Genomic DNA, 57,671 nt, shown 5'->3' with positions numbered 1-57,671 from the left:
CATGCCGGCTATCGCGGCGCGCAACCTGCCGACTACCGCTACCTGATCGCTGCCGGCAAAGTCTATTTCCAGTGAACCGATCCGCCGCAGGATATCGCGGTTAAGCAAGAGTGCGCCCGAGCGGCATTGGGAGAAGGATGTTCTGCGGGAAACGACGACAATATCGGCGATATCACAAGCCTTTCCGGCAAATCGACCATCTTCCAGAACGATGATCCATTCGCCGCTTCCCGCGCGTGCGGCACACCATATGCCTTTGCTGCAGGTGAAAATACCGGGCTCTGCGTCTCTCAGGGCCACCGTCATCTGCCGTGTAACCGCCCTCATCTTTTCCGGATCAAGCTTCGCCTTGGTCAAAGCCACGGTGGTTGCCGCAGCCTCGCTCTTGAGAAAGACCGGCGGAACTGGCTGTTCCGGCAACAGCAGTGCCCTTTGCCACTGGTCATAAACGAAACCCTGCGGCCGTGTTTTCGTCGTGTAGGCTTTGCCATCCTCCAGCAGCGCCACCAGCATGCCATCCTCATGAACAAGCAGATGAGGCGGATTGCGATAGGCCGTGGCCGCCGACAGGCCAAAGGCGAGGACCAGAAACGGCAAACCAAGAAGCGCCAGCCGGCTGCGTAACAATGCCAGCAGCAGAAAACCAACGGAGGCAAGCCCCAGGAACCAGCCATGTGGCCGCCCCGTCGCAGCGCTTCCTCCCCAGGAGGCCACCTCCCGAGAAACTTCGATCACGAGAGCCATACCGTAACCCATGACCTTCAAGAACGGAGCATCGAGCCCGAAAGGCATCAGCAGCATGGCGACAAGGCCGAAAGGCATGACGATCAGCGACATGAGCGGCATGGCGGCCAGATTGGCAAAAAGTCCATAGGTGGTGACACGCTGAAAATGCTCGGCGGAATAGATCGCAGTCGAAAGACCGCCGATCAACGAGGTCGTGATGACGCCGCCGATGATGGCGCCCGCCGTTTGCGCCACCGTCATCCATGCCGGTTTGCGCCCGATGAACAGACGCTCGCGATCAACACGCCAGCGGCTCCAGGCGGCATAGGAGGCGACGAGCGCGATGGTTGCGGCAAAGGACATCTGGAAGCTCGGCCCCATGATTTCCGAGGGCGACAAGGCAAGAATGACCAGAGCGGAAAGCGCAACATTCCTGAGACTGAGCGAGGGTTGATCGAAGAGAACAGCGATCAGCATCACCGACATCATCAGCCAGGCGCGTTCGGCGGAGACGGCGAAACCGGAAATCAGATAATAGGCAAGCGTCATCAGAAGGGCGGCGAAAGCCGAGATTTTCTTGACGGGCCAGCGCTGCGCAAAGGCCGGAAAAAGGCTGAAGGCAAGCCTCAACCCCACAAAGAATATGCCTGATGCCAGCGCCATGTTGAGCCCGGATATGGCGACGATATGGGCAAGGCCGGAAAGCCGCAGCGCTTCCATCGTCCCGGCGGATATGGCCTGTCTCTCATCGGTGACGATGGAGGCGGCAAAAGCGCCGGCGTCCCCGCCGATGGTGTTGCGGATGCGTTCCGCAATGGCGGTGCGCAGGCCATAAAGCCGCATATCGGCCCATTCCAGCCAGTCCGTTCCGGCCCTGACGTCATCTTCGGGTGATATGACCGTCTGTGGCGGCTTATAAAAGAAGCCCGTCGCGCCTACGCCCCTGAAATAGGAGGCAAAGGCGAAATCGTTGAGCCCCGGTAAAGCCGGGCCGGATGGTGGCGAAAGCCGCGCCTTACCACGAATGGTCGCGCCCAGTGCGACAGGCTCACCTCCCCCGCGTGAGAGAAGCGAGACCTTTTCCGGCGGGCGTGACAATGCCGGCGCCTCCGTCGCGGCAAGCCGCACCACATATCGCCAATCCCCGCGCGCATCGACCTCCCGGCGCGTCACCCTGCCTGTAATGGTAGTGGTGACGGGTGTATCCAGCACCACGGTTCCCACCCGCCGCGTTTCGACCTCGGCGAAAAGCATGCCCAGCAAGAACAGCGCGAAAAAGCCGCAGGCCGTCGCTGCCAGGCCCGAACGATATTTCGTGAAGGATGCCAGGCCCGCGGCAATGAGACATGCGATCGCCAGAACAGGGAATGAAGGCGAGGTATCGAGGGAAAACCAGAAGATCGCACCACAGCCGATGAAGACCGGCACGAAAAGAAAATCGTGGCCGAATGCACGCTCCTCTGCGAAGCATGTGGCGATTTTTTGAGAGGCGACAGCTCGCGGTTTTGGCCTGCTGACAAGGGCGGGCGTATCATATGTCGCGACATCCCCGGTTCTGCGTAGCGGAAACAGAATCTCCGCCGTGCCGGGCAAGCCGCCCTGCATCGTTTCCGCATATCCGAAATGCTGTTTTTCCCCTTGACCAAGCAATCCGCGCTGCGCCCCTGCCGCACCGGAAACAGGTTTGCAGGCGGATGCGAGGGATTGCAATGCTTTCCTTTAACCCTGCGTTGACCGAGATCGAATTGCTATGATGATAAAGCGAAAACCAACGCAATTGCGTATGCCGCAATGCACAATTTGACCTTTGGATAGCTTGGCATCGGCGCAAGGATCATATAGCTAATCGGTAGACGCTTAACCGCGGGGCGTGTCTCAACGCCCCCACCCGCATGTTTTCGGAGGATCAGTATGACGGAAAAAAGCGCTACAGTGACACTTGGCGAAAAACAGGTCGAACTCCCGGTCAGGGAAGGCACGATTGGACCAAGCGTCGTCGATATCGCCACGCTGTACAAGCACACGGGCTCCTTCACCTACGACCCGGGCTTCACGTCGACGGCCTCCTGCGAATCCAAGATCACCTACATCGACGGTGACGAAGGCGTTCTCCTGCACCGTGGTTTCCCCATCGAGCAGCTTGCCGAACAGGGCGACTTCCTGGAAACCTGCTACCTGCTGCTCTACGGCGAACTGCCGACGGCTGCGCAGAAGAAGGATTTCGACACCCGCGTCACGCGTCACACCATGGTGCATGAGCAGATGAGCCGATTCTTCACCGGCTATCGTCGCGACGCACATCCGATGGCCGTCATGTGTGGCACGGTCGGCGCTCTCTCGGCCTTCTATCACGACTCGACCGACATTACCGATCCGCACCAGCGCATGGTCGCTTCGCTGCGTATGATCGCAAAAATGCCGACGATCGCCGCCATGGCCTACAAGTACCATATCGGCCAGCCCTTCGTTTACCCGAAGAACGATCTCGATTACGCCTCCAACTTCCTGCACATGTGCTTTGCTGTACCGTGCGAGGACTACAAGGTTGATCCGGTTCTGGCCCGCGCCATGGATCGCATCTTCATCCTGCATGCCGATCACGAGCAGAACGCCTCCACCTCCACGGTGCGTCTTGCCGGTTCTTCGGGCGCCAACCCGTTCGCCTGTATTGCGGCTGGCATTGCCTGCCTCTGGGGCCCGGCTCATGGCGGCGCCAACGAAGCGGCGCTCAACATGCTCAACGAGATCGGCACGGTTGACCGTATTCCGGAATATATCGCCCGCGCCAAGGACAAGAACGATCCGTTCCGCCTGATGGGCTTTGGCCACCGCGTTTACAAGAATTACGACCCGCGCGCCAAGATCATGCAGAAGACGATGTACGAAGTGCTGGAAGCCACCGGCAACTCCGACGATCCGATCATGCAGGTCGCGCTCGAACTGGAAAAGATCGCCCTTTCCGATCCTTATTTCGTCGAGAAGAAGCTTTACCCGAATGTCGACTTCTATTCGGGCATCACGCTGAAGGCGCTCGGCTTCCCCACGACCATGTTCACCGTTCTCTTCGCTCTCGCCCGTACCGTCGGCTGGATCGCACAGTGGAACGAAATGATCGAAGATCCGCAGCAGCGCATCGGCCGTCCGCGCCAGCTCTACACGGGCGCCGGCAAGCGCGACTACGTTCCGGTTTCCAAGCGCTAAGCCGCGAAACCATTTGAGATCAAAGGCCGGCAGGTTTTCACCCGCCGGCCTTTTTTGTTGGGCGTCTGAGTGGTTCTTAGTGGCGCGCCGCAACGCCCAGGAACTGCTTGAGTTCGGGTGTTGCGGGATTGGCGAACCCCTCTTCCGGCGGGCCAATTTCATGCACCCTGCCCTCATGCATGAAGACGACGCGAGAGCAGACGTCGCGCGCGAACTTCATTTCATGCGTCACCATCAAGAGCGTCATGCCTTCGGCGGCGAGTTCCCGCACCACGGCAAGCACTTCCGCAACCAGTTCGGGATCGAGCGCCGAGGTGATCTCATCGCAGAGCAAAGCGATCGGCTGCATGGCGAGGGCGCGGGCAATGGCGACGCGCTGTTGCTGGCCACCTGACAACTCATCGGGATAGGCATCGAATTTATGCGCCAGGCCAACCCGTTCCAGCATCTTGCGGGCAACGGCTTCCGCCTCCGGTTTCGACGTCTTCTTGACCACCATCTGTGACAGCATGACATTGCCGCCGACGGTCTGGTGCGGGAAGAGATTGAACTGCTGGAAGATCATGCCGACCTTCAATCGAAGTGCCTTGAGATGGAGATCGTCTTCGAGAAGCTGTGCGCCGGCGACCGATATGGAACCGGCCGAAATCGTCTCGAGCCCGTTGATGCAACGAAGCAGGGTCGATTTTCCCGATCCGCTCTTGCCGATGATGGCGATGACCTCGCCCGGCTCGACATCGAGATTGATGCCCTTCAGAACCTCGTTGCTGCCATAGCTTTTGCGGACTTCAGTGATTTCGATGAGCGACATTGAGCTTCCTTTCGAGGATCTGGCTGCTCTTCGACAGAGGCCAGCACAGCGCGAAATAGATGAGGGCCACGAGGCCATAAACGGTGAAGGGCTGGAAGGTGGCGTTGGTGACGACCGTGCCGGCCTTGGACAGTTCCACGAAACCGATGATCGAGGTCACCGCCGTTCCCTTGATGACCTGCACGAAAAAACCGACGGTCGGCGGAATGGCGACCCGCATGGCCTGCGGCAGGATGACGTAACGCATCTGCTGCAGGCGGCTCATGGCAAGGCTTGCCGACGCCTCCCATTGCCCCTTGGCGACAGATTCGACGCAGCCACGCCAGATTTCGGTTAGGAAGGCTGCTGCCCACAGGATCAGCGTCAGACCCGCCGCGAGCCAGGCCGGCACATCGATACCGAAAAGACCAAGGCCGAAAAAGGCGATGAAGAGCTGCATCAGCAGCGGCGTTCCCTGAAAAAGCTCGACATAATAGCGCGCGAAAACCCGCATCGATTTTTTCCGGGAAATGCGCATGAAGAGCAGAAGCAGCGCCACCAAGCCGCCGCCCGCAAAGGAGACGAGCGAGAGCAGCACGGTCCAGCGCGTGGCGAGCAGCAGGTTTCTGAGAATATCCCAGGTGGAGAACTCGATCATCGGACACTCCTGCGCGGAAAAATGAGGTTGCCGCCCATCAGCAGCACCTGCCGGAGAAGAATGGCCAGCACGAGATAGATGACGGTGGAGACCATGTAGGCTTCGAAGGCGCGGAAGGTGCGCGACTGGATGAAATTGGCCGCGAAGGTCAGGTCCTCGGCGGCGATCTGCGACACGACCGACGAACCGAGCATGACGATTACCACCTGCGAGGAGAGCGCCGGCCATATTCGTTGCAGGGAGGGAACCAGCACCACGTGGCGGAAGGTTTCGAAACGGGTCATGGCAAGGCTTGCGCCGGCCTCGAACTGCCCCTTCGGCGTCGCCTGAATGCCGGCACGAATGATCTCGCAGCTATAGGCCCCGAGATTGACCACCATGGCGATATTGGCAGCGCTCAGTTCCGACAGTTGCAAGCCAAGCGACGGCAGGCCGAAAAAGATAAAAAACAATTGTATGAGAAACGGCGTATTGCGAATGAGTTCCACATAGGTCGCGACCGGCGGCCGCAGCCATTTCGGGCCAAGCGCGCGCACCCAGGCACAGAATATGCCGAGCGCGATGCCGAGAACGCCGCCGACGGCGATCAATTCAAGCGTGACGGCGATACCCTTGGCGATCTGCGGATAATATTCGAGGAGCCATCCAAAATCGAATGTGTATTTCACCCGATGTTTCCTTCGGAAGAGGACAAACCATGCGCCGGGCCGGGATCAAACGGGACCGGCGCATGGTTTGCCGGGTTGGTCACAGATCCTTCGGAAGATCGGTTTTCAGCCACTTCTGCGCGATGGTGTTCAGCGAACCGTCGGTCTTTGCGGTGGCGATGATGGCGTTGACCTTCTCCAGCAGCGCCGGCTGCTCCTTGTTCAGGCCGATATAGCAGGGAGAATTTTTGATCAGGAACTTAAGCTCGGGGCGCTTCGGTGGGTTCTTCGCGAGAATGGCGGCGGCCACGACATTGCCCGTGGCGACGGCTTCCACCTGACCGGCGAGGAAGGCAGAGATAGTGCCGTTATTGTCCTCGTAGCGCTTGATGGTCGTATCAGCGGGAGCGACCTTGGTCAGTTCGAGATCCTCGACGGCGCCACGGGTAACGCCGATGGTCTTGCCGGCCAAATCTTCCGCCTTGGTGACAGCAAGCGAGTCCGGAGCGAACACGCCGTTGAAGAAAGGCGCATAGGCGGTGGAGAAATCGATAACCTTTTCACGGTCCGGGTTCTTGCCGAGGCTCGAAATGACGAGATCGACCTTGTTGGTCTGCAGATAGGGAACGCGGTTGGCGCTGGTGACCGGCACCAGCTCGACCTTCACCCCGAGCTTCTCGCCGATCAGGTTGGCGACGTCGATATCGTAACCCTGCGGCGCCATATCGGTGCCAACGCTGCCGAACGGCGGAAAATCCTGCGGGACGGCGACGCGGATCGTGCCTCGGGAAGTGATATCGCCGAGCGCGTCGGCAAAGGCTGCGGGCGAAAAACCAAGTGTTGCGGAAATCGCGGCAATGGCAAGCAATGAACGTCTGGAAAACATTGGGAATTACTCCTTGGGGCTTGAGGAAAGAGGCTGCAGTGAAAGCGAATTGCGAAGCTCGTAGAGCGGGTCCGGCCTGCGGGTGAGATCGAGGCCGGTTTCGACTTCGTCGAGATGGCGGATGGCGAGTTCGGCGGCGCCGTGAAAATCAGCCGCCTTGATCGCCTCGAAGATGCGGCAGTGCCCGTCATGCGATTGCTGCGCATGGAAATCGGACTGATAGAGCATGGAGATGAGGATGGTTCTGGCCGTCAGGTCGCGCAGCGTTTCGACGATGATGTCATTTCCGGCGATTTCGGCGATGCGGATGTGGAAATCGCCCATCAGGCAGGTCAGGCGCTGGCGGTCGCCTTTGACAATCGCCGCCTTTTCTTCATCGAGATGATTGGCAAGGATCGTTATGCCTTCCGCGCTGATGGCGGAAAGGTTGCGCAAAAGTCCATATTCGATGATGCGCCGTGCCTCATAGACCTTGATGGATTCTTCGGCGGAAGGCTCCACCACGAACCAGCCGCGGCGCGGGCTGACCGTGACGATGCCGCGCGTCTCCAGCCGCATCATCGCCTCGCGGATGCGCGTGCGCGACACGCTGAAAAGGCTGGCGAGCTGGTTCTCGCTGAGGCGGGTGCCCGGGCGGATGCGCGCGGAAAGAATGCCTGAGATGATGGCGTCTTCTACCGCGCTCTGGGCGCTTTCTGATGTATGGCTATCTTGCATACAAGATTGAAAGCAAGAGGTGTGCCAGACGTAAATTCGCGGGCCGCGAACCCTATAAAAGCTTGGGCATTGCCGCCCTAACGATCAAATGCGTTAAAACCAACCCCTCGCCTGCCTGTATTGGCGGCAAGGCGGCAGCTGGCTTAACCTGTCGGAAAAACCGCTATTTCCGGCGCCTGAGGACAGGATGGCTGCGATTATACCGAGGAGCTATTCTTGTTTTTGAGGACATCGAGAAGAATGCGCGCGCCGGTTTCGCCCGGCGGTACATCCGTGTGCAAACGCCGCTGCACCAGCGCATAACCTTCGAGCATCGCCCGCCGCTCGGTGGTATCGGACGACAGACGCTCGGCCCAGCGCAGCATCGAGCCTGCCCTGACGACCTCGTTGAAATATTCCGGAATGATGGCGTAATCGGCAATCAGGTTCGGCAGGGCGCCGGTCCAGGTTTTCACCCGCTTGCTCAGCATGGTGAAAATCCAGTCGGTCTTGTAGACCGAGATGGTCGGCACACCCGCGAGTGCGAGTTCCAGAATGACCGTGCCGGAAGCGGCGATGGCCGCATCGGCTTCAGCAAACGCGTTCCATTTGAAGGCGGAATCGATGCCGATTTCGGGCCTTATATCCTCCGGCCATGATGCCACCAGTTCGTGGATGCGTTTTTCCTGACGTGGCACAGTGGGCAAAAGAAACCGCGTCGGACCGTTGCGCTCTACAAAAGCTCTCGCTGCCGCCTGAAAAGGCTCCATCAGCCGCGTCGTTTCAGTGGAGCGCGAGCCCGGCAGGAGGAGGATGGTTTTCGGCTGGCCATCTGCCGGCAGAGAGCGTTCCGCCCGCTTCTGCCGCACAGAGAGCACATCGGCATCGACGCTGAGCCGATGGCCGACAAAGGTCGTCGGGGGGCCGCCGAGACGGCGCATCGCTTCCGGCTCAAAGGGCAGCAGGGCCAGAACATGATCGACATAGGACAGCATCGCGGTGGCGCGATATTCCTTCCACGCCCAGACGCTGGGGCAGACATAATTGACAACAGGCAGATGCGGTAATTGCCGGCGGACTTTCTTCGCAACGCGATGGGTGAAATCCGGACTGTCGATGATCAGCAGAATATCGGGCTTTGCAGCGGCGATTGCCTGGGCGGTCTGGTTGATCCGCGCAATGAGCTTCGGCAGCTTTTTCAAAACCTGCGTGAAGCCCATGATCGAGAGTTCGGAATAGTCGAACAGGGAAACCAGGCCCTGTGCTTCCAGCGCATCGCCGCCGACACCCACCAGCTCGACGGGGCCCGCATATCGGGCCTTGAGCGACCGGATCAGATCCGCACCCAGAAGATCACCGGATACCTCTCCGGCAATGACCGCCACTTTTAATGCCGCCGTCATCCGATCAACTCTCCCCCATCATGTCTCCGCCGAGTGACGTATCGATGCCGCAGACGAATATGCCCGCCTCATCGGCCGCCTTCAACATCGCCTCGCGATCAAGCACCAGCGCCCGTCCCGCTTCGACGGCGATGCCGGCCAATCCCGCCTTGCGTGCATTCTCCACCGTTTCCACACCGATTGTCGGCAGGTCGGCGCGCACATCCTGCTGCGGCTTGCACAGCTTTACGAGTACACCCTTGCGGCGCGGGGATATACGTCCTTCGGCGCGCAATGCCGCGACGCGCGCCAGCATGGCATCCGTGCCCTCAACGCCTTCCAGCGCGACGATACGGCCACCCACGGCGACTGCTCCCTGCCCCACATCCAGCTTGCCGGGTGCAAGTGCCGCCTCAGCCGCCTTGCGTATGTCACGCAGATCTTCCTCGGCGGGCTTTTGTGCACCGAAAGGGCCTGTCGCGGCCAGCAGGCCGGGCGCGATCTCGTGCGCGCCGATGACTTTTGCGCCAAGTGTGCCGATGATCTTGATGACCATCTGCAAAACGGCGTCATCGCCGCTCGACAGCAGCGTCCTGACAATGGACGGCAGTTTGAGCAGGATGCCGACCGTGGGGCGGATCTCCCGCCATTCCGGCCGTCGCGCAACGCCGCCGGAAAGCACGACACGGTCTACCTGATTTTCACGCAGCAGACGGCCCAGCCCGGCGACATCACCGACACTGATGACGGCATTGTCGAAACCGCTCCAGTCGAAACGGGAATCGTCGCGCAAGCGCACGATGAAAGGGTTCTCGCCCATCTCACGGGCGGCAGCCGCCACATAAAGCGGCAGCTGGCCGCTGCCGGCCACGATGGCGAGACGCCCGCCGCCTGTCACGGCTCACTTGCCCCGGTTGGGCGAAGAGATCGCGCGGTCGCTATCCGCGCCGATGAAATCGAGGATTTCAAGCGCCTGCGGGCAGTCCAGATAGTCGTTGCGGTCGAGGGCTGCGGCATTGCCGCGGATCGTGCCTTCGGCCTCGAAAATCGCCTTGTAGACGCGTCTGACCTTGTGGATATCCGCACGCTCGATGCCTGCACGTGTCATGCCGACGACGTTCAGCCCGCCGAGAATGCCGGGGTTGCCATTCAGCATGCCATAGGGAATGACGTCGTAATTGACCGCCGACAGTCCGCCGATGAAAGCCTGGCGGCCGATACGGGTGAACTGGTGCACGGCGCAGCCCCCGCCCAGAATAGCGCGGTCCTCGATGGTAACATGGCCCGCCAGCATCACATTGTTGGACAGGATGATGTGGCTGCCGAGGCGGCAATCATGCGCCACATGCGAATTGGCGAGGAAGAGATTATCATCACCGATAATGGTCTTGCCGCTGCCATCGGAACTGCCGGCGTTCATCGTCACGCCTTCACGCATGACGCAGCGTTCACCGATCTCGAGCGTCGTTTCCGAACCGTCGTGGCGAACCGCCTGCGGTGTGCCGCCGATGACCGCCATGGGATGGACGACCGAACCGCGGCCGATGACGGTCCGGCCGGAAACAACGGCGTGATTGTGCAGCCAGACACCGTCATGCAGCGTGACTTTCGCGCCGACATAGCTCAGCGCGCCGATGACGACGTTTTCACCGATCACCGCGCCGTCTTCGATGACGGCCGTCGGGTGAATTCTGGCCGAGGCGGCAATCGTGCTCATTGCTGGTCCTCGGGGATCATCATGGCGCCGACATCGGCTTCCGCCACCAGCGCGCCGTCCACCTTCGCCTCGCAATGGAATTTAAAAACATTGCCGCGCTGGCGCTGCTTGACCACGTGGATTTCCAGACGATCACCGGGAACGACGGGTCTACGAAAGCGCGCATTGTCGATGGTCATGAAATAGACGAGGTAACCGCCCTCACCCTGGCTACGGGCGCAGATCGCGCCTGCCGTCTGCGCCATGGCTTCGACGATCAGAACGCCCGGCATGATCGGGCGATCCGGGAAATGGCCGGTGAAATGCGGTTCGTTGACCGTGACGTTCTTGATGCCGATCGCCGAGTTGTTACCATCGATCTCGATGATCTTGTCGATCAGCAGGAATGGGTAACGATGCGGCAGAAGCTTCATGACTTCCAGAATGTCAGCCGCGCCGAGCGTCGTCTTCGTTTCTTCAGTCATTGTTTTTCTCTCCTGTTTTTTTATCACGCCCTTCAGCGCGTGCCAGAATTTCGGCCATGTCGCGCAGGAAATATTTCATTGGACGCGCAGGCGTTCCGCCATAACGGGCGCCTGCCGGTACGTCCGCTACAACACCGCTCATCGCCGCAATCTGCACGCCGTCGCCAATGTTGATATGGCCATTGATGCCGGCCGCGCCGCCAATCATCACACCGTCGCCGATGCGGGTGCTGCCCGCAATGCCAACCTTGCTGACGATGCCGCAATGGCGGCCGATACGAACGTTGTGGCCAATCTGGACCTGATTGTCGATCTTGGTGCCTTCGCCAATGACCGTGTCATCCATGGTGCCGCGATCGATCGTGGTGTTGGCGCCAATCTCGACATTGTCCTGAATGATGACACGACCGATCTGCACGATCTTCAGCATGCCGCGTGGACCGGGGGCATAACCGAAACCGTCCTGACCGATGCGCGCGCCGTTGTGGATAATCACATTATTACCGATGAGCGCGGCAAGAACGCTTGCGCCGCCCGCAATGGTGCAATCACGCCCTATCTGCACATCCTGCCCGATGATGACGCCGGGGCCAATCCGCGTGCCAGCGCCAATATGGGCGCCGGCTCCGATCACGGCAAGCGCCTCGACAATGACGCCCGCTTCCAGTTTCGCGGATGGATCGACATGGGCAGCATGGGAAATTTCGGCGTCCATCCGCGCGATCGGACCGGGTCGCATGGCGGAAGGATGCAACAATGCACCGACCTGCGCAAAAAGGGTGTGGGGGTTTTTCGATATCAGCGCGGGGGTGTGAGACGGAAGCATGTCTACAAGCGCTGCATCACAAATGACGGCGCCAGCTTCGCAGGTCTGCAGCTCATCGCGGCTCTTGCGCGAAAGAATATAGCAGAGCTGATCGGGCTTTGCCCTATAGACCGGCGAAACGGACCTGATAATCCGTTCTCCCGCCGCATCGTCAGACAGTTCCGCCCCAAAATGATCTGCGATATCTTTCAATCGCAGTCCCTCGTGGGGCGGAAAAAAGGCATTGTATTCCATCAGCCGGAAACTCCAGAACGTTCAAAGTTGCAGTTCTGGACTGCCGATATCAGAAAGTGTTGGACATGCCAAACCGGAAACGCTGTTCCTCGTCGTAGTCTTCCTTGGCGATCGGTACCGCGTAGTCGACTCGGATCGGACCAAAGGGCGACGCCCACATCACGCCGATACCAGCGGATGCACGGATGGAGTTGTCGTCCTTCACACCTGCGCTGTTGGCAACCTTGTTGCCATAGAGCGTGCCGGCATCAACGAAGCCTGCGAGGCGCAGACCGAAATCTTCCGGAACGCCAGGCATCGGAGCCGTGACTTCAGCAGACGCGGCGAAATAGGTCGTGCCGCCGATGGAGTCGGAGCCGATACGCGGACCGATACCGTCGTTCTTGAAGCCGCGAACCTGACGGCCGCCGAACTTGAACTGATCGAAGACCAGCAGATTGTCGCCCGTCGGCACTACGTGACCGGCCTGACCCGTGAGCGAGCCGATGACATCGTATTCGTCAGACAGCGTATAGAAGAAACGAGCCTTGGCGTAGATCTTGTAATATTCAGAATCGCCGCCGAGGCCTGCAAATTCGTTCGTCAGAGCAGCCTGCCAGCCTTCACGCGGCATGTTGCGGTCGTCGAGCGTATTGTAGTTCAGCGTGTTCGAAATGATGGACTGCGTCCAGTCACCGCCACGGATCAGGTCTTTATAAGGCGCGGCAAGATTGCTGCCGGTTTCCCAGTCGCCTTCGCCATCATAGTTGAGCTGCTTGTAGGTGTACTTGAACGTCGTCGAGAGATCTTCGGTAATCGGCGCGGTTACACGCAGCGCGAAACCCTGCTCGTCGTAGTCGTAATAATCTTCGCTGCGGCTCTGGCTCTTGAACAGGTCGAAACCTGCGGCAAGACGATAGCCGAGGAAGTAAGGCTCGGTGAAGGACAGCGTGTAGCTACGTGCATCGTCTTCACCCGCACCAGCGGCGAGACGAATGTACTGTCCACGACCGAGGAAGTTCTTTTCTTCGATGGAGGCTTCGAGCAGAACGCCGTCGTTCTGCGAGTAACCCGCACCGATACCGAACGAACCCGTCGACTGGTCTTCCACATCGACAACAATCACGACGCGGTCAGGCGCGCTGCCGCCGGCGGTCGAGATATTGACCTTCGAGAAATAGCCGAGCGCCTCGAGACGGCGCTTTGCAGCCGTGATGACCGTCTGGTTGAACGCGTCGCCTTCGGAGATATCGAACTCGCGACGAATGACGTAGTCACGCGTACGGGTGTTGCCACGGATTTCGATGCGCTCGACATAGGCGCGCTCGCCCTGATCGACGATATAGGTTACGCCGATGGTGTTGCCAGCCATGTCACGGTCGCCGCGCGGCGTTACGCGGGCAAAGGGATAACCTTCGCCGGCCACGCGCTTGGAAATCGCTTCCATGCTCTGCTGAACTTCCTTGGCGCTGTAGCTGCCACCCTGACGGGTTTCCACGAGGCCCTGAAGTTCGGAACCATCGACGCCCGGAACGGTCGATTCGACCGCAACGTTGCCGAAGTTATAACGCTGACCTTCATCGACCGTGATGGAGACGGTGTATTCGTTCTTGGACTCGTCCAGCACCGCCTCGGAGGACACGACCCGGAAGTCGGCGTAACCGCGGTTGTAATAGAACTGGCGCAGCGCCTCTTCGTCGGCGCGCAGCTTGTCCTCGTTATAAACGTCCTTACGCGTCAGGAACGACAGCATGTTGGACTTCTTGGTATTGATGACGGCGGCCAGACGACCATCGCTGTAGGCATTGTTGCCGACGAAATCGATACGGCCGATCTTCGTGCGCTCGCCTTCATTGATGACGAAAGCAATGTTCACACGGCCCTGACCGACGGAAACGGTCTGCGTGGTGATTTCGACGTCACTACGGCCGATCGCGGCATAGGCTTCCTTGATGCGGGCGATATCCGCCGTCACGATAGCCTGATTGAAGGGGCCAAGCGCCTGTGTCTGCACGACGCCGGCGAGCTTGTCGTCCTTGATCTTGCGGTTACCGTTGAAGACCACCTGGTTGACCAGCTGGTTCTCGTTAACAGTGACGACCAGCGTGCTGCCGGAAACGCGCATGGAGACATTCGAGAAGTAACCGGTGGCGTAAAGACGCTTCACCGATTCATCGATATCCGAATTGGAAAAGTTCTTACCCGGCGCAATGGTGATGTTGGAGCGCACGGAGTCCGCACCGGACCTCTCGGCCCCGCGAACATCGATCTTGCTGATGACGGCTGCATTCGCAACACCAGCAGAGGCAAGCACGCCAAGGCCCGCAACCGAAGAAACACCAGCAGACAGCGCAACCGCCGACACCGCGTTCAAAAATCTTGAACCAGCCTTCATTTCAATTCTTACCTTTTTACGTTGTCCCTCAGCGGGCGGAACCCGACTCCGGCCATGTGCGTCGTTTTACCTGCTTTTCCCCTACAAGCAAGTCAGAACGTTAAATTCTGTTTACTTCGTGATCCAGAGTGGCGCATTCGCCACTTCGGCATAAAAACAAGGTAAACAAACAACTAACAAAACCGTTAAAACACAATCCTCAGCCGATCAAGCTGCTGATATCATTCCATGTTGCAAAAACCATAAGACCCAAAATCATCATCATGCCGATACGGAACGCGACTTCCTGCGCGCCCGCGCCGAGCGGCCTGCCGCGAATGGCCTCGATCGCGTAAAACACCAGATGGCCGCCGTCCAGAACCGGGACGGGCATCAGGTTCAGCAGACCGATCGAAACGGAAAGGACTGCGGCAAGCTGGATAACGGCGGAAATGCCGAGCGTCGCCATCTGGCCGGACGCCTGCGCGACACGCACCGGACCGCCCAGCTGATCGGCATTCATGCGGCCGGTCACGAGGTTGCCGATATAGTTGAAGGTGCCGGTAATGACGTGGCCGGTTTCGCGCACGCCCTCAACCAGCGCCTCGGTCGGCGAATATTCGATGTGGCGGAAATTGCCGCTGGTCTGGTCGGTGACGATGCCGATAATGCCCATTTCCAGCTTGTTGCCGAACTGGTCAGTGGTTTCCGTGCGCGTCGGAACCATCGGCAGCTTCAGCTCCTCGCCTGCCCTTTCGACAGTTACGGTGATCGGCGTGCCCGGGCGGATGCCGACGTAACGACGGACATCCTCGAAAGTCATCACCTTTTCGCCATCGATCGCGACCAGTCGGTCGCCGGGCCGCACGCCAGCTGCGGCGGCAGCGCTGTTTTCGCGCACTTCCGCCACGACTGGATCGGCAATCATCCGGCCATAAATGCCGAAAAGCACCGCGAAGATGAGAATGGCGAGAATGAAATTTGCGATCGGGCCCGCAGCAACCGTGGCCGCTCTTTTCCACAGCTTTGCGCCTGAAAGCGTCTGCGCCCTCCCCTCCAGCGACATATGCGACAGGCCGGAACTATCCGGTTTGCTGGCGGCATCCTCATCCCCGAAGAACTGGACGTAACCGCCGAGCGGGATCGCGGAAATCTTCCATCTCGTACCACGCTTGTCGGTGAAACCGATCAGCTCCGGGCCGAAGCCGATGGAAAATGCCGTGGAACGGATGCCGCACCAGCGCCCGACCAGATAGTGGCCCATTTCATGGACAAAAACGAGCAGGGACAGCACCAGGATGAAGGGCACGATATAGCCGGTCAGAAAGCCGGGCGCCGCCATTACTGTGTTCATGACAATCTGCCCTTTATGTCGTGACCTTTCGCGCCGCTCAGAAACCCGGCAACAGACCGCCGCCCGATCCGGGCACGTCACCGGTTGCCGCCGCATGCACGAAAGCAATGAGGAATACCGTAAAGCAGGCGAAAACAAGACCGTCAACACGGTCCATGAAGCCGCCATGGCCCGGAATGAGATGGCTGGAATCCTTGACCTGGAAACGTCGTTTCACGAAGGATTCAAAGAGATCACCGATCTGGCTGAATACCGACAGGATGAACGCGAGCCCCAGCACCAGCAGGCTGATTCTGCCGTGATAGGCCATGGACACCGCGCCGCCGCCGATCACAGCCGCCACTGCCCCGCCGATCGCACCCGACCAGGTCTTGCCGGGCGAAATCGAAGGCGCAAGCTTCGGCCCGCCAATGGCGCGTCCAACGAAATAGGCGAGAATATCCGTCGACCAGACAACGGCGAAGATGAAAAGGATGGACACGAAGCCCGTCAGCTCATCACCGCGAATGGCCGCCAGCGATATGCCGCTCAGACCCGCATAAAAAATGCCACCCACCAGCCACCAGTTCCTGCCGCGCAAAACCGGAAACAGGGCTGCGGTCAGCGTGAAGCCGGATAAAAGCGGCAGATCGAGCGAGGATTCGCCGAAAATCGTGTTGCCGGCGATAACGGCGACCGCGAACCAGCCCCAGGCATTGCCGGTCGGGTTGGCCTCCGACAGCCGGGTAATCGTCGACCATTCATAATAGATGAGGATCGCCAGAAGACCCGCGACGATGCGGAACAGAATGCCGCCATACCAGGTCGCGGCCAGAATGACCGCTGCCATGACGATTGCGGAGACGATCCGCAGTCTGAGTTCACGGCTCATCAGGCGCCTGCCACGGCAACCTGCTCGGTGAGTGCACCAAAGCGGCGGTCACGCGTTGCATATTGCTCGATTGCGGAGAAGAATCGCTGGCGGTCGAAGTCGGGCCAATATTCGGGAACGAAGAGGAACTCAGAATAAGCGGCCTGCCAGAGCAGGAAGTTCGACAGGCGCTCTTCGCCACTGGTGCGGATGATAAGATCCGGATCCGGCATGCCCGACGTGTCAAGCCGGGCCGAAATCATCTCCGGCGTGATCGAAGCGGCATCGAGCCGGCCTTCGGCGACATCGCGGGCGATTGCCACCGTCGCGCGCGCAATCTCGTCACGGCTTCCATAGTTGAAGGCGATCACCAGCGTCAGCTTGGTATTGCCAGCCGTCATCTGCTCCGCCTCTTCGAGGAGAGAGCGTATGTCGGTCTTCAGCCCCTGCCGGTCACCGATGATCCGCACGCGGACATTTTCGCGATGCAGTTCGGCAAGGTCACGCCGGATGAAAGCCTTCAAAAGCCCCATCAGGTCACTCACCTCGGATTCGGGCCTGCGCCAGTTTTCCGACGAGAAGGCAAACAGCGTGAGATAGCGTATTCCGCAATCACCGGCCGCGCGCACGGTCTCGCGTACGGCCTCCACCCCGCGGCGATGCCCCATCACGCGCGGAAGACCGCGCTGCTTTGCCCAGCGTCCATTGCCATCCATGATGATGGCGACGTGCTCGGGTATGGAGGAACGTGTCGTCGTCGGCATATCGATCCAGTAACAGGGCAGCGCGGAATTAAAACGAATAAAATACAGGTCTATCGCAAGCGATATCAGACCTGCATGATTTCCTTTTCCTTCTCGGCAAGCAAGCGGTCAATTTCCGAAATCGTGTCGTCGGTCATTTTCTGCACCTTTTCCGACTGTCCACGGCTTTCGTCCTGACCGATGTCACCATCCTTTTCGGCTTTTTTCAGACCATCCATGCCGTCGCGGCGCACATGGCGAATCGCGACCTTGGACTTTTCGGCATAATCATGAGCGACCTTGACGAGCGACTTGCGGCGCTCTTCGTTCAGTTCAGGCAGCGGAATTCTGAGGTTCTGACCATCGACGATCGGGTTGAGGCCGAGATTGGATTCGCGGATCGCGCGATCGACGGCATTGACCATCGACTTGTCCCAGATGTTGACCCCGAGCATCCGCGGCTCCGGAACCGTGATGTTTGCGACCTGGTTGAGCGGCACACGCGAACCGTAAGCTTCAATGGTGACCGGATCGAGAATGTTTGCCGAAGCCCGGCCGGTGCGCAGCGATGCGATATCGCTCTTGAATGCGTTGATGGCGCCATCCATGCGGCGCTTGATATCGTTGAGGTCAATACCACTCATCTTGATACTCCGTCTCTGTCGGCTGTGGCCGGAATTCGCCCAGGGGGCGGCGTCTTTTTTGATTACTTGTCGTGCACGATGGTCTTGCGGCCACCGCCGGTCAATATCTGCGCGAAACCGCCCTTCTCGTGGATCGAGAAAACAATGATCGGGATGTGATTCTCGCGGGCAAGCGCGACAGCTGCGATATCCATGACCGCCAGTCCCTTGCCGAGCACTTCGCTGTGGGTCAGCTCGTCGAAACGGGTGGCTGTCGGGTCCTTTTTCGGATCGGCGGAATAGATGCCGTCCACCTGGGTGCCCTTGAAGATTGCTTCCGCGCCCATTTCCGCGGCGCGCAGCGCTGCAGCGGAATCGGTTGTGAAGAAGGGGTTGCCCGTGCCGCCGGCAAAAATCACCACACGGCCCTGCGCCAGATGGTGGAGCGCTGCACGCTGCGAGAAGCTCTCACAGATTTCCGGCATCGCAATTGCGGACAGAACGACGGTGTCAATGCTGAGCTTGCGCAGGGAGGTTGCGAGCGCCAGCGCGTTGATGACGGTGGCCAGCATGCCCATATGGTCGCCGGTAACGCGATCACCGCCCTTGGACGCCACGGCAACGCCGCGGAAAATATTGCCACCGCCGACGACAACGCCGACTTCAACGCCCATCGCCCTCGCCTCGGCAATATCGGAGGCGATACGGTCTCCAACCGCCACATCGATACCGAAACCCTGATCGCCCATAAGGGCTTCGCCGGAAGCCTTGAGAAGAACACGTTTGTAGATCGGCTTGGAAGACATCATGACTCCTCGGAAATGTAACCGAAACGCGGATACACGAAGGGCACCGCGTTGTCACGCGATGCCCTCCCGTTTTCCCAAGATTGGGTAAATATAATCAGCCCTTGGCGACTGCGGCGACTTCTGCTGCGAAATCGCTTTCTTCCTTCTCGACGCCTTCGCCGAGCAGCAGGCGAACCATGCCCGTCACTTCGATAGCCGCGCCGGCTTCCTTTTCGGCTTCCTTGACGGCAGCGCCGACAGTGATGTCGGGGTTGATGACGAAAGCCTGCGACAGAAGGGCGACTTCTTCGAAGAACTTGCGCATGCGGCCATCAACCATCTTTTCGATGATGGCTTCCGGCTTGCCGGATTCGCGGGCCTGTTCGATGAAGACGTTGCGCTCGCGCTCGGCCACGGCAGCGTCGACTTCTTCAGCGCGGATGGCGAGCGGGTTGGTCGCAGCGATGTGCATGGCAACCTGGCGGCCGATCGAGTTCAGAACGGCCTTGTCGCCGTCCGACTTCAGGGCAACGAGAACGCCGAGCTTGCCGATGCCGTCGCCGGCAGCGTTGTGGATGTAGGTCGCAACAACACCGTGCGGCACTTCGAGTGCAGCCGAGCGGCGCAGCGTCATGTTTTCACCGATCGTCGCGATCGCGTCCTTGATGCTGTCGGAAACGGACTTGCCGGTTGCCGGATAGGTCGCAGCGGAAACAGCGTCAACGGTGCCGTCGGTGGTGAGGGCAACCTGGGCGATACCGCGGATGAGGTCCTGGAACGCATCGTTGCGGGCAACGAAGTCGGTTTCGGAGTTCAGCTCGACAACAACAGCCTTGTGACCCATGGTGGCAACGCCGACCAGACCTTCGGCAGCCGTACGGCCGGACTTCTTGTCGGCCTTTGCGATGCCCTTGGCGCGCAGCCAGTCGATCGCCGCTTCCATGTCGCCATTGGTCTCAGCAAGAGCCTTCTTGCAGTCCATCATGCCTGCGCCAGACTTCTCGCGCAGTTCCTTCACCATTGCGGCTGTGATTTCGGTCATTGTTTGCCTCTTATCGGTTCGATCGGTCAGCCGGCGGAATTTGCCGTGCCGAAGTTCTGGGTGATGACTGTACCCGGCCGCACACCCTTTGAAACCGAAGAGGATTTCAGGAAAGGGGCATGCGCATTCCCAAGTGCTGCGGCGTCTCCATACATCGAAATGATGGGTGCCGCCGAAGTGTGACAGCGTTATGAAGACTGCCTTGCGTTTCAACCACGTCAGACGCCAGCGGTTTCCAAAAAACGTGGCGGAGCGCTTGAAACGAACAAGGCCGTCAACCCATTGAAGGTCTTTGACGGCCTTGTCATATCCTGGTCGAGGAGACGGCGATTAAGAAATCGCCGCCAGACAGGGCCTAAATCAGGCGCCAGCCTCGTCTTCGAGAGCGGGCTCGATCGGAGCTTCTTCAGAAGCGCCGATGTCGCGGCCGGAAGCACCCTGCTGACGGGCAATACCGTCGATGGCAGCGCGGGCAATCAGGTCGCAGTAGAGCGAGATGGCGCGCGAAGCATCGTCGTTACCCGGGATCGGGTAGTCGATATGGTCCGGGTCGCAGTTGCTGTCGATGATCGCAACGACCGGAATGCCAAGACGCTTGGCTTCTTCGATCGCGATCTTTTCCTTGTTGGTGTCGATGATGAACATCAGGTCCGGAACGCCGCCCATATCGCGGATACCGCCGAGAGCCTTTTCAAGCTTTTCGCGCTCGCGCTCAAGGTTCAGGCGTTCCTTCTTGGAGTAGCCGGAGCCTTCCGAGTTCAGGATTTCGTCAACCTTGCGCAGACGCTGGATCGAGTTCGAAATGGTCTTCCAGTTGGTCATCATGCCGCCGAGCCAGCGGGAGTTGACGTAGTACTGGGCCGAACGCTTTGCGCTGTCGGCGATGATTTCGGACGCCTGACGCTTGGTGCCGACGAACAGAACGCGGCCGCCACGGGCAACGGTGTCGGACACGACCTGAAGGGCGCGCGACAGCATCGGAACGGTCTGAGCCAGGTCGATGATGTGGATGTTGTTACGATCGCCGAAGATGTACGGCTTCATCTTCGGGTTCCAGCGGTGCGTCTGGTGGCCGAAGTGAACACCAGCTTCCAGAAGCTGACGCATAGAAAAATCGGGCAATGCCATGCCTTGTTACTCCTTTTCCGGTTTAACCCCCGCGAAGCGAACAGCGCCGATTTTCATCGACACCACCGGGCGGAACGGACCGGATTTCTCCCGGAACATCCCAAGCTTCGCGTGTGGAATGGTGAGCCGCATACAGTCGCCCGCGTGAAAATGCAAGCATTTATGCGAAAAAACCGGCGAAATAGCCGCGTTTCAGCGAACCGGCTTGTTTTCGCAGGTTTCGGGCTTGAGAATATCGAGCTTCGCAAGCTTTCCCGTCAGGACGAAATCGCCGTAATCCATCGTCAGATCGCGGGTGATTCCGTTTTCGTAAAGCTTGAACGACATGCGGTAGATCGGCAGGGCGTCAGTGCCGGTCTTGTCGTTGTAATAGGCGATCGTTACCGGCCAGAAGGCAGCCTTGGCGAATTCGCCCGCCTTGCCGGCGTCGGCATCGCCATCCTTCGGCATTTGCGACTTGCCGACCAGCGTGGAGGTGATCAGGCTTTCGTCGCCATCATCAGAACCGTCGAATATCCGGGATTCGAAAATGCGCTTTCCCTGTTTCGCATGTTCGATGACCTGAAACATGTGCTGTGTCGGGAATTCGCTGGCGACGAGACTGATCTGGCGGGCATCCGGCCGGGTCAGATCGACCTTCACGCCCTCGGTGCTGTCGGTTGCGGCCCCCTGCACTTCCTTGTCCAGCTTGTCGTCGGTGTAGGATTTGGTCTCGAAGGTGAATTTCTTCGCGGCAAGGTCTTCGAAAGTCGTGGTCTGCTGGTCGGTCATGCGCACGGCGTCGCCGGTGTTGATCTGCGTCACGAAACGGAAATCGGTCTTGTAACCCTGACAGGATGAGCCGGTGAATTCATAGACCATGCGGCCGGTCATGCCCTCGATGCCGGAGCGATCCGACGCATCCTTGAGTTCGAGATCGTAGACGGCGCGGTGGGCGACGAGATCCGGAACCGTGACGGGCAAGGCATTGGCAGCGCTTGACAGGCCGGTCATAAGCCCTGTTGCGGCAACGAAACCAAGCGTCCTGACAAACATGCAATATCTCCTGTTGGACTCGCCGCTCATATTGTACAAGCAACCGCCCGGCTTTTGGATCAACATCTTCTGAATGCCGGATTCTTGAAGGATTTACAACAAAACCGGAGACGAAAATGTCGGACGTCATCGAAGGCCGCCTCAAGGAACTTGGCTTCACGCTTCCCGTCGCCGCGGCGCCAGCCGCAAACTACGTTCCGTTCACCATCAGCGGCAATCTTCTTTATGTATCGGGTCAACTGCCGATGGAATCAGGCAAGATTGCGGTGACGGGCCTCGTTGGCCGCGATGTCGACGTGCCAGGCGCCCAGCGCGCGGCCGAATTATGCGCCGTCAACATTCTCGCACAGGTCAAGGCCGCTTTGAATGGTGACCTCTCGAAAATCCGCCGTGTCATCAAGCTGAATGGCTTTGTTGCCTCGGTTCCGGAGTTCGTGGAACAGCATCTCGTCATCAATGGCGCCTCCAATCTTCTCGCCAATGTTCTCGGTGATGCCGGCAAACATGCCCGCGCCGCCGTCGGCATGGCCTGCCTGCCCTTCAACGCATCAGTCGAAATCGACGCCATCGTGGAAATCGACGTATGACGCTCAAGCTTTCCTGGCTGACGGCTGAGCCTGTCGCCCATCGCGGTTATCATGATCTCAACAAGGCGGTCTGGGAAAACACGCTTTCCGCCTTTTCCCGCGCCATCGAGGCCGGTTTCGCCATCGAATGCGACGTTCAGCTGGCAGCCGACAGCGTTCCGGTGATTTTTCACGACGACGACATGGCCCGCCTGACGGGCATCAAGGGCGACGTGCGCGAACGCACATCGGCCGAGCTGTCCCTTCTTGCCGTCGGGCAGACCAAGGACCGCGTGCCTATCCTCAAGCAGCTTCTGGCGCTCTGCGCCGGCAAGGTGCCGCTGGTGATCGAGCTCAAGGGCCGTGCCGGCGAAGGCGTCGATGACGGTTTTGCCGAGGCGGTTCTGGAGGACCTCGAAGGCTATAAGGGCCATGTGGCGCTGATGAGCTTCGACCATCACCTGCTGAAGGACCTGAAGGCTGCGGGTTCACCCTGGCCGCTGGGCCTCACCGCCGAAGGCGACAAGCCGGAAGACTTCTTCAAACATGATGAAGCGATGCAGCTGGGGCTCGATTTCATTTCCTATCATTGGGGTCATCTGCCCAACAGCTTTATCGAGGCGCAAAGAAAACTCGGGCTTCCGGTGATTACCTGGACGGTCAGGGATGAAAATGCGCGCGAGACTACCTATAAATATGCGGACCAGATGACATTCGAAGGTTTCGACCCTAGAGAGAACCCATCCGCGACGGCATGACAGAAGACTATTCCATCAGCATTGCGCAATCCTTTGGGGATATCGATCCGGAAAGCTGGAAACGGCTTTCCGGAACATCGCGCAATACATCAGGAAAATACTACAACCCTTTTATCTCCCATGAATTTTTATCATCCATGGAAGAGTCAGGGTCAGCGACAGCCAAGACCGGCTGGCTTGGCCACCATCTTCTTCTCGAAAATGCCTCCGGTGTGCTCGTCGGCGCAGTGCCGGCCTATCTGAAAAACCACAGCAAGGGCGAATACGTCTTCGACCACGGCTGGGCGGATGCTTTCGAGCGGGCCGGCGGCCACTATTATCCGAAGCTGCAATGCTCGGTGCCCTTCACGCCGGCAACCGGGCCACGCCTGCTCGTTTCCGAAGCGGTGGACGAAACGCGCTTTAAACCGCTTCTTGCCTCCGGCCTCGCCCAGGTGACCGAAAAGATCGGCGTCTCTTCCGCCCATGTCACGTTTCTCGAAGAAGACGATCTGTCTGCTCTTCTGCCCCGCGATTTCCTGCACAGGACAGACCAACAGTTCCACTTCATCAATGATGGCTATCGCGACCACGATGATTTTCTCGATGCCCTTTCTTCGCGCAAGCGAAAGGGGCTGAAAAAGGAACGCCGTGCGGCGCTGGAACACGGTATCGAGATCGACTGGTTGACCGGAAGCGACCTCACCGAAGACATCTGGGACCAGTTCTTCGCCTTCTACATGGATACCGGCAGCCGCAAATGGGGCCGGCCTTATCTCACGCGGGAGTTCTATTCGCTGATCGGCGAGCGCATGGCCGATGATGTGCTGCTGGTGATGGCGAAACGCGATGGGCGCTATATTGCGGGGGCAATCAACTTCATAGGCTCGGATGCGCTTTATGGTCGCCATTGGGGCTGCATCGAGGATCATCCCTTCCTGCATTTCGAGGTCTGTTACCATCAGGCAATCGATTTTGCGCTGGCGAAGGGGTTGAAACGGGTGGAAGCGGGCGCCCAGGGCGAGCACAAGCTGGCGCGTGGTTACGTGCCGGTGACCACCCATTCGGCGCATTTCATCGCCCATCCGGGCCTGCGCCGCGCCATTGCCGATTATCTTCAGCGCGAACGCGAAGAGGTCGAACATATCGGCGATTATCTTGATGAACACACGCCCTTCCGCAAGGGCGAGAGACAGGAACCGGACGTATAGTCCGCTACGAGGAGAGATCACGATGACGGCCAGCGCCTATGACGACAACAATATCTTCGCAAAAATCCTGCGTGGCGAAATTCCGAGCCACAAGCTTTACGAAGACGAGCATACGCTTGCTTTCATGGATGTGATGCCGCAGGCCCCCGGCCATCTGCTCGTCGTTCCCAAGACCGGCTCGCGCAATCTGCTCGATGCCGACCCCGAGGTTCTGGCAAGGACAATTCCCGTGGTGCAGAAACTGGCCGTCGCGGCCAAGGAAGCCTTCGATGCAGACGGCGTCTTCGTCGCCCAGTTCAATGAGCCGGCGGCCGGACAGACCGTTTTCCATCTGCATTTCCACGTCATTCCGCGCAAGGAAGGCGAGCCGTTGAAGCCGCATTCCGGCGTGATGGCCGATGGCGAGGTACTGAAGGCCCACGCGGCGAAGATAAAGGCTGCGCTTGCTTCGTGATGCGTGCCAAGACGCCAACGCGTCTGGCAAAACCGCAGCTTCCGCAGATCGTCACCCCGGACTGGATCCGGGGTCCAGCGCGATCAAGTCCTTGATCGCAAAGACTATCCTTACGGCGCCGACGCGCCGTGACTGGATGCCGGATCTAGTCCGGCATGACGGCGGTGGTGCTTATCATCATTCCACAGGCTGATACGCATTCCTCTGCGGCCATGGCCAGCCTTCAAGCACCGCCATATCCGGCCGGAATATCTCCACCTTCAACGGATAACAGGCCGCCGTATCGCTGGAATGCGTGGCGCTGCAATCGCCGCCCGGGCAGGCGGAAAGTGCGCCGATAAGATCGATCTCCGCAAAAAGCTCCAGATAATCTCCCGGCCGCACCGGGCTCGCCTTCATGAAATATTGATGCGTGTCGCGGGTAAAGCCCGTGCACATGAACACGTTCAGCACGTCGTGCACATGCGGCTCAGCCTCCGCGAACGACAGGCCCTTGGCCGCGGCGAGCGCATTCGTCAGGTTCGAATGACAGCAATGGTGATAGTCGCCGCCGCTCAAAAGCCTGTTGGTATAGGGATCGCAGCGGGTGCCGATCACGTCATGCACGCCGCCGCCGTCTTCGTCGAAGCCATACCATGACAGCGTGTCGTGCGTGATGGTCGCCATTGGCCGCAGCGATGGCAGGTTGCTCCAAAGCCGATTGCCGACCGAAACGTGGGTGGCGTGCAGGGCGCGGGTCTTGCCGCTGAAAAACCGCTCGGTCAGATCATGGGCGTTCCAGAGGTTCAGGTCTCCCACCTGCGGACCTTCAATGCTCACGATGCGAAAGAAATGTCCCTTCGGCACATGAAAGGCGCGACCGTCACGCGGCGGCACGATGACCTCATCGATCTTTTCCATGCCATTCTTTGCCTGCGCCATGCGCGCGAGGTCCGGCGTCTCAAGCGTGCCGTTCGGATAAACGACAACGGGACGGACGGCGCGGCGCGCAGCGGCGTCAGCGGGTTCGGCGACGGGCATGGGGGTCATGAAATCCTCTGAGCGATGAAAATACCGATGCGAAATTGCGTCAGGAATATCCGCCTGACAAGACGGGTTTTTCTTGCGCTCAGGCCAAGTCTGACTTAGCCTTGGCAATCATGAAGCTGCCTCCCCTTGCCCCCCTCCGCGCATTCGAAGCCGCCGCCAGAAGAACGAGTTTTTCTCTAGCCGGGCAGGAACTCGGCATGACGGCGGCTGCCGTGAGCCAGCATGTGCGCAATCTGGAGGCCTGGCTTGGCGTGGCCCTGTTCGAGCGGCATGCCAGAGGCGTGAGGCTCACCCCGGCCGGCCGGGAATTCGGTCTTACGGTTTCGTCAGGCCTGCGGCAGATCGCCTCCGGCGCAGAGCGGATCAGCTGCGGCCGTGACCGCATGACCGTCCGCCTTGCCAGCCTGCCCTCCGTCGTGGCGCATTTTCTGACTCCCCGCCTGCCCCGCTTCCGGGCGCTTTACCCGGATATCCAGGTATCCATCAGCTATTCCGGAGCGCATCATGCAGTGCCGGCCGATCTTACCATAGGGCATGGGGTGGTCTCCGGGGAAAATGCCGTAGCTCTCTTTAGCGCTGAGACCCGGCCGACATGCGCGCCAAGCTATGCCGCCGAATTCGGTCCTTTCGACGACGTTGACAGCCTGTTGCGAGCGGAATTGCTACATGACGATACCGAAACGGCATGGCAGAACTGGTTCGCAGCCGACGGGATATCCCTCCCCGATAATGCCGGCCCCGTTTTCGCGGATTTCAATCTGCTCGTGACCGCACTCAAAGCCGGACAAGGCGTCGGCCTTTGCCCGACGGCGCTTCTTCACGACGAGATTGCCAACGGTCGACTGACCGTGCTTTTCGACCGGGCCGCCGATACGGAGAAATATTACTGGCTGATGGAAGCAGAAGAGATGACCGCTCCGGCCCGCATATTATCGGACTGGCTTGTTGCGGAAGCCCGGGAGAGCGAAACGCGTCGCAATTATTCTGCCGCGACGATCTGAATACGGGAGGCGGCCGCCGCTTCGGTCAGTTCCCTTGCCGACAGCCGGTTGAGCAGGCGGGACGATACAGCACAAATGACGACAAAAGCAGCGAGACCGCCGAAAACATCCGAAAGATGGTGTCCACCCTGAACAAGAACGGCCAGCGGCATCAACAGGTTTATCGGCAAGATCGCTGCCATCACCGCCCAGTGACGCGGCATGAACCAGACTGACATTGCCGCCATGAAGATATGAAACGATGGAAAGCCGATCAGCCCCAGGACATTTTTGGGAGAAAGATAGACCACTCCCTCGGTTATAAGGCGGTTCAACTCTTGGCCGTAATTATTATCAACGGCCAGGGGGATAGCCTGTGATACCCACTGCGGCAATTGCACATAGGCTGAAGGTCCGAATGTCGGGAAGAATATCCAAAAGACGATACATGCAAACGCCCCCAGCACTCCCGTCACCAGAAAGTGGTGCAGCATCCGCTGGTTGCCGGTGAAGCCGAGCGTAAGGACGATCACCAGAAGCTGCGGCAACGATGAGGCATAGACGAAAAACAGTCCGGTTCCGATCCATGGATGGGTTGCCGCCCACAAGACGACGCCCGTCCAACTGTAGCCAAACGCTGCATCCACACCGAAAAGCACATGATCAATCGCTGGAAAGGCGACAGGTAGGAACATGTAGTTGAAAATCGAAGCGGCAAGCGTGAACAGGATGAATAGCCCGCCAGAAATCAGGGCGACTGCGATGCGAAGATCGCGCCCGCTAGTGCGATATAGCTGACCGAGGATAAAAACGCCGACGCCTGCCAGAACGCACAGAAGATATCCGGCGTAATCGACACGAATGCCTTTGATCGCAATCAATACCGCATCGATAACGAATAATGTTGCGATAAATCCAAGTACAAGACGCTCTGCCGCAAAGAGTCGCATTGAATTCCGGTCCCTGTTTCAACCAGCGGCAAAGTAGGGCAATGAGCTTAATATTCGGATAAAGCGAGCATCAGAAACCGAGTGCGAACAATCCACCCGCCAGAAGCAGGATCGGAACCGCCACACCGACGATGACCCGCTGGCCCGCCAGCAGAAATGCGATGAAACCGAGCGTGGCGGCTCCAATGCGCAGCCATAGGGGTGACGCCTCAAGTGTACCGGTTGGAAAGACGATCAGCTTGGCGGGGACGGCCATGACGAGTGCGGTGGCACCCGCCCTTACCCAGTGCAGGGCCTCGGAATCTTCCTTCAGGCGGTTACCGGCGAGAACGCCGAGCCAGCGCCAGAGATCGGTCGCCAGCCAGCCGGCAATCGCGATGAAAAGATAGGGTGCCCACCAATGTTCGGTCCCCATGGTTCGCTCTCCGGCGAGACGGGCTTTATCCGGCGACGAAACACGAGGCGGTCGATCAGATAGGCCGCCGTACCGCCGCCGATCCCGGCATAGAGAATGTCGAATTCCGGCGCAATCACCGCGAAGGCGGGTCCGGCGATGACGCCGATGACGAAGGCGACCTTGACGACGGAATGACGGGCCGAAGCCCAGATCGATGCCACGAAATAGACCGGTGTGAGAAAAAACAGCACGCCGGCGACGAGAGGCGGAAAGGCGGCGACGATGCCGTAACACAGGCCGACGATGATGGCATTGACCACGGTGAGCGTAATACCAAAACCGGCAAACCAGGCGGCGCGGGCTTCACGCGGCACCTTGGAAAGATTCTGCGTGGCAAAGACCCAGGCGGTGATTGCAACGAAGTGTGAGAGGAACAGTAAAATCCATGTCGGCGTCTTCGCGCCACGCATTTCCGGAACGATGGAGGCGACCATCGGCATCATGCGGACCGAAGACAGCGTCACCGCCAGAAAACAGGCGGCGAGGTTGGCGCCGCCGACCATGGAACCGATCAGGATCATCTTGGCCGGCAAGGCCCAGATGGCAAGCGTCATGAACACGGCTTCGCCGCGCGCAACCCCGGATTCGAGTGCGAAAGCGCTGAAACCGACGAAAGATGTCATGAGAATGAGCGAGGGCAGCGAGAATATGCCCCGCATCCCCCGGAAAAACCAGCCGCGCAATGGGATGGTATCGCTGTCGGCAGTGTGCATTGCTGACCCACTCGAGCATGTCGCCCGAAAATGCCGTGGCCTCGGGGTAACGTCATGCATGAAACAAAAATGAAACGCGCCGCAGGTATCAGGTAAAACGCGACGCATTTCATACATGAAAATGCCGGGCTTTCGCCCGGCACCGGTTTATAGATCAAAGACCGTGATCATTTTTTCTTCGGCACTTTCGGCACCGTATTGGTCTTGCGCCGCGGCTTGCTGGCCTCATCGGACTTATCGGCCTCGGCAACAAGGACATCCGCCTCTTCCTTGGTTTTTGCCGCCTTGGAAGCAGTTTTTGCCTTTGCCTTGCCCGGCGATTTGGCCGCCTTCAGTTCGGCCTCCGGCTGCGGCTTAACGGGCGCGGTTTCCGGCAGAACCTCAAGCTTGAGGCCGTCGGAGCCGTCATCCTTCTTGCCGACGGTGACGCTGACGACGCCGCCCTTCTTGAGCTTGCCAAAGAGGATTTCGTTGGCGAGCGGCTTCTTGATGTGCTCCTGGATCACGCGCGACAGCGGGCGTGCGCCCATCTTTTCGTCGTAACCCTTTTCCGCCAGCCAGGAGATCGCGTCTTCGTGCAGGTCGAAGGTGACGTTGCGCTCGGAGAGCTGGGTTTCCAGCTGCATGACGAACTTCTGCACCACCTTGTGGATAACGGCAGTCGGCAGCGGCGAGAACGGAATGATCGCATCCAGACGGTTGCGGAACTCCGGCGTGAACAGGCGGTTGATCGCCTCTTCATCCTCACCCGTGCGGCGTGAAGAGCCGAAACCGATCGCCGATTTCGCCATTTCGGACGCACCCGCATTGGTCGTCATGATGAGGATGACGTTGCGGAAGTCGATCTTCTTGCCGTTATGGTCGGTCAGCGAGCCGTGGTCCATCACCTGCAACAGGATGTTGTAGATATCCGGATGCGCCTTCTCGATTTCATCTAGCAGCACCACGGAATGCGGATGCTGGTCGACGCCGTCGGTCAGAAGACCGCCCTGATCGAAGCCGACATAACCGGGAGGTGCGCCGAGCAGACGCGACACGGTATGGCGTTCCATATATTCCGACATGTCAAACCGTAGCATCTCGACGCCAAGCGAGGCGGCAAGCTGCTTGGCCACCTCCGTCTTGCCCACGCCCGTCGGGCCGGAGAAGACATAGGAGCCGATCGGCTTGTTCGGTTCGCGAAGTCCGGCACGCGCCAGCTTGATCGCCGTGGCGAGAGCCTCGATGGCGATATCCTGACCGTAAACAACCGAGCGCAGTTCCTTTTCAAGGTTGGCGAGGACCATCTCGTCATCCTTGGAAACCGTCTTCGCGGGAATGCGGGCCATCGTCGCGATGGTGACCTCGATTTCCTTTTCGGTTATCAGCTTGCGGCGCTTGGACGCTGGCAGCAACATCTGCGCCGCACCGGTTTCGTCGATCACGTCGATTGCCTTGTCCGGCAGTTTCCGGTCGGAAATGTAGCGGGCCGACAATTCAACGGCCGCCTTGATCGCATCGTTGGAATATCGCAGGTGGTGATATTCCTCAAAATAGGGCTTCAGGCCCTTCATGATCGCGATGGTGTCATCGATAGAAGGCTCGTTGACGTCGATCTTCTGGAAGCGGCGCACGAGCGCACGATCCTTCTCGAAGAACTGGCGATATTCCTTATAGGTGGTCGAACCGATGCAGCGGATCGCACCCGACGATAGCGCCGGCTTCAGCAGGTTCGAAGCATCCATTGCGCCGCCCGAGGTGGCGCCCGCGCCGATAACGGTGTGGATTTCATCGATGAACAGAACCGCGCCCGGATACTCTTCGAGTTCCTTGACGACCTGCTTCAGACGCTCTTCGAAATCACCGCGATAACGGGTTCCGGCGAGCAGCGTGCCCATGTCGAGCGAGAAGATCGTGTCATTGGCGAGCGCTTCCGGCACCTTGCCTTCAACGATACGCTTGGCCAGACCTTCGGCGATCGCCGTCTTGCCCACGCCGGGATCGCCCACATAGAGCGGGTTATTCTTGGAGCGGCGGCAGAGAATCTGGATCGTGCGGTTGACCTCGTCGTGACGGCCGATCAACGGATCGATCTTGCCGTTTTTCGCCTTTTCATTGAGGTTGACGCAATAGGCCTTCAGCGCATCCTGCTGCTTCTTGGCGGAAGATCCCTCTTCCTCGGGATTGCTGCGGCTCGCCTTGTTTTCACCTTCGGGCTCATCAGCACCGCGCGGCGCGCGCGTCTGCGACGTGCCCGGACGCTTGCCGATGCCGTGGGAGATGTAATTGACCGCATCGTAACGGGTCATCTCCTGCTCCTGCAGGAAATAGGCGGCGTGGCTTTCGCGCTCGGCGAAAATGGCGACGAGCACGTTCGCGCCGGTCACTTCCTCGCGGCCGGATGATTGCACGTGAATGACGGCCCGCTGGATGACCCGCTGGAAGCCGGATGTGGGCTTGGAATCCTCGTCGTAACCGGTGACGAGATTGGTCAGTTCGTTGTCGACGTAATCGCTGACGGTCTTGCGCAGCGCATCGAGATCGACATTGCAGGCGCCCATCACGGCGGCGGCATCCGCGTCGTCGATCAGCGCCAGAAGGAGATGTTCCAGCGTCGCATATTCGTGGTGACGCTCATTTGCAAAGGTCAGTGCCTGGTGCAGCGCCTTCTCGAGACTCGGGGAAAAAGTTGGCACGTTGCGATCCTCATTTCTTTTCCATGACGCATTGCAGCGGATGCTGGTGCTGTCGGGCGAAATCCATGACCTGGCTTACTTTCGTCTCTGCGACCTCATATGTAAACACCCCGCATTCGCCCACGCCGTGCTGGTGCACGTGCAGCATGATACGGGTTGCCGCTTCGCGATCCTTCTGGAAAAAACGCTCCAGAATGTGGATGACAAACTCCATGGGAGTGTAGTCGTCATTCAGTAAAAGAACACGGTACAAATTCGGTCTTTTCGTCTTAGGCTTGACGCGGGTGATAACAGACGTTCCGCGGTTGGTGCCGCCGCCGTCTTCCCCTTCGCCCTCGCCCTGCATGTAGATCGGCTTAGCGATCATCTTTCATCATTCTCCAAACTGTTCTCAAACCGACAGTTCTTTGCCAGGAGGGAGAACTTCGCCTCTTCATATCTAGGTCGTTAAGACGCGATTTTAAGCCCCTTGCGAAACGGTGCAATCACTATTGCGTTTGCGAAGAGGCAAACCTCGGGAAAAGTGCGGATATGGAGGCAGCTAAAGCGCGGGAAGACATGAGCCAGCATTGGCGGCATGTTTTCAGGCCGGACGCAAATGGGTACGACAGGTCTCAGCGCTGCCGAATCCGGTTCGCCGCCGCTGGCCTTACTCCTTGTCGTCAAGCATTTCGCGGACGGCGATGGCGAGCTGCTTCAGCGAGAACGGTTTCGGCAGGAAACCGAACTTGGCGTCCGCCGGAAGGTTCTTTGCGAAGGCATCCTCGGCATAACCCGAAACGAAGATGAATTTCAGGTCGGGATAGGACTTGCGCAATTCTCTCAGTAGCGACGGACCATCCATTTCCGGCATCACGACGTCGGAAACGACGATATCGACCTTGCCCTCCAGTTCCTCCATCACCTCCAGCGCCTCGGTGCCGGAACCGGCCTCGTGCACGGTGTAGCCACGGGTTTCCAGCATGCGCTTGCCACCGCGCCGCACCGCCTCCTCGTCTTCCACCAGAAGCACGACGGCGGAGTTGCCGGTGAGGTCCAGCGGTTCTTCCTTCACGGGCTCGGGGGCGGCCACGGGGGCGAGAGCCGCCTGACCAGGCTGCTGGCCGGCAACGGCTTCCACCACATGGCGCGGCAGGTAGATACGGAAGGCAGTGCCCTTGCCCACTTCCGATTCGGGATAAATGTAACCGCCCGACTGCTTGACGATGCCATAGACCATAGAGAGGCCAAGGCCCGTGCCCTTGCCCACTTCCTTGGTGGTGAAGAAGGGCTCGAAAATCTTGTCCATGATCTCGGGCGGAATACCCGTGCCGTTATCGGCAACTTCCACCATCACCATGTCTTCTGCCGGGAATTCCGGACGGCCAAGCGCTGCGATCTCTTTCTCGTCGACGTTGCGCGTCCTGATGGTGATCTTGCCGCCGTCAGGCATGGCGTCGCGCGCATTGACGCAGAGATTGATGAGCACCTGCTCGAATTGCGACAGGTCGGTCTTCACCGGCCACAGATCACGGCCGTAATCGACTTCCAGCTTGACATTGGTGCCTGATATCAGCCGGTCGACCAGCATGCGCAGATCGCCGATCACGTCAGTCAGGTTGAGGATGGCCGGACGCATGGTCTGCTTGCGCGAGAATGCCAGCAGCTGGCGCACCAGCACCGCTGCGCGATTGGCGTTGCGCTTGATCTCCATGAGGTCGGCAAAGCTCGGATCGGCCGGCCTCGCCTGCAGCAGCAGATGGTCGGACGACAGCAGGATGGCGGTCAACACGTTGTTGAAATCGTGGGCGATGCCGCCTGCGAGCGTGCCCACCGCATTCATCTTCTGCGTCTGCGCCATCTGGGTTTCGAGCGCCTTCTGCTCGGTCACTTCTATGGCGTAAACGATCGCCACCTCTTCCGGGGCTTCATCATCCTGATCGATCACGGCATTGACGTAGAAACGGAAATGCCTGCCCTCGTCGCTCGGATGACGGGAATCGAAGGGCGCGATATCGCCCTGACGATCCTTGGCTTCGGCCAGCGCCTGTTCGAGCCGCTGCTTTTCGTTGTCGTGAAGCACGGTTTCAAGCGCCACGCCACGGTCGATATCATCGCGCCCGACAACGCCGGAGAACAGCTTGAGGAAAGGCGCGTTGATGCGCAGGATGCGGCCATCGCCGTCGAGCGAGGCAATCGCCATCGGCGTGTTGTTGAAAAAGCGGGTAAAGCGCATGGCGGAGGAGGATTCGGTGTCCTCCTGCCCCTTCGGACGCATAAGCACAATGGTCCGGCTCTCACCCGGCGCGCCGTCCTTTGCCGTGACCTGATGCACAAGGCGGGCCGGCATGCTCTGGCCGTTGACGCGGCGCATGTCGAGATCAAGGATTTCGGTGCGCTTGGCAGACCCCTGGGGCTGGACGGATTCGATCAGCGCCATGCCTTCGCCGGCGACGATGTCGGAAACGGTCATCGAACCGGGTGAAAACTGCGCGAGATCTATGCCGAGCCATTCGGACAGGGTGGCGTTCAGATAAACGATCTCGCCCTTGCGCCCGGCGGAAAAGAAACCGGCCGGGGCATGATCGAGGTAATCGATGGCATTCTGCAATTCGCGGAAAAAGCGCTCCTGATCCTCGCGCTCCGGCGTGATGTCGGCGATCTGGAAGACGTGCAGCCCCTCGCCGCCCGCATCCTTCAGCACCCGGCCCTTCAGCCGGTACCAGTGCGGCCCCGCATTGGAATCCCCGCCCAGCGGTTTCAGCAGCCGAAATTCTTCGTAGCCATCGCGGCCTTCGCGCAGCACGTTGATGAGCCGGTAAAGCGCTTCGGTGGATTCCCGGCTGCGCGACAGAAGCGTCTCGAGGCTCTGGATATCGCTCGCCTTCGTGGTGCCGCTCATGCGGCAATAGGTGGCGTTGGCATAAACCATATGCCCCTTGGCGTCGGTAATCAGCGTACCTTCGGGGTGAGCCGACAGGAAGCGGCGGGCAAGCCCATCAGATTGCGACTGCGGCATGACCTCGATGAAGCCGATGATCGACGACACCAGAAAGAAGATGCCCATCATCGCCAGCACGCCGAGAATGCCGAGCACGATTTCGTTTTCCAGCGAATCCTTGAAATAGACAAAGGCGGCGGCAGCCGCGATCAGAACCAGCGCCAGAAGCAGAATGCGCAGCACCGTCCCGGAACGGGCACGCCTGTCCACCAGCGGAAGGTCGTTGTCGCTTGTCTCGCGCACCCGTGTCATCTTGGCCTCGCAGTCGTGCAGGTCGTCATTCGGTCAGCCTTATTTCCTTGACGGAATCGGGCAGCAGAATTTCTTGTAGCAACTCGCTTGACCGGCAAAAAGCTCCGCCAGGACACAAAGGCTTAAAAACGCACAGCGAAAACGGCCTGAAAGGTGTATAAAAGCATTGAGAGACTACTGCCTGGTACAGGTAAGCTCCTTCACCTGACATTGGATGCGTGGCGCGGAACAGACGATCTTGCCGTCAGCGACGGTACAAACCGAGCATCCGTCAGTGAAGTCGAGGCAGGAGGGATTATCGCGCACGAACTCCGCCATGGTCGCTGAGCGATCCGGTGCCTTGTCTTCGGCCCTCACGATCGAATGCGGCGACGCGAAAAGCGATAGTAGCAAAACAACCATGAAACGCCGGGCAAGAGAGCCGTCAATGCGCAATGCTTGGAACATTCAGAACCGCTCCTTTGGCAAAAGAATTGCAACTTTCACTGCCTCTCAGCATTGAAGGACGAGATGAGGCGCTTTGGTGGCGTTTCTACGTTTGAGGCGGCAATCCTGTGGGGCGAAATGAATAAACCTTGTGTCGCGCCTAAAAAAATCGTCTTTTCCTGCTTGATGTTCACATTATAAGAACCACGGCAATATTAATTGCCCAAGAAATTAAAAAGCCAGAAAATCTGAAGGGATGATCTCCATGATGGAAGATTTTATCGGCACCTATGGAAACCGTCTCATCGTCGCCGTTGTTGGTGTGGGCGTGGCCCTGCTCATTCTGGCGATTGCGCTGTGGCTTATGCGCAGACGCAGCGGTTCGGCCCCATTCATTCGAGGCGGGCGCAACCGGCAGCCGCGTCTGCAGGTTCTCGACGCAACGGCCGTGGATGCGCGCCGCCGTCTGGTACTGGTGCGCCGCGACAATGTCGAGCATCTGGTCATGATCGGCGGCCCGACGGATATCGTCATCGAAAGCGGCATAGGCGCGATCCCAATCGTCAGGGATGTGCAGGAGCCGGAACTGAAGGCGCTGCCGCGTCAGGAAAGCGAACAGAAGAGAGCCGAGCCGACGATCCAGCAGGAACGTCGCCCCGCCCTGCCGCAACAGCAGCCCGTTGCCGCTGCGGCCCCCGTTTCCGTGCCTGAAGAACCCGCAAGGCAACCACAACGGCCGGAGCCGCCGGCACCTGCGCCGCGTCCCGCACCCGTTGCAGCAGCAGCCGCTCAGGTTCCGCCACGCCCACCAACCCCGCCGCAACCCGTCTCCACGCCTGTAACGGCGCGCGAACCCGTTCCGCCGGCAAGACAGGTAGCGCCCGAGCGGGAGACAGTTCGGCCCACGCCGCCGCCAATACCCGTTGCTGCGGCTCCGGCTGCTGCCGTCTTGCCCATGGCGGCCGCATCGCTCGACATGGCCGCAGCCCGGACGGAACCCAGGCGTGCCGAACCTGTCGTGCCGGCCCCGGCACCCGTCGCACCGCCGATCCCGGCACAGACGCCCGTACAGGCAAAGGCGGAAGAACGGACTGCGGAATTCGCCCCGCCGGTTTTTGCCGCACGCGAGCCGGTGATCGACCAATCCATCGCCGCTGATTTTCTCGACGCGGCCCGGGAGCGTGTCCTTCCCGACCTGAATCCAGGGCAGACGACGCCCCCCGCACCGTTTCCGCCCAGACCTGAAAATCCGGCTGTGGCTTCCAACGACGCCGAACCAAAATTTTCCGACGAGCTCGCCAGCGATTTCGAAAGCTTCCTCGAGGCGGAGATCGCCAAAAGCAAGGAGGCGGATAACGAACCGTCCATCGCCCCTGTCGCGGAAAAGCAGGCCAAGACCCAGCCCGCCTCCCCGCCTGTCACCGGCGCTTCACCGGATGGAGACATGCAGAAGGAAATGGCGCGTATCTTCGGAGAACTTTCCGTTACCCGTGACCGCTGACGGGCGCGGGTCTTCCGACCATAAGTTCGGAACAGAAAAAGGGCACGGAAGCGAATTCCGTGCCCTTTTTATTTGCCTGCGATTTGAAGGCCTGCTTGCCGCAGCGCCTTATTCGTCGCGGTAGACTTTTTCGCGACGCTCGTGACGCTCCTGCGCCTCGATGGAGAGCGTTGCAATCGGGCGGGCGTCCAGACGCTTGAGGCCGATAGGCTCGCCCGTTTCCTCACAGTAACCGTAAGTGCCGTCTTCGATCCGCTGAAGGGCTGCATCGATCTTTGAAATCAGCTTGCGCTGACGGTCGCGGGCGCGAAGTTCGATCGCCCGGTCCGTTTCGGAAGAAGCCCGATCAGCGAGATCGGGATGGTTGGCGCTTTCTTCAGCGAGATGTCCGAGGGTCTCGCGCGCTTCTCTAAGGATGTCATTTTTCCAGGCGACCAGCTTCGCGCGGAAGTATGCCCGTTGGCTGGCATTCATGAACTCATCGTCTTCCGAGAGTACATATTTGCTAAGATCGATCTTCTCACTCAACGCGATTCTCCTCGAAGAACATCTCAATGCGGCGGTGTATACTCCAATGATAGTGGCCGATTCAAGTCTGCAGATCAGTTTTCAGGCATTTTTAAAACTGACACAAAAATCATCTAAATGACTAATTTTTATTCTTTATTCGTATTGAAGCGAACTCTTCTTCAATCACGTCAACGCGACTTACCAACAGGAAAGAGGACTTGCGGTCCTGCAACCCTATCCTGTAGCATTCATACCGTGCCCTGACATTCGAACGCCGGTCCCCGCCCTTGACAGCATCTTCCCCGAGCCGAGTTTATCTTCTGCGCCACGCCAAGGCCGCCTGGGCGGCACCTGGAGAACGGGATTTCGACCGGGGATTGAACGAAGCCGGTTTTGCCGAGGCGGAGGTCATCGCCGACCTTGCCGCCGACCGGCATTACCGCCCCGATCTGCTTCTGTCATCCACGGCCGCGCGCTGCCGGCAAACCACGCAGGCCTGGCAACGGGCCTTCAACGAAGGCATAGACATCTTCTACGTCGATGAGATGTATAATGCGCGCAGCGAGACCTATCTGTCGCTTATCGCCGCTCAGGCGGAGGCGCCGTCGGTGATGCTGGTGGGTCACAACCCCACCATGGAGGCGACGCTGGAGGCGATGATCGGCGAGGACCTGCTGCATGCCGCCCTGCCCTCGGGCTTTCCGACATCGGGCCTTGCAGTTCTCGACCATGATGACAGCGCCGCAAACGGTAAAAATCGCTGGCGGCTGGTCGATTTCCTCGCACCGGGCAAATAATCGCTGCGGCCTTTCATAAGAATTTTGCAGAGCGGCGTTCTGAAAATCCGCTGAAGCGCTTCTTTTTTGGGCAGCCGCAGCTCCCTATATTGCAGCGGTGACCGTTAAACACAGCCAGGAAACTGCCATTGTCGCCTTCTCTTACGTCCCTGACAGACAGCGCGCTGATCGCTTTCGATAATCTGGCCGACCGTGCGAGCAACCTCACCCATCCGACATTGCGGCTTGGCGTCACCGGCCTTTCGCGGGCGGGAAAGACGGTTTTCATCTCTTCCCTGGTCCACAATCTTCTGAATGGCGGGCGACTGCCGCTGTTCGAGGCCATGCGGTCCGGGCGCGTCTCGAATGTGCGTCTTGAACCGCAGCCGGACGACGCCATTCCCCGTTTTCAATATGAGGATCATATTCAGGCGCTGGTGCGCGACCGGCTGTGGCCGGATTCGACGCGGGCGATATCGGAACTCAGGATCACGCTGGATTACCAGAGCGCCAGCGGCTGGGGCCGGTGGTTTTCCGCCGGCAAGCTTTCCATTGATATCGTTGATTATCCCGGCGAATGGCTGCTCGACCTGCCGCTTCTATCGCAGGATTACAAACAGTTCAGCGATGCGACCGTCGCCCTTGCCGGAAGCGGCGTCCGTGCCGAACTGGCGCAGGAATGGCTGGCGATCGCCTCTTCGCTCGATATCAACGCGCCGGCCGACGAAATGACGGCCCGACGTCTGGCCGAAAGTTTCGCAGCCTATCTGAAAGCCTGCAAGTCCGACGAGAGATCACTCTCAACCCTGCCGCCCGGCCGTTTCCTGATGCCCGGCGATCTGGAAGGGTCGCCCGCACTGACCTTCGCGCCGCTTCCGGGCCTCACCGACGAGAAAGCGCCCAAGGGCTCGCTGCGCGCCATGATGGAACGGCGCTACGACGCTTATAAGTCGATTGTGGTCAACCCCTTCTTCCGCGAGCATTTTGCCCGCCTCGACCGGCAGATCGTCCTGATCGACACGCTGCAGGCCGTCAATCGCGGGCCGGAAGCCGTGCAGGATCTGGGGCGTGCGCTCGGTGATGTGCTTGCCTGTTTCCGCCCCGGCACCAACAGCCTGCTGTCGTCGCTGATCGGCAGGCGAATCGACAAGGTGCTGATTGCCGCCACCAAGGCCGACCATCTGCACCATGAAAGCCATGACCGGCTGGAGCGCCTGACCCGCCGTCTGGTGGACCGCGCCATCACGACAATCGGCATGAACGGCGCCGGCATCGAGGTCATGGCGCTCGCTTCCGTGCGCGCCACCCGCGAGGCGAGCGTGCGCCAGGACGGCCACGAGCTGCCTGTCATCGTCGGCACGCCGATAGCAGGTGAAACCATCAATGGCGAGACCTTCGATGGCAATCGCAAGACGGCGATCTTTCCCGGCGACCTGCCCGAGGATCCGGAACCGCTGTTCCGCAGCATCGATAGGGATGGCGACAAGGCATCGCTGCCCGATGTCAATGTCGTGCGCTTCCGCCCGCCGAACATAGATGAGCCGGGCAGCGGCGGCATCCGGCTTTCCGTTCCCCATATCAGGCTCGACCGCGCCATGCAGTTCCTGTTCGGAGACAAGCTCGCATGAAGGCTCCCACACAAAACGATCCGCAGACACGCCGCCCCGCGGCTTTCACGCTCGATACCGAGGAGACGACACGGTCGTCCGCCACACAGAAGCGCGCGCCGCGCAGCTTCGACGCCGAGGTTTCGTTGACGGCGGACGAAGACGATCCGTTTCTGGCGCCCGAGGGCATAGATGCCAATGCGCTGCCGGTGGCGACGCCGAAGAAGAGCCGTTTCTCCTTCGGCAAGCTCGCGCTCGGTGCATTGGGCGTCCTGTTCTCGCTTGCCTTCGGGCTGTGGGCGGATCAGCTTATCCGCAATCTCTTCTCCCGCTCCGACTGGCTGGGTTATACCGCGACAATCGCCCTCATCGTGGCGCTTTTTGCAGTTCTCGCCCTCGTCGGCCGCGAAGTCTTCGGCATCATGCGGCTCAATGCCGTGCAGTCTCTCAAGGCGGACGCTGAAACAGCGAGTCTCGACAAGAGCTCGAAACCCGCCCGCGCCATCGTCACCCGCCTGAATGCCGTCCTCTCCCACCGGGCCGAAACGGCCAAGGGGCGAGCGGCGCTGAAGGAAACGGAAAGTGACGTCATCGACGGCCCGCATCTGATCGAGCTTGCCGAACGCGAGCTGCTCGTGCCGCTCGACCGGCAAGCGCGGGCACTGATTCTCAATTCGTCCAAGCGCGTCTCCGTCGTCACTGCCGTCAGCCCACGCGCTGTGGTCGATCTCGCTTACGTGCTGTTTGAAGTCACGCGGCTGGTGCGCGCCATGGCGGAGCTTTATGGCGGCCGCCCCGGCACGCTCGGCATGCTCAAGCTTCTGCGGGATGTCGTCGCACATCTCGCCGTCACGGGGTCGATTGCCGTCGGCGACGGCCTTGCCCAGCAGGTTCTCGGTCACGGCCTTGCCTCGAAACTCTCCGCACGTCTCGGCGAAGGCGTCATCAACGGCCTGATGACGGCGCGAATCGGCATTGCGGCGATGGATCTGTGCCGTCCGCTGCCGTTCAGGGCGGTGAAGCGTCCGGGGATCGGCGATTTCATGTCCGACCTCACACCCGATCTAAGCGGGGGGAAAACCGGTGAAAAAGCCTGATCTACCGGGCATTGACGGTTCAAAAGGTTACGGACAAAGCCGCAAATGAGAGTGAAATAAACCAAGCATTACCCATTCCGCCGGTAGATTGCAGCCTATCGAACAGGCTTCTTCGCCGGGGAAAGTATCATGTATTCGCGCTTCTTTTCGCTTGTGGGCGGGCTTGCCGCCATATTGTCCGTCAGCGGTGGTTTCGGCATGTCTGACGTCCATGCCGCATCGCGCGATCGCGACGACGTGTTTTTCCGCTCCGTGGCCGGTGTCTGGAAAGGTCCGGGCGAAATCGTCGCCGGCAAATACAAAGGCACCAAATTCACCTGCGACCTGACGGGCGAACCGCTCGACGACAAGCAGACCGGCATCAAGCTCGGCGGCACCTGCCGCGTCGGCGTCTTCAGCCAGCCCATGTCGGCCGTCATCAGCCAGAACGGCAACAGCTACGAGGGCAAGTTCCTCGACGGCGCCGAAGGCAAGGGACTAGACATCACCTCCGGACAGGTGAGCGGTGACAAGGTCGTCGTCGGCATCAACCGCGCCAAGCTCAACGGCGCCATGGTCGCCCGCGTCTCCAAAGACAATTCGATGAACATCACCATTTCCGTCAAGGTCGCCGACCAGATGATCCCGGTCATCGGCGTGACACTGGCGCGCGATATTGATCAGATCGCTGTCGGCTCCATCAAGCCGTAAACGCCATACTCTTCTCAGCCATCACCAAGCGGGAGTGTCCACCACTCCCGCTTTTCGTTTGCGCTGACAATGCCTGTTTTGTCCGCCTGCCGTAGCCATTCCCGCACGGCCTTGCCCCTGACTTCGAGATCGGGTGCAATATCGGCGAGCGGCATCAGCACGAAAGCGCGTTCCGTCATGCGTGGATGCGGTACTTCAATGCTTTCCGTTACGAGAGACTCATTCCCATAGGTAAGCACATCAATATCGATGGTGCGTGGGCCCCAGCGCTCCGTCCGCACGCGTTTCATGCCCTTTTCGATATCAAGGCACAATTGCAAGAGCGCGGGCGCTGAAAGCGAGGTTTCGACCAAAGCGCAGCAATTGAAGAAATCCGCCTGATCCGTCTTGCCCCAGGGCGGCGTGCGATAAAGTCCGGAAACGGCCAGCACGCGGCAATCCTCGTGTGCATCGAGTTCGCGGAGCGCCCTTGCCATGGCGGCGGCGGGATCGCCGATATTGCCGCCAAGGCCCAATGCGGCGACGGTCTTCTTCTCAGGCACGGTGTTCAACGCTGACCTGCGCATAATCGAGAATGCCGGGAACGGGTGCGGAGGGTTTGCGCACCGTGATCCTGAGCCAGACGATCTGCGGATAACGGGCACGCAGCGCCTTGGCGATATCGTTAGCCAGCGCCTCGATAAGGTAACGGCGCTGCCCGACGACGATTTTTTCGATGACGGCAAAGGCCACGCCGTAATCGACGGTATTTTCGATATCGTCGGTTTCCAGCGCATCACCCGCCTCGACTTCCATCTCGGCATCGACGAAAAAGCGCTGGCCCAGCACCTCCTCCTGCTCAAGAAGACCATGACGGGCGAAGAAAGAACAGTTTTTCAGGATGATGGTATAGCGGCTCATCGCATCGCCTCCATGGCAGGACTGTTTCTCCAGAAAGCCGCCCCCTCTTGGGGACATGGCATTCCGGCACTCATTGATCTACGCATCGGCCTTTGCCGACGTTTTGGCAAGAACCGCATCGGCGATTGCCAGTGCATCGCGCGTTGCAGCGACATTGTGCACGCGAAAAATCGAAGCACCCGCCAACCTCAGGATCGCGGTGGTCGCAGCCGTTCCGATATCGCGTTCCGCTGCCGCATCCCGGCCCGTCAGCGACCCGATGAAACGCTTGCGCGACGTACCGGCGAGAACCGGAAGGCCGAAAGCGGCAAGCTCGCCGAAACGTGCCATCAGTTCGACATTTTCCCGCTCGTCCTTGGCAAAACCAAAACCGGGATCGAGCACGACGGCATCGCGGGCAATACCCGCATCCTCGGCGATCTCGAGCGAGCGATTGAGGAATTCGAACTGGTCGGCGATCACATCGGCAAGCTTCTGCCGGTCGCGGCCGGTATGCATGATGCAGACCCCGGCGCGGGTGGCCGCTACCACGCCGGCCATTTCCATGTCCTTCTGCAGGCCGAAGACGTCATTGACGATATGTGCGCCCGCGCTGATCGCCAGCTTCGCCGTCGAAGCGCGATAGGTATCGACGGAGATCAGCACATCCGTCTCCCGGCGCAATTTCTCGATGACCGGCAGCACCCGGTCCTGTTCCTGGGCTTCCGTCACCGCGGCGGCACCCGGCCGCGTGGATTCGCCGCCGATATCGATGATGTCAGCACCCTCTTCCACGCAGGTCAGCGCATGGGAAAAAGCCGAATCGACGGCAAGATAACGGCCGCCATCGGAAAAGGAATCGGGCGTTGCATTGACGATGGCCATAATACGGCCACGCCCATCAAGTTTCAGGGAGCGACCATGGGCCGCTTGCCACGCGTTGCTGCCGGCTGTTATCACGTAACACGCGCCTTTCGGGAATAACGGAGTGTTATGCCAATTCTTATAAGTTCCGCTCCGCCTATGCAGCAAACCTTTTTGAAGTTCAACCGGAAGGCCGGGTCATGACTAAATCATCACGTGCTCTTTGCGTCGCTTTGGCGGGCGCAATGGCACTTTCCCTACCCGGATCGGCATTTTCCGACACCATCGTCCGCAAGACCTATTCCTATTTTTCGATTGGCGGCAAAACGGCGGCCGATCTCGACCAGCAGCTTTCCAAGCACGGCCCCCTGACCCGCAATACCGGCGCGCGCCATCCCGGCGCTACCGAAATCAAATTCGGGGGCGAGCTCACCTATGTGGAGAAAAACGGCCTTTGCAGCGTCGGAACCGCCAAAGTGGTGCTAAACACCCGCATTCTCCTGCCGCAATGGAAAAACCGCCGTCGCACCACGGCGGAACTGGCCTTCATCTGGGATACGCTGCTTGCCGATATCAAGCGCCACGAGGAGCGCCATGCGGAAATCGCCCGCACCCATGCCCGTTCGCTTGAAAGACAGCTGACCTCGCTTCGGCCGCAGAAAAGCTGCGAGACGCTACAGGAAATGGTCGGCAAGATCACCCAGACGGTGATGGACGAGCATGACCGGGACCAGATGCGCTTCGACGTCGTGGAATCGAAAAATTTCGATGCCCGCATGACCCGGCTTTTGAAAAACCGGCTCGAGCAGGGCCAGAATCGTCGCTGACGGTCATTGGCCGTACCTTCCAGAATCTCGGGGAAAATCACGGACATGACGTAACGTCATGTCCTATATCACCCGTGAATTCTCGCCGTGGTGCGGCCGGCAAGACTCATTGTAGCTTGTTCATACGGTTTGAAATGGTTGCGGCCCAAGGCGGGTCCGGCGGTTGCAACCGTCTCCGGTTCTCCCGGTGCGCACTTGAGGGCTCGCAGGGGTTTCCTCCCCCGCCTGCATGCGCGTACCCGCCTCGCCCCGCTCCCCGCTACTAGGTGAGCGGGGCTTTTTCTGCGTGAAGCAATACGGAAATTTTCAGCCCTGGCGCTCGGGAACATGAACGACGAGACCATCAAGCTCGTCATTCATCTTGATCTGACAGGAGAGCCGCGAGGTGGGGCGCACGTCGAAGGCGAAATCCAGCATGTCTTCTTCCATCGGCTCGGGTCCACCGACGCGTTCCGCCCATGCATCATCCACATAGACATGACAGGTCGCACAGGCGCAGGCGCCGCCGCATTCCGCATCGATGCCGGGTACGGAGTTGCGCACGGCATTCTCCATGACGGTGGAACCGTTGCTCACGTCGAGTTCATGGGGCGTGCCGTCAAAGGCAACGATGGTCAGTTTTGTCATGCCGGAAATCCAAAATGTGATCTAAGAACTGTTCTAAACACATAGAAAGGCCGCTCCGCCTTGGCAACCCGCTTCGAGGGCGCATAGACGCAACCGGCCTTGTAAAATGGCAAATTTGATGAATTACGCCTCAGCGGCAGAGCTTGAGGATGAAATTTTCAGCCTCGACAATGGTTGCGGCAAGTTTTGCGATCGCCGCGCTGTCATTGCCCTTGTCTTCCACTGCTGCCGCGGCTGCGGAAACGGCGGATGCGCCGACGGCCTGCGCCGACCCCTTCAGACGGTGGGCCGTCGCCATGACGGTCTTGTTGTCCGCGCCCGCCATTTCATGCAGGGCGGCGCGGGCGTTGCGGCTGAAGAGTTGCAGCACCTCGATCTCCAGATCCTTGTCGCCCATCGTCTGCCGGGCGAGATGATCGAAATCGATCGGTTTTTTACCGGTGGCAGGCGCGCCGCCGCAATTATCGGGAGCTTCGAAAACAATACTGACCGCTGCCATGGCTGAAATCCTGTCTCACCGTTTCCTGTTTCGTGTCACATCTGTGTCGTATTCACGCATCCGGGCGGCTGCTATCGGCTTAAATTACGGCGTGACGCAGGCGAAAATCTTCTGCTATGGTTAATTTATGTTAAACTTATGCGAAACAAGGCGTTCAGCGTGAAACTCAGGTTTAAAAACTGTTAAAAAGCCGACACTTCGCCACCGCCGCAAATCCGCATTAATTGTTTCGAACACCTAAATGTGTCACTACGGTACTGCCGTTCCCGCAGGGCTTAAGCTCAAGCTTTGTTATTGCGGCACAGTGATGTAATTTCGCCCGAAAGCTGGACCACCAGCAATTCGGGATTTGGTAAATGGCGGAATTGTTATCTTTTAAAGGGATGATGTTCCGCTGGCATGATGGCGGCAGTCTGCTTGCGGATCGCAAGTGGTCAACGGCATGAAGCCGGGCGTATGTGTAACGAGGCGTAACCGCATGGCGAATAACAAGATCAGCGACTCTGTCGACGAGACTGCATTTCAGGCATTGGAAGATGCCCTGCAGCTTGGCGCTTTCGAAGAAAAGCCGGAGACGCGGAAAACTGCAGCGCCGAAGCAGCCGGAGGCCAGATTGAAGGAAGCAAGCAGACAGACCCCTGCTCCCGAGGCCGCGCGCGCGCCTGCCGAACAGACACCCAGATCGCCCAATCTCGAAGCGGCCAATGACGGTTCCAAGCGCAGCCCGGCCATGATCCTGAAATCGCTGGAAGGCGGCTCCATCGGCGGCGCGCTGCGCAACGCCACGATCATGTCGGTCATCTGGGCGCTCGGCGGCCTTGGTATCGCACATCTTCTCTATGGCAATGCGCTCTGGAACATCGCCTCGCTGGCTGATCTCACCGCTATCCCCGGCCTGATGGCAATCGTCGTCGGCATCCTCGTTCCCATCATGCTGTTCTTCGCCTTCGCGATCATGATGGCGCGCGCCCGCGATCTGCGGAATGCCGCCCGCTCCATGGCCGAAGTCGCCCTTCGCCTTGCGGAACCGGAAACCGTGGCATCCGACCGCATCATGTCCGTCGGCCAGGCGGTTCGCCGCGAAGTCTCGGCCATGAATGACGGCATCGAGCGAACAATCGCCCGCGCGACGGAACTCGAAACCCTCGTTCATTCCGAAGTCAACGCGCTCGAACGCAGCTATGCCGACAATGAACTGCGCGTGCGCAGCCTCGTGCAGGAACTGACCGCCGAGCGTGACGCCATCGTCAATCACGCCGAGCGCATCCGCTCCTCCATCGTCGGCGCGCAGGAACAGATTAAAGAAGAGCTTTCCATCGTCGGCGAAGAGCTTTCGATGCGGATCGCCACGACCGGCGAGGCTTTCGCCTCTATGATCGACACGCGTTCGGCTGCGCTGCTCGAAAAATCGCGCGCCTCGACCGAAGCGATGGGCAGCCTGATCGCCGCCAAGACCGAAAACCTGCTCCAGGCGCTGAACTCCTCGGGCTCGACGATCTCCAACGAATTCGACATGCGCCTGCATAATCTTACCTCGACGCTGGACGAGCGCGGTGAAGTGCTGCTGGAGCGTTTCGCGATCCATGCTTCGACGCTGGATAGCGGCGTGGAAAGCCTCAACAGCGCGCTTGAGGAACGCACCCGCCAGCTCAACGAGACGCTGTCCAACCGCACGCTGGAACTCAACCGCAATATCGAACGCGGCCAGCAGGTCATCGGCGGTTCGCTCGATACGGTTCTCGATAAGCTGTCCACGACGCTTGAAGAAAAGGGCCTCTCCTTCCGCCAGAGCCTGCAGAGCACGGCTGACGATGCGATCATGGATCTCGATCTTCGCTCCGGCCTCTACGAGGAGCGCATGCAGGCGACGGTAGGCCAGGTCAACTCGGCCTTCGACGTGCATGTGGCGCAATTCGCCAGCGCCTTCGACCAGCGCGCCGGCAGCCTCGACAGCAAGCTGATGGAAAGTCTCGCCCGCATCAACGAAACCGTTGCCGGCGGCTCCGAAGCGCTCGACACCATGCTGAGCGCCGGTCTGGAGCGTATCGGCACCACCATGACCGATCAGTCGCTGGCGCTTGCAACTGCGCTGGGCACGGGTCAGGAAATGCTGGAAAGCGCGCTTGAAATCCGGACACAGGCCTTCAGCGACGCGATCGGCCAGCGCACCGCCGAAATCACCGACGCCTTCGCCAATTCTCACGAGAAGATCGACGCTGTGCTGTCGGAACGCAGCAACGCCCTGTTCGGCGCGCTCTCAGCCAGCCAGAACCGTTTCGACGAGGCACTCGCCAGCCGTTCGATGGCGATTACCGGCTCCGTCTCCGGCACGGCCGAACGCCTTGCCGCCATGCTCGACGAACGCGCCGCCGCGATCAACAGTGTCGTTGCCGATGTCGAGCGCCGCCTTTCGGAAACGCTCGAAACCCGGGCTGCCGCCATCACCGGTGCTGTTTCCGGCATCGAGGATCGTATTTCCGATACGCTGGAAAGCCGCACGGCTGCCCTGCACGACGTCGTCGCCGGTGCGGAAAGCCGTATCGCCGATACGCTTGACGGCCGCACGGCCGCTCTTTCCAGCGCCATTTCCGGCGTCGAGGAACGCATCGCCGATACGATGGACAGCCGCACCCTTTCGCTCGACATGACCTTTGCCAATGTCGAGGAAAGACTGTCCGAGACGCTCGACAACCGTACCTCTGCCCTCACCGGCATTGTGGCGAGCGCTGAAGAGAAAATCGCCGGCGCGCTCGACAGCCGCACGGCCACCTTCGGCGACGTGGTCGCCGGTGCTGAAACCCGTATCGCGGAAACGCTGGATGGCCGCACCGCCGCTCTCAACGCCGTGGTCTCCGGCGCTGAAGAACGCATCGCCGATGCGCTCGACAGCCGTACCATGGCGCTCGACATGGCATTCTCCGGCGCGGAGGAAAAAATCACCGAAGCGCTCGACACGCGCACCGCAGCCCTTGGCGAACTGGTGGCCGGCGCCGAGACCCGTATTGCCAGCGCGCTTGACAGCCGCACGGATTCGCTGAAGACCGTCGTTTCCGGCGCCGAAGAGCGGATTGCGGATGTTCTCGACAGCCGCACCATGGCGCTCGACATGAGCTTCTCCGGCGTCGAGGAAAAGATCGCCGATATCCTCGATGGTCGCACCACGGCCCTGCAGAACGCCGTTTCCGGTGTCGAAGACCGCATTGCAGACGCATTGGACAGCCGTACCGCTGCCCTTTCCGGCATCGTGGCAGGCGCGGAAGAACGCATCGCGGATGCGCTGGACAGCCGCACTCTTGCGCTCGATATGACGATTTCTGGTGTCGAGGAGCGTATCGCCGAGGCGATGGATGCCAGAGCATCGTCGCTTTCGCTTGCGGCGGCCGGTGTCGGCCAGCGTCTCGAATCCACCGCATTCACGCTTGAGAACGCGCTTGCCAGCGGTCACGAGCGGCTCGAAACCATGCTCGGCTCGCAGGCCGAGCGCATTGCCGGCTCGCTGGAGCGCAATAGCGGCCTGATCGAGCAGAGTGTCTCGGGCGCGGCCAACCGCATCGAAAGCGTCGTTGAAGACGGCAGCACCCGTTTTGCCCAGACGGTGGAAGAAGGTGTGTCCCGCCTCGAAACCAACCTCTCGCAATCGCATGAGGATATTCGCACGGCGCTCGACCAGCGCCAGGCGGACCTTGCTGCGACGCTCAGCTCCGCCACGACGCAGATGGGCGACATGCTTTCCGAGCAGGCTATGATGATCGGCACCACGGTCGCCTCCAGCGCCAGCATGCTTGAACTGTCGCTCGAGACCCAGCAGGACACGCTGCAGAAGGCAATCGACGGCAGTGCTGCGACGCTGGAAGAGCGTCTTCGCAACAGCGCCGGTGATATCGCCGTCAAGATCGGCGAGGCAGCCCGCGAAATCGGCGGGGCCACCGACGCCCTCTCCGCCCGCATCGAAACATCGATCGGCAATGTCACAACCCGTCTCGACGAGACAGGCGCCCGCATCGAGACCTCTCTCGACACCCTGCAGACCCGCGTCGGTGGCGATCTCGCCAACGTCAACAGCTCGATCGAGGACGCCGGCCGCCGCTTCGCCGACGCGCTGGAAGACAAGACGGCCGTGTTCGCCCGCACCAGCGACGAGGCCGCCGAGCGCATCACCGGCATTCTGGACGAACAGACCACGCGTGTCGCAGATACGCTGGAAAGCCGCACCAGCCGCCTGGCAGAAACCTTCGATAGCGGCACGGCCCGCATCGATGAGCGCCTCGGCACCATGGACCGTGCGCTGACGATCGGCCTCGAAAACGTCAACCGCACCATTGAAGGCAAGGCGAGCGATCTCGCTGTCAGCCTGCGCGGCGCGGTCACGTCGGCCACCCAGAGCATCGGCGATGAAGCGGCCCGCTCATCCGCCCTGCTCTCGAAATCCGGTTCGGAATTTGCAGAACAGGTGCAGGCGCAGAACGAAGCCTTCACCAAGGCCATCGAAGAGCGCTCCGGCGAGATCGTTAACCGCATCTCGGATGCGCAGACCCGTCTCTCCGGCCAGGCCGCCGCCGTGGCCCAGACCTTCTCCGAGGCAGGCAACATTATCGTCAACAAGGTTGCCGAGGCTGAAGCCGTCGTCCGCTCTCAGGTCGGTGTCATTTCCGAAACGCTGACGGGTGTCGAATCGGCCCTCGACGCGCGCGGCGAATCCATCCGCTCGGCGCTGGACAACCGCACCCGCGAACTCAACTCGATGCTGGCCAGCCGCTCTGCGGAGCTGTCTCGCCTGATCGAGGAGAAAGCCAAGCCTATCGTCGACGAATATGCCACCATCGGCCGCGAAGCCGCCGAGAAGATCGTTTCCGCCGCCCAGCAGAGCGCCGAGCTTCTCTCGCAGAGCAACAGCGGCATGGTCGGCATGGTGGAACAGGCGATCAGTGACTATGCCGCTGCCGGAACGGATGCGGCGGGCAAGCTCGTCGCAGCCACCCGCCAGAGCACGGATATGCTGTCCGAGACCCATACTGCTATGGCGGACGCCGTCGAACAGGGCATCGACAAATATGCCCGCGCCGGCAGCGATGCCGCCAACAAGCTGGTCGCCGCCACCCGCCAGAGCACGGACATGCTGTCGCAGACCCATAACAGCATGGCAGAGATCGTTGAACAGTCGGCAACCAACTTCAATTCCGCCGTTGAGCGCGCCGCACAGGGCTTCGGCGCGGCAGATGAGGCATTGAACGCCTCGGCGACCCGCTTCTCCGAATCTGCCTCGCAGGCCGCCGACATGGTGTCCAGCTCCAGCCGTCTGCTCGAAGGAAAGATCGACCGCCTGTCGAATATTTCCGGCCAGACGCTGGCGCAGGTTGCCGGTATCGTCGGACGCTTCGAAGAACATTCGAAGGTGCTGAGCCAGGCATCCGAACTGCTCAATGCCGCACAGTCGAGCCTCGTCGGCACGCTGGAGGAACGCCAGGATGCGCTGCGCAGCCTGTCCGTCGGCCTCGTCAAGCGCTCCGAGGAAATCGAAAGCGCCATGCGCAACGTCGTCGGCGTCGTGGAAACCACGCTCAACGAAGCCGAAGAGCGTTCGCAGAATGTCGCCGGCAATCTGCGTGACAATCTGCAGGCGTCCTTCACCGATATCGGCCGCTCGCTCGACGAGACCGAACAGCGCGCCCGCTCGGCGGCACAGACCATGCGGGGCGCCCTGCTCTCCGCCGGTCAGGATGCCAGCCGCTCGATCGAAAGCACGCTCTCCGACGCGCAGAAATACTCCGACGAGCTGGTGAACCGCCTGCGCGGCGGTGTCGAGTCCTCGCTTTCGGAAGTCGACAATCTTCTGGGCAGCGCCTCGGAAAAATCGAATGCCGCCGCCGCCAACCTCAAGGAAACGCTGCGTCAGGCCGTCGAGGAAGCCGTTAGCCGCTTTGCCGGTGCAACGGACGAAATCCGCCGCTCCAGCCACGACATCCGCCGCGAGCTGGATGCGACACGCGCCGAACTGAAGCGCGGCGCCTTCGACCTGCCGGAAGAAGCCAAGGAAAGCGCTGCCGCCATGCGCCGCGCCGTTTCCGAGCAGATCAAGGCCCTGCAGGATATTTCCCCCCTTGTCGGTCGTTCGACCCACCAGATGGAAGTGTCCGAACCGGTCGCCCGTGCCATCGCCGCGACCCAGCCTGCCGCTGAACGCCGCGTCGAGACGCGTCCGCAGCCGGCAGCAGCCGCTCCGGTACAACAGCGCCCGGCACAGCCGCAGCCTGCTGCTGCCCCTGCCTTGCGTGGCACCCTGCCGCTTGAAAACCGCCAGGTCGAGAACCGTCAGGCACCTGCCCCGGCTCCCACTGGCGCTGCCGCTCCCGCTGGACGTCGTGAAGAAGGCGGTGGCTGGATCAGCGATCTTCTGCGCGGCGCCTCACAGGAAACGGCAGCCGCTTCCGCACCCCGCACCGAGCAGCAGCCAACGCGTGCGGCCGATACCCGCAATCCGCGGCACATGGTGGAATCGCTGAACTCGCTCTCCGTCGACATCGCCCGCGCCATCGACCACGATGCGTCCGTGGAACTGTGGCGCCGTTACCAGCGCGGCGAGCGCGACGTCTTCACCCGTCGCCTCTACACGCTGAAGGGCCAGACGACGTTTGACGAGATCAAGCGCAAATACGAGCGGGAGGCTGAATTCCGCACCGCCGTGGACCGCTACATCACCGATTTCGAAAAGCTGCTCGCCGATGTGGCCCGCACGGATCGCGACCGGACAGTCACCCAGTCCTACCTCACCTCCGATACCGGCAAGGTCTATACGATGCTTGCCCATGCCGCGGGCCGGTTCAACTGACAGGAGGTCACGCGGAGAGGATCCCTCTCCGCGTTGCCTGTTCAAGTCTGATGTGAAAAATGACCGTCGCGGAATATTTGATTTCCGCGGCGGTCATTCTGCATTTCGGCGCAGGCTCAGCAGATAATCGCGCTCATTGAACGGATCAGCACCCGACCGCCGGCGCGGCGGCGGCGGATTATCCGCCCGTGCATAGTGGCTGAACGACGTTTCCATCGCGCCCATGCCACCCGTCAGCCCCGGCACCTGCTGCTGAACACCCTGAACCATTGCCGACGCTATCGTCCCTTCAAGCCTTGCCATGCCGCCGGAGATAACGGCGTTTCTGGTGACTGCACCCGCTTTGGCAAGAACGGTGCTCAGGCGTGTCATCGCTGCCGCCGGCGCTTCGAGGTGGAAGTGATCGATCGGTTCACAAACGTAGGTTTGCGCTTCGGTCAGCGCCATTGCCAGCACCCATGGTGTCAGCTGCCGGAAATCGGCAGCCGTGCTTGACGGTGCACTCTGCCGGGCGGCCGTCATGGCGACATGGCAATCCACCACCCGCCAACCGAATATGCCCTGCTTCAGCGTTTCGAATACGGTCTCCTCGACCGCTCGATAAAAGCTTGCGGGCATCTGGCCCACCTCCACCTCCAGTGCGAAGCTGTTTCCCGCACCATCCGGTCTTGGCTCGACCCGCAATCCGACGGTGGCGATAAAGGGGTTTGGTGCCTTGAAGATGGTTTGAAGTCCGTGCCCGATACCTGCCAGCCTTTCCACGCAGATAATCGTGCTGTCCTCAAATTCGGCCTCGATGCCAAACCCCGTCAACAGTTCCGATTGGATGATCTCCTTTTGCACCTCGCCATAGAGCGATACGAAAACCTCGTTCGTCTCGTCGTTCCTTCGCAATCCGATAAGCGGATCCTGCTCGGTCAGCTGGTTCAGCGCCAGCCAGAGCGCCGCGTGCTCAGCCGGACGGCGGGAAACGACTCGTGTTTCAAGCGTGGGTGGAGCGAAATGAAACGGGCTGTCGGCAACCGCGTCCGCGCCAACCCTGTCGCCGATCCGGGCACTCGTAAGGCCGGTGACGCGGGCGATCTGACCGGCGCGGAGATGCGTCGAATTGTGAACGTGACCGTCCTCGAACAGCTGTATTCCGGTCACTCTTACCGGTCCCTGCGGCAAAGGCAGATACTGCCGGAGCTGGATCGTTCCGGATGTCAAATGCAGATATGACAGCTTTTCACCGCCCCATCCGCGTTCGATCTTGAAGATTTTTCCCGAGACTTCTCCCTCGGGGTCGGGTTGACGAGCGGGCAGCATGTCGACAATGGCAGATATCAAAGCCGGCAGGCCGGCTCCCGTCATCGCCGCACCGGCAAAAGCCGGATGCACCAGCCCATGGGCGGTCTGATGCGCGAGCGATTGGAGGAGTCTTTCGGCCTCCACACCGTCGGGCGTCAAAAGATAGTCGCGCAACAGGTCCTCCGTCATTCTCGGCAAGGATTTCGCAGAGGATGGAGAAAAATGGCTCGCTCTTCACATCCGTAGCCTCCACCCGCGCGGACTTGCCGCCAGCGCCAGTGACAGTCGACATGGCGATCGGGCGCACCCTCAACTGATCGGCGAGGTTCTGCACGACCTCATCATAGCGCGCGCCGGGGCGATCGACCTTGTTGATGAAGAATACGAACGGGACTGCGAGACGTTGCAACGCCCGAACAAGTATCCGCGTTTGCGCCTGCACGCCTTCCACGGCCGAAACCACAACCACCGCTGCATCAAGCAGCCCCAACACACGCTCGACTTCCGCAATGAAATCGGGATGGCCGGGCGTATCGATGAGATTGACGACGGTATCGCCAATGGTGAAGGACACGACAGCGGCCCTGATGGTGATGCCGCGCTGCCGCTCCAGTTCGAGGCTGTCTGTCTGTGTATTACCGGTATCGACGCTGCCCAGCCTGTCGATTACGCCGGTGTCAAATAGGAGACGCTCCGTAAGGCTAGTCTTGCCTGCGTCTACGTGGGCGAGAATGCCCAGATTCAAAGTGCGCATGAACCCTCAACTTCTCAGAAACTCCAAGGTGATTTTCGTGAGAAGGGACTCGGCGCATTGGGACCTCTATGTGCTAAAAAACCATGATCTGGTGCGCAAATCTCCGCCGGTTCGCGGAGATGCGCGCGAATTTAAAACCCTCGTCGGGATATATGTCAAGGACGGACATCTCTGTGTCCGCTCCATCAGGCGTCGCGCGGCGCGCGATCACAGAAGCCACCGGTACGGGATGTTGCCGGACAATCAAACGACAGTTCGCCTCAAACCTCGAACGTGCCCGACGCCACACGCACCGCGTGACCACCGATGCGCGCGCGGGCTATTTCGTTGTCCTTGATGTCCATACGCAGATGGATGTGGGACGGTCTTTCCATCTCCACGCCCTGCTCTATCAGGAGCGGATGATGGCCGTCCGTCAGCCCGTCAAAATGGTGGATCGCGCCGGACAGGGCGGCGGCGGCGGAACCGGTTGCGGGGTCTTCCGAAATGCCCATATCCGGGGAGAACATGCGGGCGTGGAACTTTGCCGCGTGATTGACGCCGCCGCGACAGTAGATATAGGCCGCCGCCAGGCGTCCCTCGACCAGCGGCGCGGTGCGCAGCCACAGATTGGCGTCGAAATCCATGTCCCTGATAGCGGCGATATTGTGCAGCGGCACGAGCAGGAACGGCACACCTGCTGTCCAGATAGACGGCACATGATTCTCAAAGCCGAGATGTCCTTCGCTGACGCCGAGCGCATCGGCAAGCGCGGTGTGATCGAGCGGCAGGTCAACTCGGGATGATTTGCGCGGCAGGTCGAATTCCGCGAAGCTGACGGCTCCCGCGCGCATCTTCACCGCGCAACGCACCGGCCCCACCTTCTCCTCCAGCACGCAGACCATATCGATGTCGTCATCACCCTCGCCGCGATTTCGCTCGGCGATGGCGACTGCGGCGCCCACCGTCGGATGGCCGGCAAAGGGCAATTCGCCTGATGGCGTGAAGATGCGCAGCGAAGCCGCATGCGCCGGGTTGGGGGAGCCGTTAACGAAAACCGTCTCGGAGAGGTTCATTTCCCGCGCAATCGCCTGCATCGTGGCTTGGGAAAGATCATCGGCGTCATACATGACCGCCAGCGGATTTCCCGCCATTTTCGTCTCGGTAAAGACATCATAGATATCGTAGTTCAGCGCCACATCCGTCTCCTGCCACTCGTCATTCCGGCTGCCTTGGCAAACTGCATCAGGCCGTCCCGCATCGCAACCCTTGTCGGTGGGCGCAAATCAAGAAGCTGTGGACCGGAGCGGTGCGGTCCGCCTCCAGGGAACGCCTGCGTCTGCGAAAGGCCTTGTCGCCAGCCGCCGTCTTCATGTACCAAGGGTGCGTCTGGCGGCATGTTATCCACCTCCTTGTTGAGGTTTAAAGATTTCAAGCCGCTTCAACAGGTTACAGTGCCTTGCTCGGACCGGCCCGGTCTGCGCCGTTGTCGAGGGAAGCGAATGTCGCATTCTACCTATTCACTGTCCTTCGTCGCCTCCGCAACAGAGGAGGCGCAGACGGCGCTGAAAGAGCTGAAAGGCATTTACGGCGATACGCCGTTTGCAGAGGCGGAGGTGATCGTTGCACTCGGCGGCGATGGCTTCATGCTGCAGATTCTCAACGAGACGATGAATTCCGGCAAGCGTGTCTATGGCATGAACCGGGGGTCCGTCGGCTTCCTGATGAATGACTACCGGGTGGAGGGCCTGCTCGAGCGCATCGCGGTGGCGAGCGGCAATGATTTTCACCCCCTGCGCATGACGACGACGGATTCCGACGGCGACGAGTTTACCGCTCTCGCCATGAACGAGGTCAGCCTGTTTCGCCAGTCCCATCAGGCCGCCAAGCTTCGTGTCGAGGTGGATGGCAAGGTGCGGCTGGAAGAGCTGATCTGCGACGGCATGATGGTGGCGACCCCCGCAGGGTCGACAGCCTACAATTTCTCCGCCCATGGACCGATCCTGCCGCTGGAATCGCCGCTTCTGGCGCTCACCCCCGTCAGTGCTTTCCGCCCACGGCGCTGGCGCGGCGCGCTTTTGCCGAATAAGGTAACGGTCGACATTCATGTTCTGGAACGCGACAAGCGCCCGGTGAACGCGGTGGCCGACCACACCGAGGTGAAATCCGTTCGTCACGTTAGGATCGCACAATCGCAGGACCGGACGGCCAGAATTCTCTCGGATCCGGATCGTTCATGGTCGGACCGGGTTCTCGCCGAACAGTTCAACAATTGACGCCCACAATCGATAATGGCCATGCAATTGACAAGACCTATCCTCGCTGCTTTCCTTTTCGCCGCCGCCGTGCTTCCTGCGCGGGCGCAGACGGAAGCGATCGACGCCCTGCCGGTTTCGGCAATCTTCGTCGTCAGCAGCGGCATGTGGGAAGATCGGAATCTTGAGCCGGTGAAGGGCCCAGACGGACAGTTGCGGCCGCCGCCTGCCTCGCCCACACGCGGTTATTACAAGGTCATCGCCATCCGCCAGGGCGACGGCACGGCGAAAATCTACCTGCAGCGCATCGTCTTTACCGCCGATGGGCCGAATCTCCTCGAAAATATCGAGCTGGAGGAATTCAGCCAGATGAAATCCTATGTCACGGATATTCGTCCTGAAAGCTCGAATGGCGCGCCCGCTTCGCCCGGCCTGTTCGTGACCGTTTATCTGAAAACGGACCCGATGAGCAAGGAAGCGGAAAGCTGGACGATCCTGATCGACGAGCTGGGTGAGATGAAGATCGAAAAAGCTTCGAACTGATTGGACCGGATACGCGGCCGGGCAAGGTTATGCTTCCAGTGCCTCCGGCCCGGCAAGAACCGCTCCAAAATGATGCTTCCATAATCTTGCACCGAGTCCACCACTGCGGTCGAGACTGGAGCCCACCGTCAGCCATGGCAACAGCGTGGGATGCAGCCCCACATCAAAAAGGGCAAAACCAGCGGCCAGCACGCAGGTATCAGCCTGAATGCCGCAGACAAGCACCCTGTCGAGTTTCAGCGACAGGAGATAGTCGATGACCTCCTGTGGAGGCGCATAACCGTGTTTGATGAATATGCGATCTGCCGCAACAAGCGACTCGTCATGCCTGCCCGGCTTCCAGCCTAGTTGCCGCTCGAAGGGCGTCACGCTTTCATCATGACGCTCGACGGTGGCAATGCTGGGCATGGTCAGGGCGAGTGCGGATATTTCCGCCACCAGCGCAGCCGGCGGATTGAAGCTCGGCTGGACGTCGACGATATAGAGCGCCTGTTTCATGCTAGTCCTCCAACGAAAAACCCCTCACAATGGGTTTGCGAGGGGCAATTTTCCAGTCGACGCGCCGGACGCCTTA

General features: G+C 60.0%; 51 protein-coding genes and 2 pseudogenes (2 of these 53 cut by a window edge). 15 read left to right on the top strand and 38 right to left on the bottom strand.

Features of this window, described 5'->3' with window-relative positions; all coding sequences use genetic code 11:
• A protein-coding gene (locus ASB65_RS12900; RefSeq protein ID WP_060724144.1) for a ComEC/Rec2 family competence protein crosses the window boundary here: on the bottom strand, positions 1-2,331 show its 5' portion. The gene continues 102 nt to the left of window position 1, outside the view; only the first 2,331 of its 2,433 coding nucleotides appear in the window; the start codon lies at positions 2,329-2,331; its stop codon lies beyond the left edge, outside the window.
• Positions 2,332-2,637: 306 nt separating this feature from the next.
• On the opposite strand from ASB65_RS12900, the gene gltA reads away from it, so the two are divergent.
• Complete coding sequence (gene gltA, locus ASB65_RS12895) at positions 2,638-3,927, top strand: citrate synthase (RefSeq protein ID WP_003502585.1); 1,290 nt, start codon at positions 2,638-2,640, stop codon at positions 3,925-3,927.
• 76 nt (positions 3,928-4,003) lie between these two features.
• On the opposite strand, the gene ASB65_RS12890 is transcribed toward gltA, so the two are convergent.
• The 19 genes from ASB65_RS12890 to ASB65_RS12800 form a co-directional block, all read right to left on the bottom strand.
• Positions 4,004-4,738: an amino acid ABC transporter ATP-binding protein gene (locus tag ASB65_RS12890; protein ID WP_060724143.1), complete on the bottom strand. Its 735-nt coding sequence runs from the start codon at positions 4,736-4,738 to the stop codon at positions 4,004-4,006.
• Positions 4,716-5,375, bottom strand: a complete 660-nt coding sequence (locus ASB65_RS12885) for an amino acid ABC transporter permease (RefSeq protein ID WP_060724142.1) — start codon at positions 5,373-5,375, stop codon at positions 4,716-4,718. The genes ASB65_RS12890 and ASB65_RS12885 overlap by 23 nt, the downstream gene beginning before the upstream one ends.
• Positions 5,372-6,043 carry an amino acid ABC transporter permease gene (locus tag ASB65_RS12880; protein WP_020012427.1) on the bottom strand — a complete coding sequence of 224 codons (672 nt, stop codon included), beginning with the start codon at positions 6,041-6,043 and terminating at the stop codon, positions 5,372-5,374. The genes ASB65_RS12885 and ASB65_RS12880 overlap by 4 nt, the downstream gene beginning before the upstream one ends.
• A 79-nt stretch (positions 6,044-6,122) precedes the next feature.
• The gene (locus ASB65_RS12875) at positions 6,123-6,908 is read right to left on the bottom strand and encodes a transporter substrate-binding domain-containing protein (protein ID WP_003502579.1); all 786 of its coding nucleotides are present in this window, start codon (positions 6,906-6,908) and stop codon (positions 6,123-6,125) included.
• Between the two features lie 6 nt (positions 6,909-6,914).
• The gene (locus ASB65_RS12870) at positions 6,915-7,625 is read right to left on the bottom strand and encodes a GntR family transcriptional regulator (protein WP_003502578.1); all 711 of its coding nucleotides are present in this window, start codon (positions 7,623-7,625) and stop codon (positions 6,915-6,917) included.
• 197 nt (positions 7,626-7,822) lie between these two features.
• Positions 7,823-9,007, bottom strand: a complete 1,185-nt coding sequence (gene lpxB, locus ASB65_RS12865; RefSeq protein ID WP_060724141.1) for a lipid-A-disaccharide synthase — start codon at positions 9,005-9,007, stop codon at positions 7,823-7,825.
• 4 nt (positions 9,008-9,011) lie between these two features.
• Positions 9,012-9,884 carry an LpxI family protein gene (locus ASB65_RS12860; protein ID WP_060724140.1) on the bottom strand — a complete coding sequence of 291 codons (873 nt, stop codon included), beginning with the start codon at positions 9,882-9,884 and terminating at the stop codon, positions 9,012-9,014.
• A 3-nt stretch (positions 9,885-9,887) separates the two neighbouring features.
• A complete protein-coding gene (gene lpxA / locus ASB65_RS12855; RefSeq protein WP_003502575.1) occupies positions 9,888-10,703 on the bottom strand; it encodes an acyl-ACP--UDP-N-acetylglucosamine O-acyltransferase in 816 nt (271 codons plus the stop codon).
• Entirely contained in the window at positions 10,700-11,167 is a 468-nt protein-coding gene (fabZ, locus tag ASB65_RS12850; RefSeq protein ID WP_003502572.1) for a 3-hydroxyacyl-ACP dehydratase FabZ, read from the bottom strand. Before fabZ ends, lpxA begins: the two co-directional genes overlap by 4 nt.
• Positions 11,160-12,227, bottom strand: a complete 1,068-nt coding sequence (gene lpxD, locus ASB65_RS12845) for a UDP-3-O-(3-hydroxymyristoyl)glucosamine N-acyltransferase (RefSeq protein WP_003502570.1) — start codon at positions 12,225-12,227, stop codon at positions 11,160-11,162. The genes fabZ and lpxD overlap by 8 nt, the downstream gene beginning before the upstream one ends.
• 49 nt (positions 12,228-12,276) lie before the next feature.
• Complete coding sequence (gene bamA, locus ASB65_RS12840) at positions 12,277-14,601, bottom strand: outer membrane protein assembly factor BamA (protein WP_060724139.1); 2,325 nt, start codon at positions 14,599-14,601, stop codon at positions 12,277-12,279.
• A gap of 199 nt (positions 14,602-14,800) precedes the next feature.
• Positions 14,801-15,922, bottom strand: a complete 1,122-nt coding sequence (gene rseP, locus ASB65_RS12835) for an RIP metalloprotease RseP (protein ID WP_162266779.1) — start codon at positions 15,920-15,922, stop codon at positions 14,801-14,803.
• 49 nt (positions 15,923-15,971) lie between these two features.
• Positions 15,972-16,805 carry a phosphatidate cytidylyltransferase gene (locus ASB65_RS12830; protein ID WP_003502564.1) on the bottom strand — a complete coding sequence of 278 codons (834 nt, stop codon included), beginning with the start codon at positions 16,803-16,805 and terminating at the stop codon, positions 15,972-15,974.
• On the bottom strand, positions 16,805-17,548 hold the full coding sequence (locus tag ASB65_RS12825) for an isoprenyl transferase (protein WP_003502563.1): 744 nt from the start codon (positions 17,546-17,548) through the stop codon (positions 16,805-16,807). The genes ASB65_RS12830 and ASB65_RS12825 overlap by 1 nt, the downstream gene beginning before the upstream one ends.
• A 65-nt stretch (positions 17,549-17,613) precedes the next feature.
• A complete protein-coding gene (gene frr, locus ASB65_RS12820) occupies positions 17,614-18,171 on the bottom strand; it encodes a ribosome recycling factor (protein ID WP_003502562.1) in 558 nt (185 codons plus the stop codon).
• A 62-nt stretch (positions 18,172-18,233) separates the two neighbouring features.
• Positions 18,234-18,956: a UMP kinase gene (gene pyrH / locus ASB65_RS12815; protein ID WP_060724202.1), complete on the bottom strand. Its 723-nt coding sequence runs from the start codon at positions 18,954-18,956 to the stop codon at positions 18,234-18,236.
• Positions 18,957-19,053: 97 nt separating this feature from the next.
• Complete coding sequence (tsf, locus tag ASB65_RS12810; protein WP_020012416.1) at positions 19,054-19,980, bottom strand: translation elongation factor Ts; 927 nt, start codon at positions 19,978-19,980, stop codon at positions 19,054-19,056.
• Between the two features lie 360 nt (positions 19,981-20,340).
• Positions 20,341-21,108 carry a 30S ribosomal protein S2 gene (gene rpsB, locus ASB65_RS12805; RefSeq protein ID WP_003502558.1) on the bottom strand — a complete coding sequence of 256 codons (768 nt, stop codon included), beginning with the start codon at positions 21,106-21,108 and terminating at the stop codon, positions 20,341-20,343.
• A 192-nt stretch (positions 21,109-21,300) separates the two neighbouring features.
• Entirely contained in the window at positions 21,301-22,143 is an 843-nt protein-coding gene (locus tag ASB65_RS12800; RefSeq protein ID WP_003502556.1) for a cell envelope integrity EipB family protein, read from the bottom strand.
• A gap of 116 nt (positions 22,144-22,259) precedes the next feature.
• Here ASB65_RS12800 and ASB65_RS12795 point away from each other — a divergent pair, with 116 nt between their 5' ends.
• From ASB65_RS12795 to ASB65_RS12780, 4 genes are read left to right on the top strand one after another with little or no spacing between them, the layout of a single operon-like run.
• Positions 22,260-22,730, top strand: a complete 471-nt coding sequence (locus ASB65_RS12795) for a RidA family protein (RefSeq protein ID WP_003502555.1) — start codon at positions 22,260-22,262, stop codon at positions 22,728-22,730.
• The gene (locus ASB65_RS12790; protein WP_020810318.1) at positions 22,727-23,467 is read left to right on the top strand and encodes a glycerophosphodiester phosphodiesterase; all 741 of its coding nucleotides are present in this window, start codon (positions 22,727-22,729) and stop codon (positions 23,465-23,467) included. The genes ASB65_RS12795 and ASB65_RS12790 overlap by 4 nt, the downstream gene beginning before the upstream one ends.
• Positions 23,464-24,657, top strand: a complete 1,194-nt coding sequence (locus ASB65_RS12785) for a GNAT family N-acetyltransferase (RefSeq protein ID WP_003502551.1) — start codon at positions 23,464-23,466, stop codon at positions 24,655-24,657. The genes ASB65_RS12790 and ASB65_RS12785 overlap by 4 nt, the downstream gene beginning before the upstream one ends.
• Before the next feature lie 22 nt (positions 24,658-24,679).
• Positions 24,680-25,111: an HIT family protein gene (locus ASB65_RS12780; RefSeq protein ID WP_003502549.1), complete on the top strand. Its 432-nt coding sequence runs from the start codon at positions 24,680-24,682 to the stop codon at positions 25,109-25,111.
• Between the two features lie 177 nt (positions 25,112-25,288).
• On the opposite strand, the gene ASB65_RS12775 is transcribed toward ASB65_RS12780, so the two are convergent.
• Complete coding sequence (locus tag ASB65_RS12775; RefSeq protein ID WP_060724137.1) at positions 25,289-26,140, bottom strand: urea carboxylase-associated family protein; 852 nt, start codon at positions 26,138-26,140, stop codon at positions 25,289-25,291.
• A gap of 110 nt (positions 26,141-26,250) precedes the next feature.
• On the opposite strand from ASB65_RS12775, the gene ASB65_RS12770 reads away from it, so the two are divergent.
• On the top strand, positions 26,251-27,141 hold the full coding sequence (locus tag ASB65_RS12770) for a LysR substrate-binding domain-containing protein (RefSeq protein WP_060724136.1): 891 nt from the start codon (positions 26,251-26,253) through the stop codon (positions 27,139-27,141).
• Here the strand turns inward: ASB65_RS12770 and ASB65_RS12765 are convergent.
• The 7 genes and pseudogenes from ASB65_RS12765 to ASB65_RS12735 all read right to left on the bottom strand — a co-directional run bounded on the left by ASB65_RS12765 (position 27,120) and on the right by ASB65_RS12735 (position 35,594).
• Complete coding sequence (locus tag ASB65_RS12765; protein ID WP_060724135.1) at positions 27,120-28,070, bottom strand: phosphatase PAP2 family protein; 951 nt, start codon at positions 28,068-28,070, stop codon at positions 27,120-27,122. The two genes, ASB65_RS12770 and ASB65_RS12765, sit on opposite strands and share 22 nt — an antisense overlap.
• 70 nt (positions 28,071-28,140) lie before the next feature.
• The gene (locus ASB65_RS12760) at positions 28,141-28,485 is read right to left on the bottom strand and encodes an AzlD domain-containing protein (protein ID WP_060724134.1); all 345 of its coding nucleotides are present in this window, start codon (positions 28,483-28,485) and stop codon (positions 28,141-28,143) included.
• A pseudogene (locus ASB65_RS12755) lies at positions 28,485-29,240 on the bottom strand (AzlC family ABC transporter permease); the annotation flags it as partial. The pseudogene ASB65_RS12755 and the gene ASB65_RS12760, both read right to left, overlap by 1 nt.
• 167 nt (positions 29,241-29,407) lie before the next feature.
• Complete coding sequence (gene clpA / locus ASB65_RS12750; protein WP_060724133.1) at positions 29,408-31,915, bottom strand: ATP-dependent Clp protease ATP-binding subunit ClpA; 2,508 nt, start codon at positions 31,913-31,915, stop codon at positions 29,408-29,410.
• A 10-nt stretch (positions 31,916-31,925) separates the two neighbouring features.
• Positions 31,926-32,282 (bottom strand): ATP-dependent Clp protease adapter ClpS, encoded by a 357-nt coding sequence (gene clpS, locus ASB65_RS12745; protein ID WP_003502541.1) that lies wholly within the window; start codon positions 32,280-32,282, stop codon positions 31,926-31,928.
• A gap of 282 nt (positions 32,283-32,564) precedes the next feature.
• Entirely contained in the window at positions 32,565-35,147 is a 2,583-nt protein-coding gene (gene cckA / locus ASB65_RS12740; protein ID WP_060724132.1) for a cell cycle histidine kinase CckA, read from the bottom strand.
• Positions 35,148-35,321: 174 nt separating this feature from the next.
• Positions 35,322-35,594, bottom strand: a complete 273-nt coding sequence (locus ASB65_RS12735) for a hypothetical protein (protein ID WP_060724131.1) — start codon at positions 35,592-35,594, stop codon at positions 35,322-35,324.
• Between the two features lie 235 nt (positions 35,595-35,829).
• Here ASB65_RS12735 and ASB65_RS12730 point away from each other — a divergent pair, with 235 nt between their 5' ends.
• Complete coding sequence (locus tag ASB65_RS12730; RefSeq protein ID WP_060724130.1) at positions 35,830-37,074, top strand: flagellar biosynthetic protein FliO; 1,245 nt, start codon at positions 35,830-35,832, stop codon at positions 37,072-37,074.
• Between the two features lie 108 nt (positions 37,075-37,182).
• Here ASB65_RS12730 and dksA read toward each other — a convergent pair whose 3' ends face one another.
• A complete protein-coding gene (gene dksA / locus ASB65_RS12725; protein WP_003496274.1) occupies positions 37,183-37,602 on the bottom strand; it encodes an RNA polymerase-binding protein DksA in 420 nt (139 codons plus the stop codon).
• Positions 37,603-37,904: 302 nt separating this feature from the next.
• Here dksA and ASB65_RS12720 point away from each other — a divergent pair, with 302 nt between their 5' ends.
• From ASB65_RS12720 to ASB65_RS12705, 4 genes are all read left to right on the top strand, one after another.
• A complete protein-coding gene (locus ASB65_RS12720) occupies positions 37,905-38,381 on the top strand; it encodes a SixA phosphatase family protein (RefSeq protein WP_050816408.1) in 477 nt (158 codons plus the stop codon).
• A gap of 128 nt (positions 38,382-38,509) precedes the next feature.
• Positions 38,510-39,988 (top strand): YcjX family protein, encoded by a 1,479-nt coding sequence (locus tag ASB65_RS12715; RefSeq protein ID WP_060724129.1) that lies wholly within the window; start codon positions 38,510-38,512, stop codon positions 39,986-39,988.
• The gene (locus ASB65_RS12710) at positions 39,985-41,064 is read left to right on the top strand and encodes a YcjF family protein (RefSeq protein ID WP_060724128.1); all 1,080 of its coding nucleotides are present in this window, start codon (positions 39,985-39,987) and stop codon (positions 41,062-41,064) included. Before ASB65_RS12715 ends, ASB65_RS12710 begins: the two co-directional genes overlap by 4 nt.
• A 129-nt stretch (positions 41,065-41,193) precedes the next feature.
• On the top strand, positions 41,194-41,754 hold the full coding sequence (locus tag ASB65_RS12705) for a hypothetical protein (RefSeq protein ID WP_003502534.1): 561 nt from the start codon (positions 41,194-41,196) through the stop codon (positions 41,752-41,754).
• Positions 41,755-41,768: 14 nt separating this feature from the next.
• Here the strand turns inward: ASB65_RS12705 and folK are convergent, their stop codons facing one another.
• The 3 genes from folK to folP all read right to left on the bottom strand — a co-directional run bounded on the left by folK (position 41,769) and on the right by folP (position 43,518).
• The gene (folK, locus tag ASB65_RS12700) at positions 41,769-42,305 is read right to left on the bottom strand and encodes a 2-amino-4-hydroxy-6-hydroxymethyldihydropteridine diphosphokinase (RefSeq protein WP_060724127.1); all 537 of its coding nucleotides are present in this window, start codon (positions 42,303-42,305) and stop codon (positions 41,769-41,771) included.
• On the bottom strand, positions 42,289-42,654 hold the full coding sequence (gene folB, locus ASB65_RS12695; protein ID WP_003502532.1) for a dihydroneopterin aldolase: 366 nt from the start codon (positions 42,652-42,654) through the stop codon (positions 42,289-42,291). Before folB ends, folK begins: the two co-directional genes overlap by 17 nt.
• A gap of 78 nt (positions 42,655-42,732) precedes the next feature.
• Positions 42,733-43,518, bottom strand: coding sequence for a dihydropteroate synthase (folP, locus tag ASB65_RS12690; RefSeq protein WP_080868417.1), 786 nt, complete (start codon positions 43,516-43,518; stop codon positions 42,733-42,735).
• A 179-nt stretch (positions 43,519-43,697) separates the two neighbouring features.
• Here folP and ASB65_RS12685 point away from each other — a divergent pair, with 179 nt between their 5' ends.
• The gene (locus ASB65_RS12685; protein ID WP_031234002.1) at positions 43,698-44,324 is read left to right on the top strand and encodes a DUF922 domain-containing Zn-dependent protease; all 627 of its coding nucleotides are present in this window, start codon (positions 43,698-43,700) and stop codon (positions 44,322-44,324) included.
• 306 nt (positions 44,325-44,630) lie between these two features.
• Here ASB65_RS12685 and ASB65_RS12680 read toward each other — a convergent pair whose 3' ends face one another.
• On the bottom strand, positions 44,631-44,951 hold the full coding sequence (locus ASB65_RS12680; protein WP_060724125.1) for a 2Fe-2S iron-sulfur cluster-binding protein: 321 nt from the start codon (positions 44,949-44,951) through the stop codon (positions 44,631-44,633).
• 130 nt (positions 44,952-45,081) lie between these two features.
• Positions 45,082-45,450 (bottom strand): Hpt domain-containing protein, encoded by a 369-nt coding sequence (locus ASB65_RS12675; protein WP_060724124.1) that lies wholly within the window; start codon positions 45,448-45,450, stop codon positions 45,082-45,084.
• A gap of 478 nt (positions 45,451-45,928) precedes the next feature.
• Between ASB65_RS12675 and ASB65_RS12670 the strand changes: the two genes are divergently transcribed.
• Positions 45,929-52,276 (top strand): hypothetical protein, encoded by a 6,348-nt coding sequence (locus ASB65_RS12670; protein ID WP_060724123.1) that lies wholly within the window; start codon positions 45,929-45,931, stop codon positions 52,274-52,276.
• A gap of 93 nt (positions 52,277-52,369) precedes the next feature.
• Here ASB65_RS12670 and ASB65_RS12665 read toward each other — a convergent pair.
• Both ASB65_RS12665 and ASB65_RS12660 read right to left on the bottom strand, forming a co-directional pair.
• Positions 52,370-54,320: pseudogene (locus ASB65_RS12665) on the bottom strand (GTP-binding protein).
• 260 nt (positions 54,321-54,580) lie between these two features.
• Positions 54,581-55,498, bottom strand: coding sequence for a PhzF family phenazine biosynthesis protein (locus ASB65_RS12660; protein WP_060724122.1), 918 nt, complete (start codon positions 55,496-55,498; stop codon positions 54,581-54,583).
• Positions 55,499-55,801: 303 nt separating this feature from the next.
• Here ASB65_RS12660 and ASB65_RS12655 point away from each other — a divergent pair, with 303 nt between their 5' ends.
• Both ASB65_RS12655 and ASB65_RS12650 read left to right on the top strand, forming a co-directional pair.
• Positions 55,802-56,575 (top strand): NAD kinase, encoded by a 774-nt coding sequence (locus ASB65_RS12655; protein ID WP_003502514.1) that lies wholly within the window; start codon positions 55,802-55,804, stop codon positions 56,573-56,575.
• Positions 56,576-56,596: 21 nt separating this feature from the next.
• On the top strand, positions 56,597-57,097 hold the full coding sequence (locus ASB65_RS12650; RefSeq protein ID WP_026364079.1) for a hypothetical protein: 501 nt from the start codon (positions 56,597-56,599) through the stop codon (positions 57,095-57,097).
• Between the two features lie 27 nt (positions 57,098-57,124).
• Here the strand turns inward: ASB65_RS12650 and ASB65_RS12645 are convergent, their stop codons facing one another.
• Positions 57,125-57,595, bottom strand: coding sequence for a cysteine hydrolase family protein (locus tag ASB65_RS12645; RefSeq protein ID WP_003502511.1), 471 nt, complete (start codon positions 57,593-57,595; stop codon positions 57,125-57,127).
• 73 nt (positions 57,596-57,668) lie between these two features.
• Positions 57,669-57,671, bottom strand: a protein-coding gene (prfB, locus tag ASB65_RS12640; RefSeq protein WP_099085460.1) for a peptide chain release factor 2 (it continues 1,129 nt past the right edge of the window). Within the gene, positions 57,669-57,671 belong to an annotated coding region that runs on past the window's edge; the region does not span the whole gene.

Source organism: Agrobacterium tumefaciens str. B6 (assembly GCF_001541315.1).
Lineage (GTDB): Bacteria > Pseudomonadota > Alphaproteobacteria > Rhizobiales > Rhizobiaceae > Agrobacterium > Agrobacterium radiobacter.
Note: the sequence above shows the minus strand (reverse complement) of the source record. Positions and strands in the feature narration are given on the sequence as shown.

Bases quoted from the DNA above. Each gene is read 5' to 3' on its own strand.
- ASB65_RS12780 (WP_003502549.1), top strand. From the start codon at position 24,680: ATGACGGCCAGCGCCTATGACGACAACAATATCTTCGCAAAAATCCTG.
- ASB65_RS12705 (WP_003502534.1), top strand. From the start codon at position 41,194: ATGTATTCGCGCTTCTTTTCGCTTGTGGGCGGGCTTGCCGCCATATTG.
- ASB65_RS12800 (WP_003502556.1), bottom strand. From the start codon at position 22,143: ATGTTTGTCAGGACGCTTGGTTTCGTTGCCGCAACAGGGCTTATGACC.
- ASB65_RS12645 (WP_003502511.1), bottom strand. From the start codon at position 57,595: ATGAAACAGGCGCTCTATATCGTCGACGTCCAGCCGAGCTTCAATCCG.
- ASB65_RS12735 (WP_060724131.1), bottom strand. From the start codon at position 35,594: ATGTTCCAAGCATTGCGCATTGACGGCTCTCTTGCCCGGCGTTTCATG.
- ASB65_RS12680 (WP_060724125.1), bottom strand. From the start codon at position 44,951: ATGACAAAACTGACCATCGTTGCCTTTGACGGCACGCCCCATGAACTC.
- frr (WP_003502562.1), bottom strand. From the start codon at position 18,171: ATGAGTGGTATTGACCTCAACGATATCAAGCGCCGCATGGATGGCGCC.
- cckA (WP_060724132.1), bottom strand. From the start codon at position 35,147: ATGACACGGGTGCGCGAGACAAGCGACAACGACCTTCCGCTGGTGGAC.
- ASB65_RS12760 (WP_060724134.1), bottom strand. From the start codon at position 28,485: ATGGGGACCGAACATTGGTGGGCACCCTATCTTTTCATCGCGATTGCC.
- ASB65_RS12650 (WP_026364079.1), top strand. From the start codon at position 56,597: ATGCAATTGACAAGACCTATCCTCGCTGCTTTCCTTTTCGCCGCCGCC.
- rpsB (WP_003502558.1), bottom strand. From the start codon at position 21,108: ATGGCATTGCCCGATTTTTCTATGCGTCAGCTTCTGGAAGCTGGTGTT.
- folP (WP_080868417.1), bottom strand. From the start codon at position 43,518: ATGGCCATCGTCAATGCAACGCCCGATTCCTTTTCCGATGGCGGCCGT.
- tsf (WP_020012416.1), bottom strand. From the start codon at position 19,980: ATGACCGAAATCACAGCCGCAATGGTGAAGGAACTGCGCGAGAAGTCT.
- ASB65_RS12830 (WP_003502564.1), bottom strand. From the start codon at position 16,805: ATGAGCCGTGAACTCAGACTGCGGATCGTCTCCGCAATCGTCATGGCA.
- ASB65_RS12875 (WP_003502579.1), bottom strand. From the start codon at position 6,908: ATGTTTTCCAGACGTTCATTGCTTGCCATTGCCGCGATTTCCGCAACA.
- ASB65_RS12785 (WP_003502551.1), top strand. From the start codon at position 23,464: ATGACAGAAGACTATTCCATCAGCATTGCGCAATCCTTTGGGGATATC.
- ASB65_RS12730 (WP_060724130.1), top strand. From the start codon at position 35,830: ATGATCTCCATGATGGAAGATTTTATCGGCACCTATGGAAACCGTCTC.
- gltA (WP_003502585.1), top strand. From the start codon at position 2,638: ATGACGGAAAAAAGCGCTACAGTGACACTTGGCGAAAAACAGGTCGAA.
- ASB65_RS12765 (WP_060724135.1), bottom strand. From the start codon at position 28,070: ATGCGACTCTTTGCGGCAGAGCGTCTTGTACTTGGATTTATCGCAACA.
- clpS (WP_003502541.1), bottom strand. From the start codon at position 32,282: ATGATCGCTAAGCCGATCTACATGCAGGGCGAGGGCGAAGGGGAAGAC.
- bamA (WP_060724139.1), bottom strand. From the start codon at position 14,601: ATGAAGGCTGGTTCAAGATTTTTGAACGCGGTGTCGGCGGTTGCGCTG.
- folB (WP_003502532.1), bottom strand. From the start codon at position 42,654: ATGAGCCGCTATACCATCATCCTGAAAAACTGTTCTTTCTTCGCCCGT.
- ASB65_RS12685 (WP_031234002.1), top strand. From the start codon at position 43,698: ATGACTAAATCATCACGTGCTCTTTGCGTCGCTTTGGCGGGCGCAATG.
- fabZ (WP_003502572.1), bottom strand. From the start codon at position 11,167: ATGACTGAAGAAACGAAGACGACGCTCGGCGCGGCTGACATTCTGGAA.
- ASB65_RS12710 (WP_060724128.1), top strand. From the start codon at position 39,985: ATGAAGGCTCCCACACAAAACGATCCGCAGACACGCCGCCCCGCGGCT.
- rseP (WP_162266779.1), bottom strand. From the start codon at position 15,922: ATGGCGGCGCCCGGCTTTCTGACCGGCTATATCGTGCCCTTCATCCTG.
- ASB65_RS12770 (WP_060724136.1), top strand. From the start codon at position 26,251: ATGAAGCTGCCTCCCCTTGCCCCCCTCCGCGCATTCGAAGCCGCCGCC.
- lpxA (WP_003502575.1), bottom strand. From the start codon at position 10,703: ATGAGCACGATTGCCGCCTCGGCCAGAATTCACCCGACGGCCGTCATC.
- ASB65_RS12795 (WP_003502555.1), top strand. From the start codon at position 22,260: ATGTCGGACGTCATCGAAGGCCGCCTCAAGGAACTTGGCTTCACGCTT.
- ASB65_RS12885 (WP_060724142.1), bottom strand. From the start codon at position 5,375: ATGATCGAGTTCTCCACCTGGGATATTCTCAGAAACCTGCTGCTCGCC.
- pyrH (WP_060724202.1), bottom strand. From the start codon at position 18,956: ATGTCTTCCAAGCCGATCTACAAACGTGTTCTTCTCAAGGCTTCCGGC.
- ASB65_RS12790 (WP_020810318.1), top strand. From the start codon at position 22,727: ATGACGCTCAAGCTTTCCTGGCTGACGGCTGAGCCTGTCGCCCATCGC.
- ASB65_RS12675 (WP_060724124.1), bottom strand. From the start codon at position 45,450: ATGGCAGCGGTCAGTATTGTTTTCGAAGCTCCCGATAATTGCGGCGGC.
- ASB65_RS12655 (WP_003502514.1), top strand. From the start codon at position 55,802: ATGTCGCATTCTACCTATTCACTGTCCTTCGTCGCCTCCGCAACAGAG.
- lpxB (WP_060724141.1), bottom strand. From the start codon at position 9,007: ATGACGGCGGCATTAAAAGTGGCGGTCATTGCCGGAGAGGTATCCGGT.
- lpxD (WP_003502570.1), bottom strand. From the start codon at position 12,227: ATGGAATACAATGCCTTTTTTCCGCCCCACGAGGGACTGCGATTGAAA.
- ASB65_RS12775 (WP_060724137.1), bottom strand. From the start codon at position 26,140: ATGACCCCCATGCCCGTCGCCGAACCCGCTGACGCCGCTGCGCGCCGC.
- ASB65_RS12870 (WP_003502578.1), bottom strand. From the start codon at position 7,625: ATGCAAGATAGCCATACATCAGAAAGCGCCCAGAGCGCGGTAGAAGAC.
- ASB65_RS12890 (WP_060724143.1), bottom strand. From the start codon at position 4,738: ATGTCGCTCATCGAAATCACTGAAGTCCGCAAAAGCTATGGCAGCAAC.
- ASB65_RS12825 (WP_003502563.1), bottom strand. From the start codon at position 17,548: ATGCCGACGACGACACGTTCCTCCATACCCGAGCACGTCGCCATCATC.
- ASB65_RS12670 (WP_060724123.1), top strand. From the start codon at position 45,929: ATGGCGAATAACAAGATCAGCGACTCTGTCGACGAGACTGCATTTCAG.